General features: G+C 62.3%; 53 protein-coding genes (1 of these 53 only partly in view). 30 read left to right on the plus strand and 23 right to left on the minus strand.

The window, feature by feature from the left end; all coding sequences use genetic code 11:
• The 5 genes in view from RWJ89_RS23000 to RWJ89_RS23020 are tightly spaced (each overlapping or abutting the next) and all read left to right on the plus strand, a layout consistent with a single transcriptional unit that may run on beyond the window.
• Window positions 1-71: the final stretch of a carbohydrate ABC transporter permease gene (locus tag RWJ89_RS23000; RefSeq protein ID WP_221946712.1), read on the plus strand. 772 nt of this gene lie to the left of the window's left edge; 71 of the gene's 843 nt are visible here — the last part of the coding sequence; its start codon lies beyond the left edge, outside the window; it ends in the stop codon at window positions 69-71.
• Window positions 71-1126: an ABC transporter ATP-binding protein gene (locus RWJ89_RS23005; RefSeq protein WP_131665842.1), complete on the plus strand. Its 1056-nt coding sequence runs from the start codon at window positions 71-73 to the stop codon at window positions 1124-1126. Before RWJ89_RS23000 ends, RWJ89_RS23005 begins: the two co-directional genes overlap by 1 nt.
• Complete coding sequence (locus RWJ89_RS23010) at window positions 1126-1905, plus strand: glycerophosphodiester phosphodiesterase (protein ID WP_077979792.1); 780 nt, start codon at window positions 1126-1128, stop codon at window positions 1903-1905. Before RWJ89_RS23005 ends, RWJ89_RS23010 begins: the two co-directional genes overlap by 1 nt.
• Window positions 1889-2893 carry a LacI family DNA-binding transcriptional regulator gene (locus tag RWJ89_RS23015; protein ID WP_025398536.1) on the plus strand — a complete coding sequence of 335 codons (1005 nt, stop codon included), beginning with the start codon at window positions 1889-1891 and terminating at the stop codon, window positions 2891-2893. Before RWJ89_RS23010 ends, RWJ89_RS23015 begins: the two co-directional genes overlap by 17 nt.
• The gene (locus RWJ89_RS23020) at window positions 2893-3702 is read left to right on the plus strand and encodes an inositol monophosphatase family protein (RefSeq protein WP_316031487.1); all 810 of its coding nucleotides are present in this window, start codon (window positions 2893-2895) and stop codon (window positions 3700-3702) included. The genes RWJ89_RS23015 and RWJ89_RS23020 overlap by 1 nt, the downstream gene beginning before the upstream one ends.
• 49 nt (window positions 3703-3751) lie before the next feature.
• Here the strand turns inward: RWJ89_RS23020 and RWJ89_RS23025 are convergent, their stop codons facing one another.
• The 11 genes from RWJ89_RS23025 to RWJ89_RS23075 all read right to left on the minus strand — a co-directional run bounded on the left by RWJ89_RS23025 (window position 3752) and on the right by RWJ89_RS23075 (window position 16776).
• The gene (locus tag RWJ89_RS23025) at window positions 3752-5407 is read right to left on the minus strand and encodes a sensor domain-containing diguanylate cyclase (RefSeq protein ID WP_025398538.1); all 1656 of its coding nucleotides are present in this window, start codon (window positions 5405-5407) and stop codon (window positions 3752-3754) included.
• Between the two features lie 181 nt (window positions 5408-5588).
• The gene (locus RWJ89_RS23030) at window positions 5589-6452 is read right to left on the minus strand and encodes a glycerophosphodiester phosphodiesterase (protein WP_316031488.1); all 864 of its coding nucleotides are present in this window, start codon (window positions 6450-6452) and stop codon (window positions 5589-5591) included.
• A gap of 71 nt (window positions 6453-6523) precedes the next feature.
• On the minus strand, window positions 6524-7618 hold the full coding sequence (locus RWJ89_RS23035) for an aminotransferase class V-fold PLP-dependent enzyme (RefSeq protein WP_077979793.1): 1095 nt from the start codon (window positions 7616-7618) through the stop codon (window positions 6524-6526).
• A gap of 11 nt (window positions 7619-7629) precedes the next feature.
• Window positions 7630-8412: an ABC transporter ATP-binding protein gene (locus RWJ89_RS23040; protein WP_170269307.1), complete on the minus strand. Its 783-nt coding sequence runs from the start codon at window positions 8410-8412 to the stop codon at window positions 7630-7632.
• Window positions 8409-9200, minus strand: a complete 792-nt coding sequence (locus tag RWJ89_RS23045) for an ABC transporter ATP-binding protein (protein WP_316031489.1) — start codon at window positions 9198-9200, stop codon at window positions 8409-8411. Before RWJ89_RS23045 ends, RWJ89_RS23040 begins: the two co-directional genes overlap by 4 nt.
• Window positions 9197-10030 (minus strand): ABC transporter permease, encoded by an 834-nt coding sequence (locus RWJ89_RS23050; RefSeq protein WP_316031490.1) that lies wholly within the window; start codon window positions 10028-10030, stop codon window positions 9197-9199. Before RWJ89_RS23050 ends, RWJ89_RS23045 begins: the two co-directional genes overlap by 4 nt.
• Window positions 10027-11016, minus strand: coding sequence for an ABC transporter permease (locus RWJ89_RS23055; protein WP_221946720.1), 990 nt, complete (start codon window positions 11014-11016; stop codon window positions 10027-10029). Before RWJ89_RS23055 ends, RWJ89_RS23050 begins: the two co-directional genes overlap by 4 nt.
• A gap of 40 nt (window positions 11017-11056) precedes the next feature.
• Window positions 11057-12679 carry an ABC transporter substrate-binding protein gene (locus RWJ89_RS23060; RefSeq protein WP_316031491.1) on the minus strand — a complete coding sequence of 541 codons (1623 nt, stop codon included), beginning with the start codon at window positions 12677-12679 and terminating at the stop codon, window positions 11057-11059.
• A gap of 140 nt (window positions 12680-12819) precedes the next feature.
• Window positions 12820-14217, minus strand: coding sequence for an LLM class flavin-dependent oxidoreductase (locus RWJ89_RS23065; protein ID WP_316031492.1), 1398 nt, complete (start codon window positions 14215-14217; stop codon window positions 12820-12822).
• A gap of 16 nt (window positions 14218-14233) precedes the next feature.
• Window positions 14234-15295, minus strand: a complete 1062-nt coding sequence (locus RWJ89_RS23070) for an ABC transporter permease (RefSeq protein ID WP_316028858.1) — start codon at window positions 15293-15295, stop codon at window positions 14234-14236.
• Window positions 15292-16776: a sugar ABC transporter ATP-binding protein gene (locus RWJ89_RS23075; protein ID WP_316031493.1), complete on the minus strand. Its 1485-nt coding sequence runs from the start codon at window positions 16774-16776 to the stop codon at window positions 15292-15294. Before RWJ89_RS23075 ends, RWJ89_RS23070 begins: the two co-directional genes overlap by 4 nt.
• Window positions 16777-17011: 235 nt before the next feature.
• Here RWJ89_RS23075 and RWJ89_RS23080 point away from each other — a divergent pair, with 235 nt between their 5' ends.
• Entirely contained in the window at window positions 17012-18058 is a 1047-nt protein-coding gene (locus RWJ89_RS23080; protein ID WP_077979798.1) for a substrate-binding domain-containing protein, read from the plus strand.
• A 78-nt stretch (window positions 18059-18136) separates the two neighbouring features.
• Complete coding sequence (locus RWJ89_RS23085) at window positions 18137-19345, plus strand: acyl-CoA dehydrogenase family protein (RefSeq protein ID WP_168283000.1); 1209 nt, start codon at window positions 18137-18139, stop codon at window positions 19343-19345.
• Window positions 19346-19424: 79 nt separating this feature from the next.
• On the opposite strand, the gene RWJ89_RS23090 is transcribed toward RWJ89_RS23085, so the two are convergent.
• Entirely contained in the window at window positions 19425-20642 is a 1218-nt protein-coding gene (locus RWJ89_RS23090) for an SfnB family sulfur acquisition oxidoreductase (protein WP_316028861.1), read from the minus strand.
• 321 nt (window positions 20643-20963) lie between these two features.
• Between RWJ89_RS23090 and RWJ89_RS23095 the strand changes: the two genes are divergently transcribed.
• A complete protein-coding gene (locus RWJ89_RS23095; RefSeq protein WP_316028862.1) occupies window positions 20964-22298 on the plus strand; it encodes an LLM class flavin-dependent oxidoreductase in 1335 nt (444 codons plus the stop codon).
• 66 nt (window positions 22299-22364) lie between these two features.
• On the opposite strand, the gene RWJ89_RS23100 is transcribed toward RWJ89_RS23095, so the two are convergent.
• Entirely contained in the window at window positions 22365-23459 is a 1095-nt protein-coding gene (locus RWJ89_RS23100) for a substrate-binding domain-containing protein (protein ID WP_221946726.1), read from the minus strand.
• 216 nt (window positions 23460-23675) lie between these two features.
• Here RWJ89_RS23100 and RWJ89_RS23105 point away from each other — a divergent pair, with 216 nt between their 5' ends.
• The 6 genes from RWJ89_RS23105 to RWJ89_RS23130 all read left to right on the plus strand — a co-directional run bounded on the left by RWJ89_RS23105 (window position 23676) and on the right by RWJ89_RS23130 (window position 30020).
• Window positions 23676-24710: a Gfo/Idh/MocA family protein gene (locus tag RWJ89_RS23105; protein WP_316031494.1), complete on the plus strand. Its 1035-nt coding sequence runs from the start codon at window positions 23676-23678 to the stop codon at window positions 24708-24710.
• A gap of 11 nt (window positions 24711-24721) precedes the next feature.
• Entirely contained in the window at window positions 24722-25624 is a 903-nt protein-coding gene (locus tag RWJ89_RS23110) for a sugar phosphate isomerase/epimerase family protein (protein ID WP_316031495.1), read from the plus strand.
• A 62-nt stretch (window positions 25625-25686) separates the two neighbouring features.
• A complete protein-coding gene (locus RWJ89_RS23115; protein ID WP_221946729.1) occupies window positions 25687-26919 on the plus strand; it encodes an ABC transporter substrate-binding protein in 1233 nt (410 codons plus the stop codon).
• Between the two features lie 307 nt (window positions 26920-27226).
• Entirely contained in the window at window positions 27227-28129 is a 903-nt protein-coding gene (locus tag RWJ89_RS23120; RefSeq protein WP_003552007.1) for a carbohydrate ABC transporter permease, read from the plus strand.
• On the plus strand, window positions 28126-28953 hold the full coding sequence (locus tag RWJ89_RS23125) for a carbohydrate ABC transporter permease (protein WP_131665825.1): 828 nt from the start codon (window positions 28126-28128) through the stop codon (window positions 28951-28953). The genes RWJ89_RS23120 and RWJ89_RS23125 overlap by 4 nt, the downstream gene beginning before the upstream one ends.
• On the plus strand, window positions 28950-30020 hold the full coding sequence (locus RWJ89_RS23130) for an ABC transporter ATP-binding protein (RefSeq protein ID WP_168282991.1): 1071 nt from the start codon (window positions 28950-28952) through the stop codon (window positions 30018-30020). The genes RWJ89_RS23125 and RWJ89_RS23130 overlap by 4 nt, the downstream gene beginning before the upstream one ends.
• A 2-nt stretch (window positions 30021-30022) precedes the next feature.
• Here RWJ89_RS23130 and RWJ89_RS23135 read toward each other — a convergent pair whose 3' ends face one another.
• From RWJ89_RS23135 to RWJ89_RS23150, 4 genes are all read right to left on the minus strand, one after another.
• Complete coding sequence (locus RWJ89_RS23135) at window positions 30023-30523, minus strand: nuclear transport factor 2 family protein (RefSeq protein WP_168282990.1); 501 nt, start codon at window positions 30521-30523, stop codon at window positions 30023-30025.
• A gap of 46 nt (window positions 30524-30569) precedes the next feature.
• On the minus strand, window positions 30570-31094 hold the full coding sequence (locus tag RWJ89_RS23140) for a nuclear transport factor 2 family protein (RefSeq protein WP_131665823.1): 525 nt from the start codon (window positions 31092-31094) through the stop codon (window positions 30570-30572).
• Between the two features lie 20 nt (window positions 31095-31114).
• Window positions 31115-32077: an alpha/beta hydrolase gene (locus tag RWJ89_RS23145; RefSeq protein WP_131665822.1), complete on the minus strand. Its 963-nt coding sequence runs from the start codon at window positions 32075-32077 to the stop codon at window positions 31115-31117.
• Between the two features lie 128 nt (window positions 32078-32205).
• Window positions 32206-32991: a helix-turn-helix domain-containing protein gene (locus RWJ89_RS23150; RefSeq protein WP_246621914.1), complete on the minus strand. Its 786-nt coding sequence runs from the start codon at window positions 32989-32991 to the stop codon at window positions 32206-32208.
• A gap of 292 nt (window positions 32992-33283) precedes the next feature.
• Between RWJ89_RS23150 and pehA the strand changes: the two genes are divergently transcribed.
• From pehA to RWJ89_RS23230, 16 genes are all read left to right on the plus strand, one after another.
• Complete coding sequence (pehA, locus tag RWJ89_RS23155; protein WP_131665821.1) at window positions 33284-34828, plus strand: phosphoric/sulfuric ester hydrolase PehA; 1545 nt, start codon at window positions 33284-33286, stop codon at window positions 34826-34828.
• 34 nt (window positions 34829-34862) lie between these two features.
• Complete coding sequence (locus RWJ89_RS23160; RefSeq protein WP_131665820.1) at window positions 34863-36497, plus strand: ABC transporter substrate-binding protein; 1635 nt, start codon at window positions 34863-34865, stop codon at window positions 36495-36497.
• Between the two features lie 189 nt (window positions 36498-36686).
• The gene (locus RWJ89_RS23165) at window positions 36687-37694 is read left to right on the plus strand and encodes an ABC transporter ATP-binding protein (protein ID WP_131665818.1); all 1008 of its coding nucleotides are present in this window, start codon (window positions 36687-36689) and stop codon (window positions 37692-37694) included.
• Window positions 37685-38686 carry an ABC transporter ATP-binding protein gene (locus tag RWJ89_RS23170; RefSeq protein WP_131665817.1) on the plus strand — a complete coding sequence of 334 codons (1002 nt, stop codon included), beginning with the start codon at window positions 37685-37687 and terminating at the stop codon, window positions 38684-38686. The genes RWJ89_RS23165 and RWJ89_RS23170 overlap by 10 nt, the downstream gene beginning before the upstream one ends.
• Before the next feature lie 3 nt (window positions 38687-38689).
• Window positions 38690-39619 carry an ABC transporter permease gene (locus RWJ89_RS23175; protein WP_131665816.1) on the plus strand — a complete coding sequence of 310 codons (930 nt, stop codon included), beginning with the start codon at window positions 38690-38692 and terminating at the stop codon, window positions 39617-39619.
• Window positions 39620-39630: 11 nt separating this feature from the next.
• Window positions 39631-40500, plus strand: a complete 870-nt coding sequence (locus tag RWJ89_RS23180) for an ABC transporter permease (RefSeq protein WP_131641836.1) — start codon at window positions 39631-39633, stop codon at window positions 40498-40500.
• A gap of 132 nt (window positions 40501-40632) precedes the next feature.
• Window positions 40633-41655 carry a LacI family DNA-binding transcriptional regulator gene (locus RWJ89_RS23185; protein ID WP_131665814.1) on the plus strand — a complete coding sequence of 341 codons (1023 nt, stop codon included), beginning with the start codon at window positions 40633-40635 and terminating at the stop codon, window positions 41653-41655.
• A 38-nt stretch (window positions 41656-41693) separates the two neighbouring features.
• A complete protein-coding gene (locus RWJ89_RS23190; RefSeq protein WP_131641838.1) occupies window positions 41694-42647 on the plus strand; it encodes an ABC transporter substrate-binding protein in 954 nt (317 codons plus the stop codon).
• Entirely contained in the window at window positions 42644-43465 is an 822-nt protein-coding gene (locus tag RWJ89_RS23195; protein WP_065284918.1) for an ATP-binding cassette domain-containing protein, read from the plus strand. Before RWJ89_RS23190 ends, RWJ89_RS23195 begins: the two co-directional genes overlap by 4 nt.
• On the plus strand, window positions 43462-44466 hold the full coding sequence (locus tag RWJ89_RS23200) for an ABC transporter permease (RefSeq protein WP_077979812.1): 1005 nt from the start codon (window positions 43462-43464) through the stop codon (window positions 44464-44466). Before RWJ89_RS23195 ends, RWJ89_RS23200 begins: the two co-directional genes overlap by 4 nt.
• A gap of 4 nt (window positions 44467-44470) precedes the next feature.
• Entirely contained in the window at window positions 44471-45550 is a 1080-nt protein-coding gene (locus RWJ89_RS23205; RefSeq protein ID WP_077979813.1) for a phosphotriesterase family protein, read from the plus strand.
• 37 nt (window positions 45551-45587) lie between these two features.
• Window positions 45588-46361: a glutamine amidotransferase gene (locus tag RWJ89_RS23210; RefSeq protein ID WP_168287052.1), complete on the plus strand. Its 774-nt coding sequence runs from the start codon at window positions 45588-45590 to the stop codon at window positions 46359-46361.
• A gap of 35 nt (window positions 46362-46396) precedes the next feature.
• Entirely contained in the window at window positions 46397-47239 is an 843-nt protein-coding gene (locus RWJ89_RS23215; protein WP_168287053.1) for a BtpA/SgcQ family protein, read from the plus strand.
• Between the two features lie 2 nt (window positions 47240-47241).
• On the plus strand, window positions 47242-47889 hold the full coding sequence (locus RWJ89_RS23220; RefSeq protein ID WP_168287054.1) for a TenA family protein: 648 nt from the start codon (window positions 47242-47244) through the stop codon (window positions 47887-47889).
• Between the two features lie 23 nt (window positions 47890-47912).
• Window positions 47913-48806, plus strand: a complete 894-nt coding sequence (locus tag RWJ89_RS23225; protein ID WP_168287055.1) for a ribokinase — start codon at window positions 47913-47915, stop codon at window positions 48804-48806.
• 104 nt (window positions 48807-48910) lie between these two features.
• Entirely contained in the window at window positions 48911-49744 is an 834-nt protein-coding gene (locus RWJ89_RS23230; RefSeq protein ID WP_316031496.1) for an inositol monophosphatase family protein, read from the plus strand.
• Window positions 49745-49894: 150 nt separating this feature from the next.
• Here RWJ89_RS23230 and RWJ89_RS23235 read toward each other — a convergent pair whose 3' ends face one another.
• From RWJ89_RS23235 to RWJ89_RS23260, 6 genes are all read right to left on the minus strand, one after another.
• The gene (locus RWJ89_RS23235) at window positions 49895-50368 is read right to left on the minus strand and encodes a chemotaxis protein CheW (RefSeq protein WP_131665805.1); all 474 of its coding nucleotides are present in this window, start codon (window positions 50366-50368) and stop codon (window positions 49895-49897) included.
• Window positions 50368-52158, minus strand: coding sequence for a methyl-accepting chemotaxis protein (locus RWJ89_RS23240; RefSeq protein WP_131665804.1), 1791 nt, complete (start codon window positions 52156-52158; stop codon window positions 50368-50370). Before RWJ89_RS23240 ends, RWJ89_RS23235 begins: the two co-directional genes overlap by 1 nt.
• A 306-nt stretch (window positions 52159-52464) precedes the next feature.
• Window positions 52465-53553, minus strand: a complete 1089-nt coding sequence (locus RWJ89_RS23245) for an ABC transporter ATP-binding protein (protein ID WP_316031497.1) — start codon at window positions 53551-53553, stop codon at window positions 52465-52467.
• Between the two features lie 25 nt (window positions 53554-53578).
• The gene (locus RWJ89_RS23250) at window positions 53579-54406 is read right to left on the minus strand and encodes an ABC transporter permease (protein WP_025398571.1); all 828 of its coding nucleotides are present in this window, start codon (window positions 54404-54406) and stop codon (window positions 53579-53581) included.
• Window positions 54403-55293, minus strand: a complete 891-nt coding sequence (locus RWJ89_RS23255; protein ID WP_077979820.1) for an ABC transporter permease — start codon at window positions 55291-55293, stop codon at window positions 54403-54405. The genes RWJ89_RS23250 and RWJ89_RS23255 overlap by 4 nt, the downstream gene beginning before the upstream one ends.
• Window positions 55293-56438 (minus strand): extracellular solute-binding protein, encoded by a 1146-nt coding sequence (locus RWJ89_RS23260; RefSeq protein ID WP_168287059.1) that lies wholly within the window; start codon window positions 56436-56438, stop codon window positions 55293-55295. The genes RWJ89_RS23255 and RWJ89_RS23260 overlap by 1 nt, the downstream gene beginning before the upstream one ends.
• Window positions 56439-56513: the final 75 nt, after the last annotated feature.

A 56513-nucleotide genomic window follows, 5' to 3' on the forward strand; every position in this document is an offset into this window, starting at 1 on the left:
CAGTGCTGCTCGTTTACGCGCTCTTCAACAAATACCTCATGAACATCTACGGCGGCGGGAGCAAAGGCTGATGCGCATCCTCCTCGACAATTTTTCGAAGAGCTTCGGCACCACCAAGGTCATCGAGAACATGCGGCTCGAAGTCCGCAACGGCGAGATGCTGGCGTTGCTCGGTCCTTCCGGCTGCGGCAAGTCGACGACGTTGTTTGCGGTCTGCGGTATCCACCGGCCGACCGGCGGACGCATCCTCTTCGGCGACCGTGACGTCACCGACCTGCCGAGCCAGGCCCGCAATGTCGGGGTCGTCTTCCAGTCCTATGCACTCTATCCGCACATGACGGTTACCGAGAACATCGGCTTTCCGCTGAAGGTGAAAGGCATGCCGGCCGCCGAAATCCGCAAGGAAGTCGACCGCATCGCCGCCCTCGTTCAGATCGGCAACCTGATGGGCCGCAGGCCGGCCGAGCTTTCCGGCGGCCAGCAGCAGCGCGTGGCCCTGGCGCGCGCGCTGATCCGCAAGCCCGATGTGCTGCTGCTCGACGAGCCGCTCGCCAATCTCGACGCCAAGCTGCGCCTCGAAATGCGATCGGAAATCCGCCGCCTGCAGCGCGAAACCGGCATTACCGCCATTCTCGTCACCCACGACCAGGTGGAGGCGATGAGCATGTGCGACCGTATCGCCATCATGAAGGAAGGCGAGATCGTTCAGATCGCCACGCCTGCCGAAATGTACAATGATCCGAAGACCGCCTTCGTCGCCGGCTTTCTCGGCAATCCGCCGATTACCTTCCTGCGCGGCGTAGCGGACAAGGGCGCCTTCACAATCCCGCAAAGCGAGATCCGCGTGCCGCTGCCGGATACTGTTGGTGCCGCCGACGGCACCAAGCTGATGCTCGGCGTTCGGCCGGAGCATTTCACGCCGGCAGGCGACATCGCCGTGCCGGGCAAGGTCACCTTTGCCGAAACGCAGGGCCGCGAAAACCTCTACGACGTGGCTCTTGCCGGCGGACCGCTGCTGCGCTCGATCCAGCCGGTGCGCAGCGATATCCATGTGGGCGACGACGTCCGCTGGGCGATCGACAGCCGCGGCGTGTTCATCTTCGACGAAAATGGCAGGAGGCTCTGATGACCCGCGATTTCTCGGCATTTTTCGAGCGTTACGGCTGGCCATTGGGCAAGGGCCGGCTTCCCTTCTGCATCGGCCATCGCGGCGCCAGCGGCCATGAACGCGAGAACACGATCGCTGCTTTCCGCCGCGCCGCCGAACTCGGCGCGGAAATGTGGGAGCTCGACACGCAGCTGACCAAGGACGGCGTGGTCGTCGTCTCGCATGACGATCACCTCGAGCGCGTCTTCGGCATCGACCGCCGCATTTCCGAAATGACGGCGGCAGAGCTCGCCGGTCTCGACGGCGTCGACGTGCCGAGTTTTTCGGAGGTGGCCGCGCTCGGCCGCGAGACCGGGACCGGTCTCTATGTCGAACTGAAGGCACCTGGGACCGGCATGCGCTGCTGGCAGCACCTTGCCGAGATGAACCAGCGTTTCGCCTGTCTCGGCTCCTTCGACACGGCACAGGTGCGCGAACTTAGCGACGCGGCCTGCGATTTCCCGCTTTCGGTGCTGATCCGGGTCGGCCACGATCCGCATGCGCTCGGCGACGAGGCCGGCGCCGATATCCTGCATCTATGCTGGGAGAGGGCAGGCGAACGTCCGCAGGATCTGGTGACCGACGCGCTGATGCGCCGCGCCTTCGATGCAGGCCGCGAGATCGTGCTCTGGCACGAGGAACGGCCGGCCATTCTCGATGACCTCATGAAGCTTCCGGTTCTCGGCATCTGCACGGATCTGCCCGATCTGATGCGGCCATCGGCGGTCAAGGAAAAAGCAGTTGGCAGACAAGGATAAGGGACCGCGCAAGGTAACCTCCTTCGACGTGGCGCGCGTGGCCGGCGTCTCGCGCGCTGCCGTGTCGCGCGCCTTTACGCCGGATGCCAGCGTTTCGCCGAAGACGCGCGAAAAGGTCTACCAAGCCGCCAAGGAACTCGGCTACCGGGTGAACTATCTTGCCCGAAGCCTCACCAACAAACGCTCCGATCTCGTCGGCCTCGTCGCCGCTGGCCTCGACAATCCGTTCCGCACGCTGCAGATCGAAAATCTGGCAAGAGTGCTGCTTGCCCGCAATTTCCGCCCCATCCTGCTCCCGACCTCGCCGGAGGCCGATACCTCGACGGTCATCGGCCAGCTGCTGCACTACGCCGTCTCGGGCGTCATCGTCACCTCGGACGCACCGCCGACCGAGATCTGTGAACAATGCGCAGCCGAGGGCGTGCCGATCGTGCTGATCAACAAGGGCAACGACATTCCCTTCGTCGACCGCATCATCTCCGACGACGACATGGCCGGCCAACTCGCCGCCACCCACCTGATCGACAGCGGCGTGCGAAAGCCCGCCGTGATGGCCGCGCCCGCCATATCCTACACGGCGCGGCGGCGTAGCGAGGCGTTCGTCGCACGCTGCAAACAGCTCAGCGTCGAGCCGGAATTTCTGCATATCAAAATCAACGACTACCGAAGCGGCTATGAAGCGGCCGCCGAACTTGCCGCGTCCGGCATCGACGGACTGTTTTGCGCCAACGACTACATGGCCTGCGGCGTCATCGACCGCGTCATGCAGGGCCGCGGCCGTGATGATGCGCCGCCACTCTCCATCATCGGCCATGACGACATTCCTCAGGCGAGCTGGACCGCTTACGATCTCACGACCATCCGCCAACCCTGCGACGTCCAGGCCGAAAAGACGGTCGACCTGCTGATGAGCCGGATGGCTGAGCCGGAGCTGACGGCGCGTGTCGAATTCACGCCTGTGACACTGATCAGAAGAAGGACCGCCTGATGAATGCCGCATTCGATGCCGCCGCCATCCGCGCACGGGCGGAGGTCGCGATTACCGTTGCCCTCGAGGCCGGACGGGAGACTGCCCGGTTCCGGCGCGACTCGAATTTCGGAACGCTTGCCGTCGAAAACAAGGGATTGCAGGATTTCGTCACCATCGCCGACAAGAATGCCGAGCAGGCGATCCGTGACGGACTGCTCTCGCGTTTTCCGGATGATACTTTCATGGGAGAAGAGAGCGGCGGAAGATCGGGCGAGGGCGGCACCTGGGTCGTCGATCCGATCGACGGCACGACCAACTATATCAGGGGCTTCCGGCACTGGGGCGTCTCGATCGCCTTCGTCGCCGGCGGCAAGGTGGAGATCGGCGTGGTCTACGACGCCGCCGGAGACAAAGTGTTTCACGCCGTGCGCGGCGGCGGCGCCTTCAAGGACGGGCTTCCGGTGCATGCGGCTGCGACCGCCGATCCGGCCAATGCGCTTGTCATTCTCGGCCATTCCCGCAAGACGAGCTTCGACGACCATCTCGCGCTCTCGCGACGGCTCCACGAACGCGGTATGGATTATCGCCGCATGGGCGCGGCCGCGATCGACCTCGTTCGCGTCGCCGAGGGGTCTGCCGATCTCTACTACGAACGCCACCTCAATGCCTGGGACATGCTCGCTGGCGCGCTGATCGCCGAAGAGGCCGGCGCGATGGTGGCGATGCCGCCGGTCGACGGGCTGCTTGCGCAGGGCGGGCCTGTCATCGCCCACTCGCCAGGGCTTGCCGGCGAATTCGCGTTCATCCTCGACATTGAGGGGCTATAGATACACCGTCCCAGAGACGCGATCCGCCCGAATGGCGAAACTGCGAGCGCTACCCAACAACGCGATTGCGACCGCTCTTTTTCGCCGCATAGAGATTCTGATCGGCGATCGCCAAAATCTCGTTCGGAGACTTGGCAGACAGGGTACCGGCAACACCTATGCTGATCGTAACGTGCAGCCCGTTGCAGATCTCGGACCAATCCCACTGTTCAATGGCCGAACGCAGCTTTTCGCAGACATCGGCGGCGCCTCGGGGAGCGCCGGCGAGCAGGACGACGAATTCCTCGCCGCCAAAGCGAACTGCCTGATCGGTAATTCGCAACTGGCTGCGCAATATGGCCCCAATGGTACTCAGGACCCGGTCGCCGATCATGTGAGAGAAGTTGTCGTTGATCGACTTGAAGTGGTCGACATCCAGCATCGCGATGGAATGTGGACGCTTCTCAGACGTCAGTTCCTGAAAGCGGCTGTCGAGATATTTGCGGTTATAGAGCCCGGTCAGCGTGTCCAGATAGACGGCACTGGCAAGGATATCGGTTTGCTCCTGCAATTTCTGATAGGAGGCCTCCAGCGTTTCCGCGCGCTTCGTCTCCGTTTCGGCGACTTCCTTAAACCGCCTGGTTTCATAGTAGATTTCCGCGAGACGTGCGCGCTGCTGGGTTCTCTCGGCGCTATTGCGCAAATAGGCTTGGTGGTATTTTTTATGTGCCGCCAGCGCCGGATCGAACTGTCCCAGCCCCTCATAGGCCTGCGACAGATAAAGATAGATCTGGATACAGGAATCGAAACTGCCGCCGGCGTCGATCAGCTCCACCGCCTCGAGCAGCGGTGACAGGGCTTCTTCGAATTTTCCGGAATTGTTGTAGATCTGGCCCAAGGTGTAGAGATATTGCTGCCTGTCCCTGACATAGCTGTTTTCTTGGAATAACCGGTAGCGGACCATGCACTGGAGCGCCTCGTCATGCTCGCCCAGGTGGCTGTGGAACTCGGCTTTATTGCCGAGACAGATGCGAGCAGCCCAGCTGTCACCGGTTTCAGTTGCGATGTCGAGCGCCTGTTCGGTCAGTTCCAGCGCTCTCACCAGCATCTGGCGTCCTTGTCCCGGCTGGCCGAGCGCCTCCGCGATATATCCGCCTTCCGAATGAGCGCCGCCGAGATTGATCAGCCACCAGCATTCATAGGTCTTGTTGCCGATCGATCTGGCGAGTTCGACGGACCTCTCGCTCATCAAGATGGCCCGGTCGGGCTGCTTGTTGTACCAGAAGATAATTCCAATCACGTTGGTCGCTAGGCTTTGCGCTTTCGGATCTGCTGTCTTGTCGGCCAGATCAAGCGCGCGCGTCGCTTCTTGGATCGCTTCCTCCGGCAAGCCCAATTCCAAGAGCAACCATCCGAAATACGCCCGGGCACAGGATTCTTGTTTGGGCTCCCCGCTCAATTTCCAGAAGTCTACCGCCCGGCGGACATGCGTCAGTCCAAGTTCGGCTTTGCCGATTTGAAAACAGTACCAGGCAATGTCAGTATCGCATTGAGCGGCGAGCCGATCGTCGCCCCGAGTCTTGGCATCAACCAGAATTTCGCCGGCCAGTGTGAGTGCCTCAAGCGAACGGCCTGTACAGCCAAGATGCCACGCGTCCTGCAAGTTGGAATTTGCTTGTCGAGTAATTGTATCGGCATCAACAACTTGCATTTCGGACACCAACATTTGTCTGCTGGCTATGGATAGCATCAGAAGTTTAAAATGATGCAAACTGCAAAAAACATGCAACAAACCCCAGAAACAGGGTATCGAAACCTCTCACACCTTTCGGCATGATGCAACAATTCGAAGTGCTGCAGCGTCCTTTGCGCATCTCGAAAGACGCGCGGTGCTGTAAGCCGGCCGGTTAATCCGCCATGCGGCGGCGCCAGGCACGTTCGGTCCCCGGCGCCTCATCGGTGGTGATCTGATCCGGTTTCAGCGCCATCAGCGCCGAAAAGCTCCGCCATTCTTCTTCGCTGAAATCGGCCTCCGAATCCTTCAGGGTGAAGGTCCAGGCATCGACACGTTTGCCTTCGTCCTGGCAGAGCGCGATCATATCCAGCCCCGCATTAGCGGCATCAAGGATCAGCGGCCAGTGCAGATAGATCGTGTCCGGTTCGGTCGGGCCGCTGAGGTCGGCGCGCAGTTCCGTCTCGACCGCCTTCCAGCCGTTGGCCATCCTGATATCGTAGAGCTTGTTGGTCGGATCGATGCCGCGCAGGAGATGGGGAAGCTTCTCCTTGACCGCGACGATGAGGTCGAGACTGTCGCCACTGACGATCACCGAGGCTGTGATATCGCGGAAATGCGTGGTCAGATGCGCGACGCCCCTGGCGCCGATCGCTTCGTAGTCGTCCTTCATGTCGAATTGCAGCAATGCGGCTGGATGCGCCGATTGCATCATGGCAGCGAGATCCTCGCTGAGGATCAGCGGCCGGTCGCCCTCCTGCATCCTGATATCGCTGAGGTCACTGACGCTCTTTTCGGCGACCGGTCCATGTCCTGTCGTCTCGCCTTCGAGTTCCTTGTCGTGCAGCACGACGAAACCGCCGTCGGCGCGCACGCGCAGATCGAGCTCCATCGAGGCGCCCGCCGCAAAGCCCTCCGCCATCACTTCGGCTGAGAACAGCGGGTCGGAAAACCGCTTGCGCAGGCGGTGCCATTTCAGGCGGGTGCGATGCCCCTCATGCGAAATCTCGAGCCCCTGCGCATCCAGCAATCTCGTCATCTGCACCAAGTCTCCGCGATGCCACATTCCTGCCCTGACGAACCGTGATGATCAAGAGCCGAATACGGTTTTCATCGGCTATAGGCCGAGGATATCGCCTCCGAAGCGGCTGCTATGTCCGAGGGATGCCCGGCCTGCCTGAGGGCCGCGCCATACGCCACGACATTCGAAAGCACCATCTGGAATCCGGCGCGCGGACCAGTGTGGTTCAGCCGCACGAGACGGGCCGGTGCGGTTCCGACGCCTTCGCTCAGCTCGACCCCGAGCTGCCCGGCGGTTGCGATCAGCGCGGCAGGCTCCAGTGTCTGCGGCACTGGTACCGACGTCACCAGGTTCGAAGCCTTTGCTGCCGGTACCCAGGCCGAGGCTCCGAGTGCGGCAAGCCCTGCCCGTGTCGCCGATGCCGCCAGGGCATGGCGGGCGACGACATTCTCCAGGCCTTCAGCCTCGATGCGGTCGAGCGCCGTCTCCAGCGCGAAGAATTCCAGCGGCGCCGGTGTTCCCGGCAGGCTACGCCGGCCGCCGTCGATCCAGCTCTTCAGATCGGCCAAAGACAAGATCGACTCGCGCGGGGCGCCGTCTCTGAGGATCAGATCCCAGGCGCGGCCGCTGACTGAAATTGCGGACACGCCGGCCGGGCCGCCGAGCGCCTTCTGTGGCCCGATCACCGCGATGTCAATGCCGAGATCGTCGACGTCGAGCTGATGGCCGCCGACCGAGGCGACCGCGTCGACGACGGTGACGATGTTGCGAGCTCGGGCAAGCGCCAGTATCTCGGGCAGGGGGTTGAGAATGCCGCTTGCGGATTCGGCATGGACCAGCGCCAGGACATCGATGTGAGCACCGGCGTCGAGCGCGTTTGCAACGGATTCGATCTCAATCGGCAGGCCCGGTTCGGCGACAACATCCTCAACCGTCGCGCCACCCTGGCGCAGCCATTGCCCGAACCAGCCACCATAGGGGCTAGTGATGATGTTGAGCGCTGAAAGGCCGGGGCGCGCAAGGCTGGCCGCCGCCGCCTCCAGCGCCACCACCGCCTCGGCCTGCACCAGCACTATGTCGTTGCGGCTGTGCAAGATACCGCCAATCCTGTCGGCAAGGACGGCGTAGCGCCCGGCGGGATAGGAGGGCACGCCATGCAGGGGATTCCAATCAAGATCGGACATGGATACTTCCTTCAGCAAGGATCGGTCACGAGACGGGGAACGGCGGCAACGAGTGCGCGGGCGGCCGCCGATTGCGGCGCGGCAACGACCGCCGCTGCCGGTCCGGTCTCGACGATCCGTCCGCCATCCATGACGGCGATGCGGTGGGAGACAGCGCGGACCACGGCAAGATCGTGCGAAATGAACAGACAGGCAATGCCCTGTTCTTTCTGCAGATCGACCAGAAGCTCCAGGATCCTGCCGCGCACGGTCACATCAAGCGCCGAGACCGCTTCATCGAGCACCAGCAGCGAGGGCCGCGTCGCAATCGCCCGCGCAATCGCTACACGCTGCCGCTGACCGCCGGAGAGTGCCCGCACCGGACGGGCGGCATGATCTGCGGTGAGGCCGACACGCTCGAGTAGCATGATGATCTCGCCGGGGCGCCGATCCTTGCCGGCGATGCCGTGGATGCGAAGCGGATCGTCGAGCACTGCACCGACGCTCGCCAGCGGATTGAAGGCGGCGAGCGGATCCTGAAACACCATCTGCATACGCGCCCGCCGGCGCCGCAAAGGCGCACCATTCAGCGCCAGCCAATCCTCTCCCTCGAAGCGAATCGAGCCGGCATCGGCAGCAACAAGCCGCAGCAGGATGCGCGATAGCGTCGATTTTCCACTGCCTGAGGCGCCGACGAGACCGAGCGTTTCCCCCGCCGCGATGGTGAGCGACACATTATCGAGAGCAGCAATCCGCCGTCCCGCAGACGAAAAACTTTTCGACAGGTTTTCGATGGAAAGCAGCCTGTCGTTCATGACGGCACCTCCGCGATCAGCGGCGGCGTCGCGAGATCGCGATGGCTGGCGATGAGGGCGGCGGTATAGTCGCTCTCAGGCGCCGAAAGCACCGAGCGGACGGGACCTGCCTCGACCAGCCTCGCATTGCGGAAAACGGCGATGCGATCGACGAAGCCCGAGGCCAGCGCGATGTCGTGGGTGATGAAGAGCAGCGTCATGCCATCCTCGCGCACCAGCCCGTCGAGCAGGCGGACGATCTCGGCCTGGACGACGACGTCGAGCGCGCTGGTCGCCTCGTCGGCGATCAGCAGAGCGGGTTTCGCGGCAATGGCCGCCGCAATCGCCACGCGTTGACGCTGGCCGCCGGAGAGCTGATGCGGAAAGGCCCGCATCACCTTGTCAGGCTGCGGTATCCGTACCCGCTCAAGCAATTCCTCGGCCCTGGCATAGGCCTGTCTCCAGCTGAGGCCGAGATGGCGCCTGGCGCCCTCGGCGATCTGCTCGCCGATCGTCAAAACGGGATTGAGGCTGGAGCCCGGATCCTGGAAGACGAAGCCAAAGTCGCGGCCTGGGCGAGGCGGATGACCAAGGCCGGGCCAAAGTATCTCGCCGCCGACCTTCGTTCCCTCCGGCAGCAGACCGGCAAGCGCGCGGGCAAGCGTGCTCTTGCCGGAACCACTTTCGCCGATGATCGCCAGCCTTTCGCCGGCGACGATATCAAGATCGATATGGTCGAGCGCGGCTGCACCGCTGCTGCCCCCATAGGTGACCGAAAGCTGTCGCAGGCTCAATAAAATCCCGCTCATGCCGCCCTCATGCCATTGTCGCCAAGCGCCTTGCCCAGACCCTCGCTGAAGAGATGGACGCCGAGCACGGTCACTGCGAGTGCAGCACCCGGTATGACCGAGAGATAGGATGCCGGCCGCAACACGCTGCGGCCCTCTGCGATCATCGAACCCCAGGTGGCGATATTGGGATTGCCGAGACCCAGGAATGAAAGCGCTGCCTCGGTGAGGATCGCACCGGCGACGATGGTGGCCGAAAGCGCCAGCACCGGCGGCAATGCATTCGGCAGGATTTCGCGGAAGGCGATCTCGGCCGGATGCATGCCGATCACCCTTGCCGAGGCGACATAATCCTGCTCGCGGATCGCAAGCACCTGCGCTCTCGTCACCCGCGCCGGATCGGCCCAGGTCCCGAGTGCGATGGCAAGGACGACAACCGGCGTCGACACGCCGATAGTGCTGACGAAAGCGAGGGCGAGCAGGAAAGCCGGCACGATCTGGAAGGCGTCGACCACTCGCATCAGCGCCTCGTCGACGAGCCCGCCGGCAAAACCGGCCGCAAGGCCGACGCAGAGCCCAAGCACCATTGCCGCAAACGCTGCCGCGAGGCCGACGGCAAGCGAGGTTCTGGCACCATAGAGCAGGCCCGCCAGGACGTCGCGGCCGAGACGGTCGGTGCCGAGCGGAAAAGCCGGATCGGTGAACGGCGCCAGCAGGGCGCGGCCGGCAATTTTCAGCGGATCGCCCGGCGAAATAACGGGAGCGAGCAGCCCGGCCAAAAGCAGGACGAGAAGGATCGCAAATCCGGCCGCACCTTCCGGCGTGCGTAGCAGGCGCCGCAGCCAGCTCATGCGCCGCCCTCCGATGCGCCGATGCGCGGGTCGAGTGCGGCATAGACGAGATCGACGAGGAAATTGACCGAAATGACCAGGACGGCGCTGGTGACGATGATGCCCATCAACAACGGCGCGTCGCGGCCGTTGACCGCCTCCTGCGCCAGCCGCCCGAAGCCCGGGATTGCAAAGATGCTCTCGATCACCACGCTGCCGCCGAGCATGGCCGCCAATTGCAGCCCGAGCATGGTGACGAGCGGCAGCAGAGCATTGCGCGCGACATGGCGCAGCACGATCCGGCTCCGCGACAGCCCCTTGGCCCGGGCGAAGAGCACGAAATCGAGCTTCCAGACCTCGGCCATGCCGCTGCGCATCACCCGCAGAAATAAGGCAAGATAGATCAGCGCCAGCGCGCCGACCGGCAGAACCAGATGATCGGCGATATCGAGCGCCCGCGAAAATCCTGTCTTGCCGGAAGCAATCGTCTCGACGCCGGCGATCGGAAACCAGCGCAGCTTCACCGAAAAGGCGATGCTCAGGACCAGGCCAAGCCAGAAGCTCGGAATGGCATAGACGATCAGCGAGCCGATCGACAGCAGCCGATCCCGCAGGCCGCCCGGCCGCGCCCCGGCAAGGATGCCGAGCGCCGAGCCGAGGCCGAAGGATAGCGCCGTCGCACTGCCCATCAGCAGCAGCGTATTAGGCAGGCGTTCGGCAATGAGCGCACCGACCGGCCGGCCGAAGGCGACCGACCAGCCGAGATCGAAGCGTGCGAGTGAGGAAAAATAGAGCCAGAGGCGCGCGAACATCGATTCGTCGAGGCCGTAGCTCTCGCGCAGCGACTGCCTAAGTGCGGCATCGCCGCCGCCGATCGAGCCGAGATAGGCGTCGACAGCATCGCCCGAGGCTGACTCAAGCAGGAAAAAGGTGAAGACCACCACGATCAGCAGCACTGGAATGCTGCTGATCGCCCTGCGCCTCAGGAGGATGATGGCTCGTTTCACGCCTGACAGGGCCTCTGGAAGGGAATTGCCGCCGATCCTATCACGATTGCAACGCGGTATCGCCCCAGTTCGAGACGGCCCAGCGCGGATTGTCCGCGACGTTGAGCACGCTGTCGCGCGCAACGGTGATGAAGCCCCACTCCGCAACGTTGATCAGCGGCAGGTCGGCTGCGACGAGCTGCTGGAACTTGCGGTAGAGATCGGTGCGCGCCGCCGTGTCGACAGTCTCCGATGCCTGCTTGATGATCTTGTCGAGCTCCGGATTGATGTAGCCGCCCTGATTGGAGAAGGGCACGCCGGCTGGCGTGCCGGACTGGACGAGAATGGTGGTGGAGATCGCCGGATCACCGCGGAAGACCGGCGGACCGACGGCGAGGTCGAAGTCGTGGTCGGTATAGACCGCTTTCTGGTGCGCGGCCGCATCGGCATTGACGATCTCCGCATTGATGCCGATCACCGCGAGCGCCTGGCGAAGGTAATCGCCGAACTGCCGGGTCTCGTTGAAATAGGGCGCGGGGCGAAGCTTCAGCGTAAAGCGGTTGCCGTCTGGCCCTTGTTTGTATCCTGCCTTGTCGAGAATGTCGTTGGCGGCCGCAGGGTCGAACGCATAGGTCGCGACATCGGGTGTATAGAACTCCGGCGCATTCTTCGGCACCGGGCCGGTCGAGGCGGCGGCATAACCGAGGAAGATCGTGTCGACCACGAATTTCTTGTCGATCGCCTGGGCGATCGCCTGCCGCACCCTGAGGTCGGCCAGTTCCTTGCGGCGATGATTGATCTCGACGACGAGCTGGTAGGTCAGGGCCTCATAGCCCTTCGAGATCACCTTGATGCCGGCGACCTTCGAAATACGGTCGAGATCGGCGAGCGGCACCGCGGAGAAGGCGGCAAGCTGGATTTCCTCTGCTTCGAGTGCTGCACCCGCCGACTCGCGATCGGGCAGCACCCGGAAGATGATCTCGTCGAGTTTCGGCTGTTCCTTGTCCCAGTAATTCTCGTTGCGCGTCAGCCGGTAATATTCGCCGGGCTTGTGTTCGGCGAACTTGAACGGACCGGTGCCGATCAGTGTATTGTTAGCCGGGTTGGTGGCGATATCGGTACCGTCGAAAATATGTTTGGCAACGACGCTGGTCACGACAGGCAGGGCGTTGCGGATGAGCTGGAACGGCGTCGGCTTGGAGAAGCGGAAGATGGCGGTGTAATCGTCAGGCGTATCGACGGCTTCGAGATTGGCGAAAACCAGGCGGCCCAGATTCTGCAGCGGCTTCCAGATGTTGAGCGCGGAGAAGGCGACATCGACCGAGGTGAACGGCTTACCATCGTGCCAGGTGACGCCGTCGCGCAGCTTGAAGGTGACGGAGAGGCCGTCATCCGAGCCCTCCCAGGAGGTGGCGAGGCGCGGTGAAAGCCCGTCCTTGCCGTCGAACGACGCTTCGGCGAGCGGCTCGATCACCTTGCTTGCGACGAAGAAGACGCCGTTCGAAGCGACGATGGCAGGATTGAGGTTCTTCGGCTCGGAATCGGCCGCAACGATCAGCCGGCCGCCGCCGCCCGGGGTGGTCTGCGCGGTCTGCGCAAGCGCCTGCCGGGCGAGCGCCGTCGAGGCAAGCAGCAGAACAGTGCCCTTCACCAGCGTGCGCCGCGAGATAGATGATACGGTCATGACCCCCTCCTGATCTGTGAACAATTCGCCGGACTATATTCGAAGCGAAAAGATCATTGCGACAGATATTAAATTCGAATGCCCGGCCGGGCGAGATATTTTTCCAACCTGCGCGCATTCGCCCGAGCAATCACTGCCGGTCAGCCGCCGGCGGCAAGCCTGACCGGTTCTCCCGCCAGGTTACGGTAGGCAGCACCCGGATGCGGGGCAACGAGACGCGGTCCCGTACGCCCAAGCTTTTCCCGCAGCGTTCCCTTGACATAGTCGGTCTTGTAGACGCCCCGCTTCTGCAGTTCCGGCACCAGCAGATCGACGGCATCCTCGAAGCTTTCGGGCGTCACGGCATAGGCGAGGTTGAAGCCGTCGACATCGGTATCCTCGATCCACTCCTGCATCAGATCGGCGACCGTCTGCGGCGAGCCGACGAAAACAGGGCCGAAACCGCCGACGCCGACCCAGTCGGCCATTTCGCGCACCGTCCATTCCTTGGTAGGATCGATGGTGGTGAAGGTCTCGACAGCCGATTGCACCGCATTAGTATGGCGGTGCCGCAGCACCTCGTCCGGTCCGAACTGGCCGAAATCGATGCCGGTCCAGCCGGAGATCAGCGTCAGCGCCCCTTCGAAGGAGGCGTATTTGCGGTATTCGTTGAACTTCCGCTGCGCCTCCGCATCCGTTTCGCCAAGAACCACAGTCTGCAGATTGAAGGCAAGGATTTCGCGCGGGTTGCGGCCGAAGCGTTCGGCCGCCTCGCGGACATTGGCGACGTAACGCTTCAGCACCGGCTTCGACGGGGATGCGACGAAAATGCATTCGGCATGGGCGCCGGCGAAGTCCTTGCCGCGGCTGGAGGCGCCCGCCTGGTAGAGCACCGGCGTGCGCTGCGGCGAGGGTTCGCTCAAGTGAATGCCGGGCACGTTGAAATGCTTGCCGGAATGGCGGATCGGGTGGACTTTGTCAGGATGGGTGAAGATACCGCTTTCCCGGTCGCGGACGATGGCGCCGTCCTCCCAGCTTCCCTCCCAGAGCTTGTAGCAGACCTCGAGATATTCCTCGGCGAGGTCGTAGCGATCGTCATGCTTGGTCTGTGCGGGCTGGCCGATATTGAGCGCGCCGCTATTGAGATAGGAGGTGACGATATTCCAGCCGACGCGCCCCTTGGTCAGGTGATCGAGAGTCGAGATTCGGCGGGCGAAAGTGTAGGGATGCTCGAAAGAGAGCGATGCCGTCAGCCCGAAGCCGAGATGCTCGGTCTCGTAGGCCATGGTGGGGATGAGCTGCAGCGGGTCGTTGACCGGCACCTGCGCCGAATGGCGAAGTGCAGCATCGACATTGCCGTTCAACACATCGTAGACGCCGAGCACGTCGGCGATGAACAGCCCGTCGAACCTGCCGCGTTCCAGCGTCTTTGCCAGATGCACCCAATAGTCGAGATCCTTGTAGGTCCAGGACTTGTCACGCGGATGGCGCCAGAGCCCTGGCGACTGGTGTCCGACGCAATTCATATCGAAGGCGTTCAGCCTGATTTCGCGGGTCATGTTCTCTTCCTTGGAATTAGGGATTGCTACGGCCGAGGCCGTAGGTCAGCGCCAACGCGCCGACGAGCACGGCGCCCTTGACGAAATCCTGGGTGTAGTAAGGGGCGTTCAGCATGGTGAGGCCGTTCAGCAGCACGCCGACGAAGACGGCGCCGGCAATGGTGCCAAGCACGTTTGGGCGGCGCAGGTTGAAGACGGCAAAGCCGATCAACGCGGCAGCGACCGAATCCATCAGCAGCGAGCCGCCGGACGAGATATCACCACGCCCGACGCGGGCGGCGATGACAATGCCACCGAGCGATGCCAGCGTGCCCGATAGCACATAGGCGAGCGTCTTCAGCCGCACCGTCGAGGCGCCGGCAAGACGGGTCGCGACCTCGTTGCCGCCGGTCGCAAACAGCAATCGGCCGATGCGGGTGCGTTCAGTGAGAATGAAGAGTGCGATGGCGACCACCGCCATCAGCACCACCGAAACGGGCAGGGTGCCGAAGATGCTATAGCGGCCGATCAGCAAAAAGGCGGGGTCGTAAGCGCCGGTCGCCTTCGACCCGTCGGGCAGGGTGAGGCCGGCCGAAATAGATCGGCCGGCGGTCGGGATCAGCTGCAGGCCGGAAAGCAGGAACATCATCGCCAGCGTCGCCAAAAGATCCGGCACCTTCAGGCGCACGATGAGGAAGGCGTTGACGAGGCCGACCAGAGCGCCAAAGGCGAGCACCAGCGGTACCGTCGCATAGGCATCAAGATGCCAGACGATCATCGCATAGCTGGCCGCCATCACGCTGGATGCGGCGACTGCGCCGATCGACAGGTCGAAACCGCCGACCGCCAGCGTGACGGTGACTCCGGCGCCGAGAATGGCGACGACGGACACCGCCTGCAGGATGCTCATCAGATTGGCGATATTGATGAAGGCGGGCTCGGCGACGGTGAAACCGACGACGAGCAGCGCAAGCAGGATGAACACCGCGCCCGCCCGGAGGAACGCCCCGAGTGCTGCAAGACGACCGCTATCGGCTTGCGGCGACGCCTTTGGCCGGGCACTTGCCTGTGGAAGAGTGTCGTCGTCGATCGTCGTCATGCGGATATTCCCTGAATGGCGGAGGCAAGAGCGGCCCCCTCTGCCGCGGGCCTCAACACGTGGCGGTCGATGACGAGGATGCGATCTGCCACCTCATAGGCTTCCTCCGGGTCGGAGGTCGCAATCAGCGTCGCCCGATCCCTGCGGGCGCGGATTGCCCGGATGATGTCATGACGGGCGCCGACGTCGACACCCTGGAAAGGTTCGTCGAGCAGCAGCAGCCGGCTCGGTTCCGCCTCCCAGCGGGCGATCACCGCCTTCTGCTGGTTGCCGCCGGAGAGCGACCAGACCGAGGCGAGCGGGCCCGGGGCCCTGATACCGAGACGAGTGATCGCCTGTTCGGCCTCGCGTCGTTCACGGCCGCCGACAAGGAAACCGCGCGGATACCATTTGCCAAGATGCGGCAGGCTGATCGTCGCCGACAGCGAATGGCCGGGCCATGCCGGCGGCATCAGCGAAGAACGATGACGGTCTTCGGCCGCCATCGCCACACCTGCGGCGATCGCCTCGGCCGGACCTTTCGGCCGGTAGGGCCGACCGCCGAGGAACATCGCACCGCCGGCAAGCGCCGCCAGCCCGAAGATCGCCGACAGCAGCCGGCTCTTGCCGGCGCCGAGCACACCGGTCACCGCCACCACCTCGCCCTCATGCAATGACAGATCGAAGGATGCGGCCTCAGAGAGCAAGCGGGCATTGCGCATCTCGAAAATCGCCGGACCAATCGCAGGCCGCGCATCCGGCCGGGCCGCATCTAGTCTGCGGCCGATCATCGTCTCGATGGCGCTCGAAAAATCGATCGGCCGCGAGAAGGTGCCGACGACGCGGCCGCCGCGCATGACGAGCGCGCGGTCGGCGATGGCTTCGAGATCGGCGGTGCGGTGCGAGATATAGAGGATCGCCAGGCCCCGCTTGCGAAGCTTCAGCAGAATATCGAAGAGGCGGCGGCTTTCCTCTCCGGAAAGGCTCGCCGTCGGCTCATCGAGGATGAGGAGGTCGGCACGGTTGGCAAGCGCCCGGGCGATCGCCACCAGCTGCCGATCGGCGCTGGCGAGGTCCCCGAAATCACGGTCCAGCGGCAGGCTAAAGCCGGCGGCATCGAGCATGGACTGCGCGGCACGGCGGATGCCGGCGCGCGAGACGAAGAAAGGTGTGCTGCGGTCGGCGAGGCGATTGAGCAGCAGCGCGTCGGCAACGGTCAGACCGGCCGCGCCGACGAGATCCGTCGACTGATGCACCGTGACGACACCGGCCCTTGCCGCTTCGGCCGGGCTACGCGGCGCAAAGTCGCGGCCATCGAGTCTGACCATGCCGCCATCGGCCGGAAGCACGCCGGAAAGGATCTTGACCAGCGTCGATTTGCCCGCGCCGTTTGCGCCCATCAGCGCCACGATCTCGCCGCGTTCCATAGAAAAATCAGCGCCGGCAAGCGCCCTCGTCGACCCGAAACTGCGGGTGATATTGTCAATGTGAAGAAGCGGCATCGATAAAGGTCCGGGACTGCAATCGAAGCCGGAGTGTGCCCTGTCTGGGCGGTCAAACTCCAGGCACGGCTTTTCCCGGCGAACCGCCCTCGGGAAACAAAGAATCTCCCACAGCCCATAAAATCGGATCATTTAATCTACTAAAAACATAGATATTATATCTAATAATCCGATGCGTCGCGAGGGCTGCCAGACCTGTCAGACGACGCTCCCGATTGCTAAAAGGAACGCGACGATGAAATCCCTCGCACGGCTCGCACTGTCTGCCGCCGTCATTCCGTTCATTTTCATTCAAGGCGCAAAAGCCGACGGTCTGTCCGGCGCTCCCGCCCCTTTCGACAAGGGCGGCGTTAAAGTAGCACTGATCAGCTACATCTCGGCCGGTGACTTCTTCCAGGCCTATCAGGCGGGGGCTGAAGCCCAGGCCAAGGCGCTGGCTATCGACCTGCGCATCTTCCCCGGCCGGCAGGATGCCGCCGAGCAGCGCGAGCAAATCCTGCAGGCGATCAATCTCGGCGTCTCCGGCATCGTCATCGACCACGGTCTGCCGGAATCGCTCGGCGACGTCGTGCAGCAGGCGCTCGACAAGGGCATCAAGGTCGTGGCCTTCGACGTCAACCTCAACAACCCCAAGATTCCGCAGGTGGAGCAGAGCGATCACGAACTCGCGTCACTGGCGCTCGAGCAGGTGGTGAAGGACAACGGCAACAGCTTCAGCGCCGGTTATGTCTATGTCGCGGGCTTTGCGCCGCTCGACCGCCGCAACGAAGTCTGGGACAAGTTTAAGTCGGACAATAAAGGTGTGGTCGAAAAGGCCCGTTTCGGCAATGTCAGCGACACGACGGCGACTTCGACCGCCGATCAGGCGAAGGCCGTGCTGACCGCCAATCCCGATATATCAGTCGTCTTCGCCCCCTATGACGAGTTCGCCCGCGGCGTGAAGCTCGCCGCCAACGATCTCGGCATAGCAAGCAAGCTCAAGATCTATTCGGCCGACGTCTCGACGGCCGATATCCAGGAAATCACCGAGGAAGGCAGCCCTTGGGTCGCGACCGTCGCGACCAATCCTGCCGTCGTCGGCGCCGTCTCCATTCGCGCCGCAGCACTCGAAATTGCCGGGCAGACGGTTCCCCACCAAATCACCGTGAAGCCGACGCTTCTGACGCAAGAAAGCCTGCGCGCAGCCGGCGTCAAGACGATCGAGGAGCTGGCCGAAAGGATCCCGGCCTTCAGCACGAGCGATGCGGCGACCGCCAGCTGGATCCCGGACAAGCTGTTCTGAGAACTCGCACTTCGATCCTTCCGGCGGAAGCGTGCGGCTCCCGCCGGATCATCTTTTTGGAGAATTGGAGTTCCGCCCATGAGCCAATCCAATGTCATCTTCGCGGCCAGCCGAAATCCGACGCGCGAAGACCTCTTTGCCCGTGCCGAGGAGATCTCTGCCGACCTGTCGCGGCGCGCCGCAGACCTCGACCGCGAAGGCCGTCCGCCGCTCGCCGAGATCGTCAAATTGAAGAATGCCGGGCTGCTCAATGCGCTGCATCCCACGCAAATCGGTGGCGGTGGCCTCGATTGGGTCGACGGGCTGAGGCTGGTGCGCATTCTCGCCCGTGGCGAGAGCTCGATCGGCCAGCTGCTCGGCTACCACTACGTCAACAGCCAGTACATCTATTGGGCGCTTGATGCGGCGCGCGCTCATGCGCTGGGCAGCGATACGGTCGCCAGGAACCTCTATTGGGGGGCGTCCGTCAATCCGCGCGATCCCGGGCTGGTGCTCACCCGTCGCGGCAACGGCTATGTGCTGAACGGACGCAAGTCCTTCTCCACGGCGGCTCGGGTCTCCGACTATATCAATGCCAACGCGACGCTCGACGACAAGATCGCCAGCTTCGCCGTGCCGACCAATCGTCAAGGTTACGTCGCCAACGACGACTGGGACAATATCGGCCAGCGCCTGTCGGACAGCGGCAGCGTCGAGTTTCGCGACTTCCCCGTCTACGAGGAGGATTTCGTCGGCGCGCCGGCTGCACCCGACGCAGCACCTCCGGTGCTGTCGACTTTCAATACGCCGTTCATCCAGCTGGTCTTCGTCAATTTCTATCTCGGCACAGCGGAAGGCGCGCTCAAGGCGGCGGTCGATTACGTCCGCAACACGACCCGGCCGTGGATCACCTCCGGTGTCGAGCGGGCTGCCGATGATCCCTATATCCTCGAACGCGTCGGCGAATTCACCGCCGCGCTGAAGGCTTCGGCGGCCCTTGCCGACAGTGCGGCAGCCGCCGTGCAGGCGGGCCTTGCCCGCGGCCGCGACGTCACCGCGCGTGAGCGCGGCGAGGCGGCGGCGGAAGCCTATGCCGCCAAGGTCCACGCCACCCATGTCTCGCTCGACATCACCTCGCGCGTCTTCGAGCTGACGGGCGCGCGCTCGACGGCCGACAAATACCGTTTCGACCGGTTCTGGCGCAATGTCCGCACTCACACGCTGCACGATCCTGTCTTCTACAAGGCGAAGGAAGTCGGTGAATTCGTGCTGAACGACAAGATACCGGAGGTCAGCCTCTATAGCTGAGGCGGCCATCTTTCATCAAACGCAAAATCTCCACTGCCGGCACCGGCAGTGGAGTTTTCGGTTGGAAGACGGGGAGATTTCAGAGCGCGCCGTTCTTCGGCGGCGTTACGCCGTTCAAATGGTAGTTGCCGACGACGTGATATTTCCAACGCACGGGATCGTGCAGCGTATGGGTGCGGGCATTGCGCCAGTGGCGGTCGAGGTTGAGGCCTGTTTGTACCGACGAGGTTCCGGCAAGCTCAAAAAGCGTATTCGAGGCCTCGAGCGCCACTTCGGTCGTCAGCACCTTCGCCGCAGCGACTGCCAGCGTGGCCGCGATCACCTTTTCCTCCGTCGTCTCGACCTGCGCGGCATCGACCTTGTGCCCGGCGCGCTCCACGAGAGCCGTTGCGGCTTCCAGCCGGATGGCGATCTGGCCGACCTTGGCGATCGTCAGCGGATCGTCTGAGGCACGCTCAAGGCCGCTATCCATCCAGGGGCGCGATTTCGTCCTGACGAACTCCAGCGTTTCGGCAAAGGCCGCCCGTGCGATACCGAGATCGACGCCGGCATGGATGATCTGCCCAACGGAGCCGATCGTCGTCGGCCGCTCGAAGCCCTTGTGATGGAAGACCACGGAATCGGCGCTGACATAAACATTGTCGAGGATCGTCGTGCCGCTGCCGGTGGTGCGCTGGCCGAAGCCGTCCCAGTCGTCGACGATCTCGACACCTTCGGTGCCCTTCGGCACGAAGGCCATGGTCAGCCGATCCTCCGGATCGAGCGCGAAGATGGTGATCCAGTCGGCGAAGAGGACGCCGGTCGAATAGAATTTGCGGCCGTTGATCCGGTAACCCGGACCGTCGCGGGTGATGCGCGTATTGTAGTGGCCGACCGTCTTGGTGCCGCGCTCGGATAGCGCATTGCCGAAACGGTCGCCGGCGAGCACCCGGCCGAAGAAATAACGCTGCTGCTCCTCGCCGCCATCGGTTCTAAGCGCCTCGAGAATATAGAAGTGGTTCTGCGGGATCTGGCCGATCGAGCCGTCCGCCTCCGACAGGATCGCGGTGATCTCGGCAAGCACGGCGTTGGAGACGTCGAGGCCGCCATATTGCGCCGGCACGGTGATCGCCAGAAGGCCGGACTGGGCGAGAAGATCGAGTTCGCTAAAAGGCAGGATCCTGTCGGCATCGCGCTCGGCGGCGCGTGCGTCAAACTGCGCCGCCAATCTGCGGGCGGTGGCGATCGCCTCCTCCTCGCTGCCGATACGGTCGGCCACGGGCCGGATCTGGTCTGCTTGCCTCAGCACGGTGTTCATCGATGTCTCCATTCCTGACGGCCCTATCGGTGAAAGAAATCGCGCGCCGAGATAAGAGTACAAATTCTATAGATGTGATAGAAAATGAAAAGTGTTTGCTTATCGGCTTCTGGCTGCCGCGATTAGTGGCTCAGTCGGGCGGTTCTGCGAAAACGTGGCCGGAAAAGCGCCGAAATCGCTACCGGAAATTAGCGGAGCCGGCCTCGATTTGAATTAGGCGAGTTCCTACGTAACCGATATCCGATGCGTCGCTGCAGCGGCTTCAGACAGAACGCCCAATGCGGGGCAGGCGGCCGCCTTGCCCGATCCATGAGGAAAGTCATGACCCCACGGCAGTTGCGCCTCGGCGCCTTCATGCGTCCCGTTAGCCTGCATACCGGTGCCTGGCGCTATCCCGGTTCTTATCCTGACGCCAATTTCAATTTCGCCCATCTGAAGTCCTTCGCGCAGGCGCTGGAGCGGGCGAAATTCGACGCCTTCTTCATGGCCGATCACCTTGCCGTGCTCAACATGCCGGTCGAGGCACTCAGGCGCAGCCACACCGTGACCTCCTTCGAGCCCTTCACGCTGCTGTCGGCACTGGCGGCGGTGACGGAGCGTATCGGCCTCGTCGCGACCGCGTCCACCACATTCGACGAGCCCTATCACATCGCCCGTCGTTTCGCCTCGCTCGACCATATCAGCGGCGGCCGCGCCGGCTGGAACATCGTCACGACGTCCAACCCCGACGCCGCCCTCAATTTCGGCCTCGACGAACATGTGGAGCATGGCGAGCGCTATCATCGCGCCCGGGAATTCTACGACGTGGTAACCGGGCTCTGGGATAGTTTCGCAGACGATGCCTTCATCCGCGATCGGGAAAGCGGCCTGTTCTTCGATCCGGAAAAAATGCATGTGCTCGGCCACAAGGGCGAGGAGCTCAGCGTGCGCGGACCGCTCAATATCGCCCGGCCGCCGCAGGGCTGGCCAGTCATCGTCCAGGCCGGCCAGTCGGACCCTGGCCGCCAGCTTGCTGCGGAGACCGCCGAAGTGGTCTTCTGTTCGCCGCGCGATCTGGCCGCGGGCAGGGCGCTTTATGCCGATATCAAGGGTCGCATGGAAGCGATCGGCCGCAACCGCGACCACCTGAAGATCCTGCCTGCCGCCTTCGTCATCGTCGGCGACAGCATCGACGAGGCCCGCGCCAAACGCGCCACCCTCGATAGCCTGGTGCATTACGACAGCGCCATCGCCTCGCTTTCGATTGCGCTCGGCCATGACGCTTCCGGCTTCGCTCCCGACGCACCGCTGCCGGCCGATATTCCCGATACCAATGCCAGCAAGACCGGCAGGGCACAGGTGCTGAAGCTTGCGGCGGAAGAAAATCTGACGGTGCGTCAATTGGCGCAACGTTATGGCGGTTATGCCGGCCTTGCCTTCGTCGGTACGCCGGCAAGCATTGCCGACGAGATGGAGCGCTGGCTTGACGAGGAGGGTTCGGACGGTTTCAACGTCGTCTTTCCCTATCTGCCGCAGGGTCTCCTCGACGTCACCGAACGGCTGGTTCCCGAGCTGCAGCGCCGCGGCCTGTTCCGCAGCGAATACGAGGGCACGACGCTGCGCGAACATCTCGGATTGCCGCGGCCGGAGAACCGGTTCTTTCCTGCTGGCACGTGAGGCACCGCTACCGGCCGCTCGACCCTTCGTGCGGCGGAAACGCAATCGTATCGAGGAGGAATCCCATCAGAATTCGACGGTCCTGTTGTCGAAGCTCAACCGAGCAGGCTCAAACTCCTTTTCGCCCGTCTTGGGATCGAACGCATCGCTTTCGCCCGGCATCAGTTCGAGGGGCCAGATGATGTTGCCCCCATCGCCTGGATAGAACTCCCGATAGACCGGCATGTTGGCGAGAAGCATCCGGCCGAGCGCGACGCCGAGATCGTAGAGCGAGATGCGGAAGCAGCTCAGCGACGGCTGCAGGAACCGTGCGCGCGGAGCGTCTCGGAAGCCGATCACCGCAAGGTCGCGGCCGGGCATGACGCCCGATTCCATCAGGCGGCGGTAAAGGCCGATCGCCATCAACTCGTAGATCAGGATCACCGCCGTCGGCCGCTCTTCGAGCAGCAGCAGCTCATGGGCCGCCTGATAGCCGCCCTCTTCGCTCGACCTGACGCGGATGACGAGTGACGGGTCGAAGGCAATGTCGTGCCGTTCAAGCGCCCGGCGATAGCCGTCGATAAAGAGATAGCCGAGGTTGGCCTCGCTCGACGGCGCTGTGATCGCGATCCGGCGGTGGCCCAGCGCGATCAGCCGCTCGACGGCATGGTCGGCCACGCCCTCGAAATCGAGATCGATCCAGGGGACATTGCTGGCCGAAAGGCTGCGGCCGAGCGCGACGAAGGGGATCTTCGCCCGCGATAGAAAGTCGATGCGTCGGTCGACGCGCTGCGTGTCCGAGATGATCATCGCATCGACGATGCGCCGCGCCACCATCCGCTTCAGATATTCGTGCGGGTCCTCGTCGCTCGGACAGGGCAACATGATGAGGTCTAGCTTGTGGCGGGAAAAGACGCTCTGCAGGCCGCTGGTGACGCCGAGGAAGAAGTTGTCGGCGTTCTCGACCGTCTCCTTGCTGGATTCGATCATCAACCCGATGACCTTCGTCTCCCCCTGCCTCAGGCTCCGCCCAGACTGGTTGGCGACATAGCCGAGTTCCTCGGCCGCCGCCAGCACCCGCCGGCGGGTTTCCTGATTGACATCGGGCTTGCCGTTCAGCGCGCGGGAGACCGTGCCGATCGAGATATTCAAGTGTTCGGCAAGCTGGCGAATCCCCTTCATCGCTGACGATTTTCCCCGGAGCATGATGCCGAAAAGTGGGCGCGGTTTTCGGACGACATCATGCTCCATTTCTTTAATTCAGATCCGTCCGGATCTGGGGCCCGTAATTTCGCATTTGGCGTCTATTGACACCGCAAAATGTTTTCGCCTACAGTCGTAAACGTTTACGGAGTGTGTGTCACGAGGAGAGTTGACACCGTTCCCCTGGAGGAAGTCGTGAAATTCAATGCCATTCTGTGCGGGTGCGGAGCTATGTCCAAAGGTTGGTTGCGCGCCATTGCTTCCAACCCTCTGCTGGCCGACTCCATCACCATCGTCGGCCTCGTCGACCTGAACCGGGAGACGGCGGAAAAGCTGGCCGCGGAGTTCGGCCTTGAAGGCGCCGTCATCGGTTCGGACTTGCCCGACGTCATCGCAGCCACAAAGGCCGACCTGGTCTTCGACATCGTCATTCCGGCCGCGCGCTATGACGTCGTCTCCACCGCACTCAAGGCCGGCTGCCATGTGCTCAGCGAAAAGCCGATGGCGGCCTCGCTTGCAGAGGGCGCCGCGCTGATCGATCTTGCCGCCGAGACCGGCCGCATCCACGCCGTCATCCAGAACCGCCGCTTCATATCAGGCGTCAGGCGCCTTCGCCGCTTCGTCGAAAGCGGCGCGATCGGCGAACTCACCGGCATCCATTGCGACTTCTTCATCGCGCCGCATTTCGGCGGCTTCCGCGAAGAGATGGACAACGTCCTGCTTCTCGACATGGCGATTCACACTTTCGATGCGGCGCGCTACGTCGCCGACAGGAAGCCGCTCGCCGTCTATTGCGTCGAGCGCAATCCGAAGGGTTCGTGGTACCGGCACGGCGCGTCGGCCAATGCCATCTTCGAATTTTCCGACGACATCATCTTCACCTACCGCGGCTCCTGGTGCGCCGAAGGCGAGCGCACCAGCTGGGAAAGCCTATGGCGTCTCGTCGGCTCGAAGGGAATGCTCACCTGGGATGGCGAAGAGAATTTCAAGGCGACTGTTGCTGGCGAAGCGCCCGGCCTTCTACGCGGCTCTGCTGCCGTAAACGTTCCCGGTCCGGAACATGACGAAGAAACCCACGGCCACGCCAGCGTCATCGCCGACTTCATCGCGGCGATCAGCACTGGCAGACGGCCCGAGACGGTCAATTCCGACAATATCAGAAGCCTTGCCATGGTCTTCGGCGCAATCGAAAGCGCCAAAACGGGCAAGCGCGTCGAAATTTCAGCATAGGATGACGTGACGTGAGCAACCCTGCAAAATCCATTCGTATCGGCACCATGGTCAGCGGCAACAAGGGCGATGCCGCCACCCGCATCGGCGAGATCGCCGGCATGGGCTTCGAAAGCTTCGAACCCTTCTTCTGGCAGACGACCAAGGGCCAGGACCTTGCCGAGCTCGGCAAGCGCTGCCTCGATGCGATCGGCGACCGCGACATCACCATCTCGACGCTCGGCATGTTCGGCAATCCGCTGGAAGAGACCGCGATCGACCTCGAGACGCTGCAGGGCTGGAAGAACTGCATCGACAATGCCCATCACTTCGGAGCCACCTGCGTTGCCGGCTTCACCGGCCGCATCCGCGGCAAGCCGCTGACAGATAGCCTGCCTCGCTACAAGCAGATCTGGAGCGATCTTGCCAAGCGCGCCGCCGAAAAGGGCGTCAAGATTGCCTTCGAGAATTGCGCCATGGACGGCAACTGGGCAAGCGGCGACTGGAACATCGCCCACAATCCCGATGCCTGGGAACTGATCTTCAACGAGACGCCTGACGATAATATCGGGCTGGAGTGGGAACCGTGCCATCAGATGGTCTATCTGATCGACCCTTTGCCGCAGATCCGCAAATGGGCGCACAAGTTCTTCCACGTCCACGGCAAGGATGCGACCATCCGCTGGGAGGTCATCAAGGAACACGGCATCTTCGGCAAGGAGAAGTTCGTCTTCATGCGCACGCCGGGCTTTGGCGACAGCAACTGGACCGACATCATTTCCGAGCTGCGCCTTGCCGGCTGGTCGGGCTCCATCGATATCGAAGGCTGGCACGACCCGGTCTATCGAGACGCGCTTGAAATGACCGGCCAGGTCTATGCGCTGAACCACCTCAAGCATGCCCGGGGCGGCGAATTCGTCGTCGATCCGGTCTGATGATATCGTGGCCGGCAAGGAGGAATTGCCGGAAACGGGGATAACCACAAAGGAGGAGAATCATGGCTATCCGCAAATATGCAATTCTGGGCGCTCTGGCGCTTGCAGGCATCTCGATCACCGGCCTTTCGGCCAGGGCCGAAGACGTCACGCTGACGCTCTGGTCGCTGGACAGGGACATCCAGCCAGCGCCGAACCTCGTCAAGGAGTTCAACGCCCAGAACAACGGCATCAAGATCGAATACCGCCTGATCCAGTTCGACGACGTCGTCACCGAGGCCATGCGCGCTTATGCAACCGGCCAGGCGCCCGACATCATCGCCGTCGACAATCCGGAGCATGCGCTGTTCTCGTCGCGCGGCGCTTTCCTCGATCTCACCGACATGATCTCCAAGTCGACGGTCATCAAGCCGGCAAACTATTTCCCCGGACCGCTGAAATCCGTGGAATGGGACGGCAAGTATTTTGGCGTGCCGAAGGCGACGAACACGATCGCGCTCTACTACAACAAGGACATGTTCAAGGCGAAGGGCCTCGATCCGAACAAGCCCCCGCAGACCTGGGACGAACTCGTCGAGGATGCGCGCAAGCTGACCGACCCCGCCAAGAACGTCTACGGTCTCGCTTTCTCGGCCAAGGCCAATGAGGAAGGCACCTTCCAGTTCCTTCCCTGGGCTCAGATGGGCGGCGGCAGCTATGAGAACATCAATGCCGACGGCGCGGTGAAGGCGCTCGAGGTCTGGAAGACGATCATGGACGAGAAGCTCGCTTCTCCGGATACGCTGACGCGCGGCCAGTGGGATTCGACCGGCACCTTCAACTCCGGCAATGCGGCAATGGCGATCTCGGGTCCCTGGGAACTCGACCGCATGAGCCAGGAAGCGAAGTTCGACTGGGGCGTCACATTGCTTCCGGTTCCGAAGGAAGGGGCTGAGCGCTCCTCGGCCATGGGCGACTTCAACTGGGCGATCTTCGCCACCAGCAAACATCCGGCCGAAGCCTTCAAGGCGCTCGAATATTTCGCCTCGCAAGACGACAAGATGTTCAAGAATTTCGGCCAGCTTCCGGCGCGCTCCGACATTTCGATCCCGGAAACCGGCCAGCCGCTGAAGGATGCCGCCCTCAAGGTCTTCCTCGAACAGCTGAAATACGCCAAGCCGCGCGGCCCGCATCCGCAATGGCCGAAGATCTCCAAGGCGATCCAGGACGCTATTCAGGCAGCACTGACCGGCCAGATGAGCCCGAAAGACGCGCTCGACCAGGCAGCCGACAAGATCAAGGCAGTATTAGGCTAGTTGGCGTCGAGCCAGCCGCTCGCTCCCTCCCTCTTCTCCCCATCGGGGGTCCGAAGGACGGGGCGAGACCGGTGGCTCGACCCAGGCAAAGATGCCCAACGGGCAGATGAGGGGGGGTGAGGAGCAAAAGCGACGAACGCCCTGAGCGACAAGCGAAGGGCAGTATGTGCCGCCCCGCCCCCTCATCCGACCCTTCGGGCCACCTTCTCCCCGCTGGGGAGAAGGGATAACTCAACCATTTCCTCCCGGCAGGGGCCGTCTTCCGCATCATGCGCCAGGCGGTCCCGTTCGGAGTATCGGAGGACCCATGAAGAGGATCCTGATGAGCGTCAGGGACGGCCGCGGTTTCGATATCGTACTGGTCGCTTTCCCGCTCGGTTTTCTGTTCCTGATGGCAGGGCTGCCGCTGATCTACAATGTCGTGATGAGCTTCCAGGAGGTCGACATGTTCAGCCTCGGGACCTTCTCGCGTCCCTTCGTCGGCTTCAAGAATTATACCGACCTCTTCGCGCAGCCGGAGACGCTGCCGATCCTCTACAACACCGTCATCTTCGTCGTCGGCTCCATCGCCGGCCAGTTCCTGATCGGCTTCGGCCTGGCGCTGTTCTTCTGGGTCAATTTTCCCGGCGCCTCATGGATGCGCGGCCTGTTCCTGGTCTCCTGGGTGATGCCTGGCCTCGTCGTCGGCGCCATCTGGAACTGGATTCTGTCGGGCGATTTCGGCGTGTTGAATTTCATTCTGAAGGAAAGCGGCATCATCTCCGGCAACATCTTCTGGCGCTCGGACCCGCATTATTCGCTCTATGCCGTCATCATCGCCAATGTCTGGCTCGGCACCTCGTTCAACATGATCCTGCTTTCCGTCGGTCTTGCCGGCATTCCGGCCGACCTCTACGAAGCGGCCGAACTCGACGGCGCCAACGTCTGGCAGCGCTTCTGGACGATCACGCTGCCGATGATGCGCTCGACCATCGGCGCCATCATCGCGCTCGGCCTGATCTTCACCTTGCAGCAGTTCGATCTTTTCGCCGCGATTACATCGGGCGGGCCGAACAATTCGTCGAATGTCACGCAATACTGGGCCTGGGATCTCTCCTTCCGCCAATACGACTTCGCCAAGGGCGCGACGATCTCCGTCATCATGATCGTCTTCGTCATGTTCGCGTCCGTCGTCTATGTCCGGTCCACACGCCACGAGGTGCGCGGATGAATACGACGAACCGCGACCGGCTGATGCTCGCGATATCGATCGTCATGGCGGCGATCTATCTGTTCCCGCTCTACTGGATGTACATCACCGCGCTGAAAAGCGGCTCGGAGATGTTCGCGACGCCGCCGAGCTTCTGGCCGACCTCGCCGCAATGGGGCACCTATGCCGCGGTCTGGGAAAGCCGCAACATGGGCCGCTACCTCTGGAACTCACTGCTCATCGCTCTTGGTTCCGTGGCGCTGATCACCCTGCTCGGCGTCGGCTGCGCCTACGTGCTTGCCAGGTACCGCAACGTCTGGGTGGATATCGGCTTGTTCCTGATCCTGATGTTGCAGGTGCTGCCGGCCTCGCTGATGATCACGCCGATCTTCGTCGGCTTCTCGCAGATCGGCCTGCTTTCCACTCCGCGCCTTGCCGTCATCATCGCGGTCGCGGCAAAGAGCATGCCTTTCTTTGTCATCCTGGTGCGCGCCACCTTCATGAGCGTTCCCCAGGAGCTGGAGGAGGCGGCACTCGTCGACGGCAATTCGCGCGTCGGTGCCTTCTTCAACATCGTGCTGCCGCTCGCTCGCAACGGTATCCTGGTCAGCGCCATCCTGATCTTCATGCAGGCCTTCGGCGAATTCGTCTATTCAAAGTCGATGATCCAGGCGGCCGAGCTTCAGCCGGCAAGCGTCGGCCTCAATTCCTTCATGGGGCCGAACACTAACGAGTGGAACAACATCATGGCCTACGCCACCATGTATGTGACGCCGATCCTTGCCATCTTCGTTCTCTTGCAGCGCCGCATCGTATCCGGCCTCACCTCTGGAGCCCTCAAATGACCACACAGATCGAGCTCAGAGGCGTCAACAAATATTACGGCGCCTTCCACGCCCTGAAGAATATCGACCTCTCGATCGCCAAGGGCACTTTCGTTGCCCTCGTCGGCCCGTCCGGCTGTGGCAAGTCCACGCTGCTGCGCTCGCTTGCCGGCCTCGAAAGCATTTCGTCGGGCGATCTCAGGATCGCCGGCGAACTGATGAACGGCGTGCCGCCGCGCAAGCGCGACGTCGCCATGGTGTTCCAGTCCTATGCGCTCTATCCGCATATGACCGTCGAGGAAAACCTGACCTACAGCCTGCGCATCCGCGGCATCGCCAAGGCCGAGGCCAAGAAGGCCGCCGAGGACGTGGCGGCGACGACAGGTCTTTCGCATCTCCTGAAGCGCTATCCGCGCGAGCTTTCCGGCGGTCAGCGCCAGCGCGTCGCCATGAGCCGCGCCATCATCCGCCACCCCAAGGCCTTCCTGTTCGACGAGCCGCTGTCCAATCTCGATGCTGCGCTGCGCGTCCACATGCGCAAGGAAATCCGGTCGCTGCACGACCGGCTGCACGCAACCTTCGTCTACGTCACGCACGATCAGGTCGAAGCGATGACGATGGCCGACCATGTGGTGGTGATGCGCGACGGCATCATCGAACAGCAGGGCGCGCCGCTGGACCTCTACGACCGGCCGGCGAACCGGTTTGTTGCGGGTTTCATCGGTTCGCCGGCAATGAACTTCATTCCCGCGATCGCCGCGGAAGACGGCAAGAGCCTGATCCTGGATTTCGGCGCGGTGAAGCAGACGCTTGCGATATCACGCGCCATCGAACCCGGCCGTAAGCTCATCGCCGGTATCCGGCCGGAGCATATCGGCGTCGTCGCGCCCGGGCAGGGCAGCTTCGATGTGCCGATCGCCTTTGTCGAATCGACCGGCTCGTCGACCTTCATCGTCGCGGCTACCCAGCCGGAGCTGACGATCGTCGAGACGAGGCGCGACAGGGTCAAGGCAGGAGATATGATTGGGCTTTCGATCGATCCGGGCCAGATCCATCTCTTCGACGCGTCGGCGGATCGCCTGATATAACCTCAGTTGAGCAGCCGGTCGGGCAGGGGTTTCAGCGGGTAGGCCTGCCAGAAGAAGGTGTCGGCGGCTGCCTGATCGTAGGAGAAGTTGCGTGCCTCTTTGATCTTGCCGTTCTCGATGCGGAAGGCGAGTACCCAGATCGTATCGATATCGGCTGAGCCGTCTCGTTCCGACCAGCCGCGATGCATGTCGATCACCCAGTTCTCGTCGGCCGTCAGCGCGATCAGCTCGGCGCGGAAACCGGCCTTGCCCAGCTGCTGAAAGAAGGCCGCCACCTCTTCCTTGCCGCGTTTGACGCCGGCCAGCGGATGATGGCCGGGAATGTGCCATTCGATATCGTCCGCGAAGAAGGCGGTGACGCGGCTCATGTCGCCGGTGCCGTAGGCGGCGTAATAATCGGCGATCACCTTGCGGTTTTCTTCCGGGCTTGCGGCCATGACGGTTCCTCCGGAAAAGAGTGCGGCTGAAACGAACAGGGCGCGAATGGGCAATGGTCTGCGCATGTGGATCTCCTTGGCGCTGATATTGGAATGAGAGCGACAGGCCGGATCAGCCCGGCTGCCCGGCGCGTTCCGCGGCCCGGTTGACCAGAGCCCGGTTGCCGGTCTCGTGGGCGGGCGTCATCACCAGCCGGGAGACTTTCCAGGTGCCGTCGATCTTGGTGAGGTCATATCGATAGTGTCCCATCAGCACCCAGCTCTCCGCGCCGATCCGATGGACGGCCTGGAAATCGGCCTCGGCCACAACAGTCGGGCCGGCGCTTTCGACGATGGCGTGGTTGCTGACGAGATGCAGCGTGCGATCGAAGCCCGGCAGAAAGGCAGACCATTGCCGGATGACGGCTTCGGCCGGCTGGGTGGTCGGCTCGCCGCCCCACAGGCCGGTATAATCCAGCGTCACCGTGTCGGCGAAGGCACCGCGCACGCGGTCCCACTGGCGGCGGTCGGCGCCGGCGGCAATGTCGGTGATGGTATCGATGATGGCCGCCCGGTCGTCGGCACCGATCGGTTCGGCGCTGGCGATGGAAGAGATCAGCAGCAAGCTAGCTGCCGAAGTGAGGACGAGCGTTTTCATGGTCATCTCCTTCCCAGGCATCAGGAGCCTTTGTTGATCCGTTCGAAATGCGCAGCCGCGGCATCGGCGGCCCGCGTGACATCCTCGGGATTGTCGTAGAAATCGAACTGCGTAACACCGTCGAGCCAGATCTCGGAGGCGTCGCCGTGTAGGCGCGCGAAAAAGGCATGTGCGCCTTGCGGCACGGCGGCCGCTTCCGAGTGGACGATCAGCGTCGGCTTGTCGAGCCGGTCACCGGTCGCAACCGAATCATAGGTCAGCCACGGCTCCCAGGAGGCGAGATTGAACTTGTTGTCATATTGCGGGATGAGGCCGCGAGTGGGTTCGGTATAATAGGGGATCTGGTACATCAGTGCGGTGCTGTCATTGGCGCTTGCGGCAACGATCATCCGGGGCTGGCCGTTGCGCTCGGCTTCCTCAGCCTCGCGGGATGTGGCGATCAGCCTGGAGACGCCGTCCGCACCGCCATAAACCTGCTCGACGATCTCTTTGTCGTGCAGCCACGGCGCCACCAGCGATATGCCGGTGAAATCGGGATTGCTTGAAGCCGCCGCCGCCATATAGCCGGCGGAGGCGCAGATACCGAGGCCGGCGATCTTGCCGGCATCGATTTCCGGCAGCGTCGTCATGTAGTCGGCCGCCGCTACGATATCGTCGGTCTTGGCCAGCGGATCTTCCTTGAAGCGGATATTGCCGCCGGACTGGCCCCAGCCGCGGAAATCGAAGGCGAGGGCGACAAAGCCGCGCTTGGCCATCTCTTCTGCGTAAAGGCCGGACATCTGCTCCTTTATCGAGGTCCAGGCGCCGGTCACCAGAACGCCGGGGCGCTTTTCGCCGGCCTTATAGTCGGCCGGGAGATGGAGCGTGCCGGCAAGCGTCACTCCATCGTTCTGGAAGGAGACGGGACGCATTTCGATGCCGGCCGCAAAGGCCGTCGAATGCAGCAGGGCTAGGCCAATTGCAGAAAAGGTCGATAGTCTCATCGAAGGTCTCCTCGCCGTCATCGCCAGTTTCATGAGGTGCGAGGAGGAGTTTCGCAGCATCGGCGCGCCGGCGCCGGCGCGATTCTTGGCGTTTACTGTGTATTTCTTGCTGTTCTAGACCCGAAACCCTATCGCCGGCGAAACGCTGCGGGCGTGAACCCGGTGCTGCGCCTGAAATGCCGGCCGAAACGGGAAACATCGTCATAACCCACGCGGATGGCGACGGCGGCGACCGGGGCACGCGTGGTGCTGAGCAGCACTTTGGCGCGCTCCATGCGCTCTCGGATGACATATTGCAGCGGCGACGTGCCGAGTGCGGCGGTGAAGGCGCGCACGAAATGGAACCGGCTCATCGCCGCCTCGGAAGCGATGTCGTCGAGAGAAAGATCGTCGGCGAGATTGTCGTGGATATAGGCCAGCGCCCGGCGCAGCCGCCTGTCTTCGATCCCGACGGATGACAGTGGGGCAGGCGAAAGAAGCTGCGTCAGATGGGCTGCAACCGCAAGGTTCATCGTATCGCGATAGAGGGATTGCGGCACATCCCGCAGAGAGGCGGCGTGACGGACGAACTGAACCAGCAGCGGATCGAGGCTGCCGACGACGGGATTGAAGTCGGCTTTCTCGAAACCGACATCGTCGAGCAAGGCATCAGAGAGATCCACTCTCAGAAACGAGAGCGCATCGTCATATTCGCAGGTGCCTGATGAACCGGCTGGCAGAATCCAGCCGTCACCGGCACGCAGCGGCACGAACCGCTTGCGATCGGAGCCGACCGCGATCCGGTGCCGATCCTGATCAACCAGAAATAGGCCGACGGCCAGCCGGGAAATCGCGAACGCGCCACCACCCGCCGGCAGATCCAGCCTGCCCGCCGTCAACCAGTCCTTCCCGGAGCCTGCTCGCGATCCGCTCATGGGACATGATCTAATTTCCTGCGCCGGAAATTCAATCAGGCAGCGTCGGCTGTTTCGGCGCGGGGAAGCAACGTTCATGGGCCGCAAGATGGAGAAAACCGCTAGCGGAGCGCCGGGGAATTGCCTCATGCGCGTTGAACGGCTTTTGTGTCGCAAATATTACAGTTCTGCGGCGTTTCCGGAATAAATGTGAAGAAACGTCGGATCCGTGCAATGTCACAGAACTTTGAAAAAGTGGTCATTGCGCTGAAACAATCGCCGTTCAAACAGCCTCCGCATCAAGCGGGGCCCTATGCGCAAGAAAAATGTTCTACTCATCGTCGTTGACCAATGGCGAGCCGATTTCGTTCCGCACGTTCTACGTGCCGACGGGAAAATCGATTTCCTGAAGACGCCCAATCTCGACCGGCTCTGTCGCGAGGGTGTGACCTTCAGGAACCATGTGACGACCTGCGTTCCCTGCGGTCCGGCCCGTGCGAGCCTGCTTACCGGCCTCTATCTGATGAACCATCGCGCCGTGCAGAACACGGTGCCGCTCGACCAGCGCCACCTCAACCTCGGCAAGGCGTTGCGCGGCGTCGGCTACGATCCGGCCTTGATCGGCTATACGACGACAGTGCCGGATCCGCGCACCACTTCGCCGAATGATCCGCGCTTCAGGGTGCTTGGCGACATGATGGAGGGCTTCCATCCGGTCGGCGCCTTCGAGCCCAATATGGAGGGTTATTTCGGCTGGGTGGCACAGAACGGCTTCGAGCTGCCGGAGCATCGTCCTGATATCTGGCTGCCAGAGGGCGAGGACGCCGTTGCCGGCGCCACCGACCGCCCGTCACGCATCCCTAAGGAATTTTCGGACTCGACCTTCTTCACCGAGCGGGCGCTGACCTATCTCAAGGGTCGCGACGGCAAGCCCTTCTTCCTGCATCTCGGTTATTACCGGCCGCATCCGCCCTTCGTCGCTTCCGCTCCCTATCATGCCATGTACCGGCCGGAAGACATGCCGGCGCCGATCCGCGCGGCCAGCCCGGATATCGAGGCTGCACAACATCCGCTGATGAAATTCTATGTCGACAGCATCCGCCGCGGCTCCTTCTTTCAGGGCGCCGAAGGGTCGGGCGCAACGCTCGACGAAGCGGAACTGCGCCAGATGCGGGCGACCTATTGCGGCCTGATCACCGAAGTCGACGATTGCCTTGGTCGAGTCTTCGACTATCTCGACGACACCGGACAGTGGGACGATACGCTGATCATCTTCACCAGCGATCACGGCGAGCAGCTCGGCGATCATCACCTGCTCGGCAAGATCGGCTACAACGATCCGAGCTTCCGCATTCCGCTCGTCATCAAGGACGCCGGCGAAAATGCGCGCGCCGGCGCGATCGAAAGCGGCTTCACCGAGAGCATCGACGTCATGCCGACCATACTCGACTGGCTCGGCGGTAAGATCCCGCACGCCTGTGACGGCCTGTCGCTTCTGCCCTTCCTGAGCGAGGGCCGGCCGCAGGATTGGCGCACCGAATTGCACTACGAATACGACTTCCGCGACGTCTATTATTCCGAGCCGCAGAGTTTCCTCGGCCTCGGCATGAACGATTGCAGCCTCTGCGTCATCCAGGACGAGCGATACAAATACGTTCATTTCGCAGCACTGCCGCCGCTGTTCTTCGATCTGCGGCACGATCCGAACGAATTCACCAATCTCGCCGGCGATCCGGACTATGCCGCACTCGTGCGGGACTATGCGCAGAAGGCGCTGTCCTGGCGCCTGAAACATGCCGACAGAACCCTGACCCATTATCGCTCCGGCCCCGAGGGCCTGAGCGAACGCAACCATTGATCCGAACCACCAGAGAACCCAAGGAGATATTCCCATGGTCACCTTCACCCGTCGCGGCGCTCTCGGCCTTGCCACCGGCGTCGCCAGCTCGCTGATCCTGCCGCGCTTTTCCATCGCCCAGGCCGACAACCGTCCTTCGATCACCATCGCCGTCCAGAAGATCTCGAACTCGAACACGCTGGATACGTTGCGCGAACAGTCGAATGTCGGCCAGCGCATCTTCAATTCGTCGCTCTGGGAAAGCCTGATCGGCCTCGATTGGCTCGGCAACCTCTCGGCCGTTCCGTCGCTCGCCACCGAATGGCGCCGTATCGACGACAAGACCGTCGAGCTGAAACTGCGCCAGGGCGTCAAATTCCACAATGGCGACGAGATGACGGCCGAAGACGTCGCCTTCTCCTTCAGCAAGGAACGTATGTTCGGCGATACGCAGCCGAGCACCGGCAAGACGATCTTCGTCACCGAAAAGAACCCACTCGGCCGCGAAAGCAAGGAACTGCCGGTCGAAATTCCGGCCGTCGCCCGCCGTATCTGGCCGGCCCTGCTCGGCATCGAAATCGTCGACAAATACACCGTCCGCTTCGTCAACGGTTCGCCTGACGTGACGATGGAAGGCCGCATCTCCGTTGCCGCCAGCGCCATCGCCAACCGCCGCAGCTGGGATGAGGCCAAGAGCTATCTCGACTGGGCCCGCGCACCGATCACTACCGGTCCCTACCGCGTCGCCGAATTCAAGCCGGACACCTACCTGATCTACGAAGCGCATGACGAGTATTGGGGCGGCCGTCCTCCGGTGAAGCAGATCCGCTTCGTCGAAGTTCCGGAAGTCGCCTCGCGCGTCAACGGCCTGCTGTCCGGCGAATATCATCTCGCCAGCGACATCCCGCCGGACCAGATCGAAGGCATCGAAAAGAATGCTGCCTTCGAAGTCCAGGGCGGTATCATCACCAACCACCGCCTGACTGTGTTCGATAAGACCCATGCCCAGCTCGGCAACCCGCTGGTTCGCCGCGCCTTCACGCATGCCATCGACCGCCAGGCGATCGTCGACTCGCTTTGGGCGGGCCGCACCCGCGTTCCGGCCGGCCTGCAGTGGGATTTCTATGGCGACATGCTGGTCAAGGATTGGACCGTGCCCGAATACAATCCTGATCTCGCCCGACAGCTTCTCAAGGAAGCCAACTACAAGGGCGATCCGATCCCGTATCGCCTGCTGAACAACTACTATACCAATCAGACCCCGACGGCGCAGATCCTCGTCGAAATGTGGGCGCAGGTCGGCCTCAACGTGCAGATCGAGATGAAGGAAAACTGGCAGCAGATCCTCGAAAAGACGCCGACGCGCGCCGTCCGCGACTGGTCGAACTCCGCAAGCTTCCCCGATCCGGTTTCCTCGATCGTCGCCCAGCACGGTCCGAACGGCCAGCAGCAGCAGGTCGGCGAGTGGGCCAACGCCGAAATGAACACGTTGTCGACCTTCCTCGAGACCAGCACCGATCGCGCCAAGCGTCATGACGCTTTCGCCCGCATGCTGCAGATCTGCGAGCGCGAAGACCCCGCCTATACCGTTCTTCACCAGAACGCCGTCTTCACTGCCAAGTCGAAGTCGATCAACTGGAAGGCCGCATCGGCCTTCGCCATGGACTTCCGCCAGGGCAACTGGTCCTGATCAAGACCTGACGACATCAGCGAGCCGGGGGAAACTCCGGCTCGCTGCCATTTGGTGCACGGCTATCCGGAAACCAGGCAAGCCCGACAGGCACGAGCATGATGCCGAAAAGTGTGAGCGGTTTTCGGACGACATCATGCTCTCGTTCGGATCTGGCGGACGGCGGGAATGCAAGAAGGAGAGGCTGAAATGCCATTGGTCGAAATTTCCAATTTGAAGGTCGCTTTCAGCGGTATCGAAGTCCTGCACGGCGTCGATCTGGCGATCGAGAAGGGCGAGGCGGTGGGTCTCGTCGGCGAATCCGGCTGCGGCAAGTCGGTCACCTGGCTGGCGGCACTCGGGCTCCTGCCTGGAAAGGCTTCCGTCTCAGGCAGCGTGCGTCTCGGCAGCGATCAGCTGATCGGCGCGTCGCGCACGAAGCTCGAAAGCATTCGCGGCGGCCGCATCGCCATGATCTTCCAGGATCCGTCGAGCTCGCTCAACCCCGTCATCCGCGCCGGGCGCCAGATCGCCGAAGCCGTCGAACTGCACCGCGGCCTGACCGGCAGGGCCGCCCGCAACGAGGCCGTCCGCCTGATGGAAATGGTCGGCATTCCCGCCGCAGTGCGGCGTTTCGACAATTTTCCGCATGAATTTTCCGGTGGCCAGAACCAGCGGTTGATGATCGCCATGGCGCTCGCCGGCAATCCTGATCTGCTGATCGCCGATGAGCCGACGACGGCGCTGGACGCGACGATCCAGGCGCAGATCCTCGATCTGCTGATTTCGATCCGCGAGGAAACCGGCATGGCGATCGTCTTCATCAGTCATGATCTCGGCGCGGTGTCGCAGATCTGCGAACGCGTCTGCGTCATGTATGCCGGCAACATCGTCGAGAAATGCCCGACGGAATCGTTGTTCCGGTCGCCGCGCCATCCCTATACGCGCGGACTTTTCGATGCCATTCCGCGTATCGATGCCGGCCGCGACCGGCTGGTGCCGATCCCCGGCACCGTGCCGCAGCCCGGCCGGATGCCCGGCGGCTGCGCCTTTGCGCCGCGTTGCGGCCATGCCTCGGAACTCTGTCATAACAAGGTGCCACCGCTCGTCGCAGTTGACGACGAGCGTGCAACCGCCTGCTTCCATGCGCTCAGTGACGGCGCCACCACATCGAGGCCGAACCGCATGCAGGCACAGCAGGGAGTGGCATGGGCATGAGCGAACCTCAGCTGATCGAAGCGAACGACCTGGTCAAGACCTATATGATGCGCCGCGGCGTCTTCGGAAAGCCGAGCCATGTCCGGGCGGTCGACGGCGTTTCGCTGTCGGTCGCGCCGAAGACGACGCTCGGCATCGTCGGTGAATCCGGCTCAGGAAAATCGACGATGGGCCGGCTGCTGCTCGGGCTCGAAGCTCCGACAGAGGGCAGCGTTCGCTTCGACGGGGAGGCGATGCCGGCACTCAGAACGCCGCGCTGGCGTAGCCTGAGGGCGCGCATGCAACTCGTCTTCCAGGATCCGCTGGCAGCCCTTGACCGGCGCATCTCGATCGGCGTTCAGATCGGCGAACCACTTGCCATCCATGCCGTCGGAAGCGAGGAGGAGCGGCGCGAACGTGTCGATGAACTGCTTGTCGCTGTCGGTCTTCGCCGCGATCAGGCGGAGCGTTATCCGCATGAGCTTTCGGGCGGTCAGCGCCAGCGCGTCGTCATTGCACGCGCTATCGCCACCAATCCGGAGCTTCTGGTCTGCGACGAGCCGGTCTCGGCTCTCGACGTCTCGATCCAGGCGCAGGTGATCAACCTGTTGCGTGACCTGCAGGAAAAGCGCGGCATCGCCATGGCCTTCATCAGCCATGACCTGAAGGTCGTACGCAACGTCGCCGATCGCGTCGCGGTGATGTATCTCGGCCGGATCGTTGAGGAAGCAGCCTCGGAGGATATTTTCCGCAGTCCGTTGCATCCCTATACGCAGGCACTGGTCTCCAGCGTTCCGGTCCCCGGCACGGCGCTGCGCGACCGTATCATCCTGCAGGGAGAACCGCCGAACCCCGCTGCCCGGCCTGCCGGCTGCGCCTTTCATCCCCGCTGCGGCCATTCCGTCGAGCGCTGCCGAGTCGAGACGCCTGAACTCGTCACCATCGAGGCGGGTCGAAAAGCTGCTTGCCACCTCGTCACGCCCGCATCCGCGTCAACGCTCATGGAGAGCTGAGCCATGATCCGTTTCTTCCTGATAAGGGCGTTCCGCGCGCTGATGACCATCGTGCTGGTGGTGACTTTCGCCTTCGTCGTTCTGCGCCTTTCCGGCGACCCGGCCCTGACGATCATGGGTCCGGAAGCGCCGCCGGAAGCGATCCGCGCCTTCCGTGCCGCCTGGGGTCTCGATCAGCCGATCTGGGTGCAGTATCTGCGCTATTTCGGCGCGATCGCCCGCGGCGATCTCGGCATCTCGATGCGCGACGGCCAATCGGCAATCCAGCTCGTGCTCGACCGCATTCCGGCAACGCTGGAGCTGACGATCCCGGCCCTCATCCTTAAGCTGGTGATCGGCATTCCGGCCGGCGTCTACGCCGCCCTCCATCGCGACAGCTCGACCGACCGCGCCGTCATGGCGAGCGCGGTGGTCGGCTTCACCATGCCGAGCTTCGTGCTCGGCCTCGTGCTGGTGATGATCTTCTCCGTCACGCTCGGCCTGCTGCCCTCGGGCGGCCAGGATAGCTGGATGCATGCCATTCTGCCGATCATCACCATGAGCATCGGTGGTGCCGGCATTCTTGCCCGCTTTGCCCGAAGCGCGATGATCGAGGTACTTGGCCAGCCTTATATCCGTACGGCCAGCGCCAAGGGCACTGCCTGGCGAAACGTCGTCTGGGGCCATGCGCTGCCGAATGCGGCGATCCCGATCGTGACGATTGCCGGCTTCATGGTCGGCACGCTGATCGCCGGCGCCGTCGTGGTGGAATCGCTGTTCTCCTGGCCGGGCGTCGGCCGGCTTCTCGTCGTCGCCGTCTCCAACCGCGATCTCGCCGTCGTCCAGTGCATCCTGCTGTTGGTGGCTGCGACCATGGTGTTTTCGAATTTCGTCGTCGACATCCTTTACGGCTATCTCGACCCGCGTCTGCGCAGCAACCAGGCAAGGCATTAAGGAGCGGAACCATGACAAATATCTCTGCTCAACCGGCGACCGTCATCCACGAAGTGCGCGCGAAGAAGAAGCGCGGCGTGCCGGTTTTCGTGATGATCGGCTTCGCCTGGATCGCCGTCGTGATCCTGATCGCGCTGACGGCCGACTGGATCCGGCCCTACAATATCACCGCCTTCGACCTGAAGAACCGCCTGTCACTGCCCGGCAATGCCGCGCATTGGCTCGGAACCGACGAACTCGGCCGCGATGTTTTCTCCCGCCTCATCGTGTCGATCCGCATCTCGCTGCTGATCGCCTTCGGCGCAACGCTGATCTCGGCTTTTGTCGGCACGACGCTCGGCTTCCTCGCCGCTTATTTCCGCGGCGTCGTCGAGCAGCTCGTCGTCATGCTTGCCGATTTCCAGGCGGCCATGCCCTTCCTCATCATGGCACTTGCCGTGCTCGCCTTCTTCGGTAGCTCGCTGCCGCTGCTTATCTGCCTGATGGGCTTCTACGGTTGGGAACGCTATGCACGGATTGCGCGCGGCCTTGCCATCGCTGCCAGCGGCCAGGGCTATGCCGCCGCTGTTACACAGCTCGGCGCCAAGCCGGCGCATGTCTATCTCAAGCATATCCTGCCGAACATCGCCTCGACGCTGATCGTCTCGATGACGCTGACCTTTCCTGAGATCATCCTGATGGAAAGCAGCCTTTCCTTCCTCGGCCTCGGCGTGCAGCCGCCGATGAGCAGCCTCGGCAATATGGTGGGTTACGGGCGCGAATATCTGACCCGTGCACCCTGGATCATGCTGGCGCCGTCCTTCGTCATCATGCTGACGACGCTGTCGATCAGCATCACCGGCGACTGGCTGCGCGACAAGCTCGACCCGACGATTGCCTGAAGGCTCCCGGTCGAGACTTCGATCGGCTCGCAAGAAAACAGATCTTCAACATTCATCGCTGTTGACAACGGTGAGCAATCAATATTGTCTTGTAAAGCGCTTTACTAAACCGCTTTACAATAGGTCCAGTCAATGGCCAGGGGAACGACACCAAGCTTGAAGGATGTTGCGGCCGCCGCCGGCGTGTCGGTCACCACCGTGTCGCGATTCGTCAACGGCAGCCTCGACCTTCCCTTTCAGACCAAGAAACGCATTGAGGATGCGATCAAGACGCTGAACTACCGGCCGAACCCGCATGCGCGCCGGTTAAGCAGGGGGCGCTCGGACACGATCGGCCTCGTCGTGCCCGATATCGCCAACCCTTTCTTCGCGACTCTCGTCGCCGCCGTCGAGCAGGCGGCCGATGAAAAGAAGCTCGCGGTCTCGTTGCACGCGACGCTCAACCGGCCGGGGCGCGAGATCGAATATCTGCAGCTGATCGAGCGCAATCACGTCGACGGCCTGATCTTCGTCACCAACCACCCCGACGATGGCGCGCTTGCCGCACTCATCAACGGCAGCGGCAAGGTCATCATCGTCGATGAGGACATTCCCGATTCGAAGGCGCCGAAGCTGTTCTGCGACAATGAGCAGGGCGGTTATCTCGCCGGCCAGCATCTGGCCGAGCAAGGCCATCGCCATGTCCTCTTCATCGGCGGCGACGAACGCATGATCAGCGCCCGCAGGCGTTATGACGGCCTGTTGAAAGCGCTGAGGGAACGGCATGGCGACGAGGCCAGGGCCGATCGATATGCCGGCGAATATACGATCGAATACGGCCGGGCGGCGGCGCTCGACTATCTCTCCGGAGACCGAAAGGCGACGGCGATCTTTGCCAGCTCCGACGAGATCGCCATCGGGCTGGTCGAGGTCTTCAGAAGCCAAGGCGTCTCAATCCCTGCTGACATCTCGGTCATCGGCTTCGACGATGTCGGTCCGCTTCATCTCTTTGCGCCGCCGCTGACCGCCATCCGTCAGCCGGTGCGCCAGATCGGAAGACGGTCGCTGGAGCTGCTTCTGGAAACCAATTGGCACGAGTGGAAACCATCCGCTTCGGAAGAACTCCTGCCTGTCGAAATCGTGGTGCGGAACTCCGTTGCGCCGCCTGCGAAATAATAATCAGCAACGTCAAAAAACCAAAAGAGGATGAGAACATGACATTGAATTTGACAAGACGAACGATGATCGCAGCCGCCGGCTTTACGGCATTGACCTTCATCAGCCTGTCCGGCGCCGCGGCGCAGGAAAAGAAGACCATCGCACTGGTGCAGATCAACCAGCAGGCGCTTTTCTTCAATCAGATGAATGAGGGCGCCCAGAAGGCGGCCGATGCCGCCGGCGTCAAGCTGGTGATCTTCAACGCCAACAACGAGACGACCGCGCAGAACAGCGCGATCGAGACCTACGTCCAGGAAAAGGTCTCCGGCCTTGCGGTCGTCGCGATCGACGTCAACGGCATCATGCCGGCCGTCAAGCAGGCGGCCGATGCCGGCATTCCGGTCGTTGCCATCGACGCCATCCTGCCGGATGGCCCGCAGAAGGCGCAGATCGGCGTCGACAATGCCGCGGCCGGCGCCGATATGGGCAAATACTTCCTCGACTACGTCAAGGCGAACATGGGCGGCAAAGCCAAGCTCGGCGTTGTCGGCGCGCTGAACTCGTTCATCCAGAACATCCGCCAGGAGGGCTTCGAGAAGACCCTGAAAGGCGTCGACGGCATTGAAATGGCCGGCGTCGTCGACGGCCAGAACATCCAGGACAACGCCCTTGCGGCGGCTGAAAACCTGATCACCGCCAATCCTGACCTGACGGCGATCTACGCCACCGGCGAGCCGGCCCTGATGGGGGCGATCGCTGCCGTACAGAGCCAGGGCAAGCAGGATAAGATCAAGGTGTTCGGCTGGGATCTGACCGCCGAAGCCATTGCCGGCATCGATGCCGGCTTCGTTGTCGCCGTCGTCCAGCAGGATCCGGCCGCAATGGGCGGTGCCGCCGTCGACGCGCTCGTCAAGGCCTCGGCCGGCGAAGCCGTCACCAAGACAATCTCGGTGCCGATCACCATCGTGACCAAGGAGAATGTCGAGCCATACCGGGCCGTCTTCAAATGATCGAAAGCGGCCAGCGTGACATCGCTGCCGCCGGTTCCGGAGGGGTCGCATCCTCCGGAACCGGAACATCCGGCGGCACCCGATCCGACCCGCGTATCTCGCTGCGCGGCATCCGCAAGTCGTTCGGCTCGCACCAGGCGCTGCGCGGCGTCGATCTCGACATCTTCCCTGGCGAATGCCTGGGCCTTGTCGGCGATAACGCCGCCGGCAAATCGACGCTGACGAAAATCATCTCTGGAACCTACATTCCCGATGCCGGCACCATCACCATGGAAGGCGAAGAGGTTCGCTTCTCCGGCCCCGCGGATGCGCGTGGGCGTAACATCGAAATGGTCTTCCAGGATCTCAGCCTCTGCGATCATATCGATGTCGTCGGCAATCTCTTCCTCGGCCGCGAACTCAGCCGCGGACCGTTTCTCGACACCAGGACGATGTTGGCCGAAGCACGCAAGATGCTGGATTCGCTTGAGATCCGCATACCCAGGCTGACCGGCAAGGTCGCCCAGCTCTCCGGCGGGCAGCGTCAGGCGATCGCCATTGCACGCGCCGCCTCCTTCAAGCCGAAGGTGCTGATCATGGACGAGCCGACGTCTGCACTTGCCGTCGCCGAGGTCGAGGCGGTTCTAGCCCTGATCAACCGCGTCAAGGCAAATGGGGTTTCGGTGATCCTCATCACCCACCGGCTGCAGGATCTCTTCCGGGTCTGCGACCGTATCGCGGTGATGTACGAGGGCACGAAGGTGGCAGAACGGCAGATCGGCAGCACCAACCTCGAAGATCTCGTCAGGCTGATCGTTGGTGAAGGAGCCAGACAATGACGGCTTATACCGAACGTGGTCACGGCTCGCGCGTCGCCGATTTCTTCGGCGAACACGCACAGGTGCTGTCGATCGCCATTTTCTTCCTGGCCTGCATGATCTTCTTCTCGATCGGCAGCGAAACCTTCTTCACGCTCGGCAACATCCTGAACATCATCAGGCAGGCGGCCCCCATCCTGATCGTCGCCATTGCCATGACCTTCGTCATCATCACCGGCGGCATCGATCTGTCAGTCGGCTCGCAGGTCGCCCTCGTCAATGCGGTCGCGGCGATCGTTATGGCGATGGGCGTTCCCTGGCCGTTGGTGGTCATCGGCATGCTCGTGCTCGGCGCCTTTATGGGCCTGGTCCAGGGCTGGTTTACCGCCTATCAGGGTATTCCGGCCTTCATCGTCACGCTTGCCGGCCTGTCGATCCTGCGCGGCCTGGCGCTCTATCTGACCCAGGGCTATTCCATCCCGATCAAGGATGCACCGGGCTTCTTCGCGCTCGGCCGGGGCGAAATCCTCAGCTTCCCGATCCCGGCGATCATCGCCGTCATCATCGCCATTCTCGGTTATGTCGTCATCACCGCGACCAAATATGGCCGGCAGGTCGTGGCGGTCGGCTCCAATGCGGAGGCGGCGCGGCGCGTCGGCATGCCCGCCAAATGGATCATCGCCTCGGTCTATATCATCTCCGGTATCGCCTGCGCGGTCGCCGGGCTGCTGATCGCCGCCCGCCTCGGTTCCGGCTCGTCCAATGCCGCCGTCGGTTTCGAGCTGCAGGTGATTGCGGCCGTGGTACTCGGCGGAACGTCGCTGATGGGCGGACGCGGCACCATCCTCGGCACCGTGCTCGGCACGCTGACCATCGCCGTCATCGGCAACGGCCTGATCCTGATGCATATATCGCCGTTCTTCACCCAGATCGTCACCGGCGCCATCATCCTCGTCGCCATCTGGCTGAACACGCGCATCTTCACGGCCAATTTCCATTTCCGGCTGGGCAGGAAAGGATGAAGCGATGAGCGAACAGACAGCAGAAAGCCTGTCCGAAGCGCATGTCCGATCCGGCAAGGTGATGACCGTTACCGGCCCCGTTTCGGCGGATGCACTCGGCGTGACGCTGATGCACGAGCATATCCTCAACGACTGCCGCTGCTGGTGGCATGCGCCGAAGACGCCGGAACGGCAATATCTCGCCGAAAGCTTCGTCTGCATGGAGATCCTCGGCGAACTCAGGCAGGATCCCTTCGTCAACAAGCACAATATCACGCTCGACGACGAACATCTGGCGATCTCCGAACTCCAGGATTTCGCAGCAGAAGGCGGTCGCACGGTGGTGGAGCCGACCTGCAAGGGCATCGGCCGTGATCCCTTGGCGCTGCAGCGCATCTCGAAAGCATCCGGTCTCAACGTCGTGATGGGGGCGGGGTATTACCTCGGCTCTTCACATCCGGAAGGCGTCGCGGCAATGAGCGTCGATGACATCGCACGGGAGATCGTCCGCGAGGCAAGAGAAGGCGTCGACGGCACCGGCGTCAGGATCGGCCTGATCGGCGAGATCGGCGTCTCCGCAGATTTCACCGCCGAGGAAGAAAAATCGCTGCGCGGCGCTGCCAGGGCGCAAGTGCTGACCGGGCTTCCCCTGATGGTACATCTGCCGGGTTGGTTCCGTCTCGGCCATCGCGTGCTCGACGTGGTGGCCGAAGAGGGGGCGGATCTCAGGCACACCGTGCTTTGCCATATGAACCCGTCGCATGACGACATTACCTATCAGAGCGAGTTGGCGGCGCGCGGCGCCTTCATCGAATACGACATGATCGGCATGGATTTCTTCTATGCCGACCAGCAGGTGCAGTGCCCGAGCGACGAGGAGGCAGCGCGCGCGATCGTGCGTCTCGTCGAGGCCGGTTGTCTCGACCGGATTCTTCTGTCGCACGACGTGTTTCTGAAGATGATGCTGACGCATTACGGCGGCAACGGCTACGCCTACATCCTCCGCCACTTCCTTCCCCGTCTGGGGCGGCACGGCCTCGACAGGACAGTTCTCGACGAAATGATGCGCAGCAATCCGCGCCGCGTCTTTCATGCCGAAGCCTAACCCCATCAATTCAATCGATCACAGGTAACCGCAGACCATGACCAAGAAAATCCTCCTTGTCGGCGAGAGCTGGGTCAGCTCCGCCACCCACTACAAAGGCTTCGACCAGTTCGGCAGCGTCACCTTCCATCTCGGCGCCGAACCGCTGGTCAAGGCGCTCGCCGGCAGCACCTTCGAGCTCACCTATATGCCGGCGCATGAGGCGGTGGAGAAATTTCCCTTCGAAATGGCCGGGCTCGACGCCTACGACGCCATCATTCTCTCCGATATCGGCGCGAATTCGCTGCTGCTGCCCCCGGATGTGTGGCTGCATTCGCGCACCGTGCCGAACCGGCTGAAGCTCCTGAAGGCGTGGGTGGAAAAAGGCGGCGGCCTATTGATGGTCGGCGGTTATTTCTCCTTCCAGGGCATCGACGGCAAGGCGCGCTGGCGGCGCACTCCCGTCGAAGACACGCTGCCCGTCACCTGCCTGCCTTATGACGACCGCGTCGAAATTCCCGAGGGCACCGTTGCCGAGGTGGTGAAGCCGGAGCATCCGACGATGCGGGGTCTCGAAGGCGCCTGGCCGGTGCTCCTCGGCGTCAATGAGGTCGAGGTGCGTGACCGCGCCGATGTCGAGGTCGTCGCCCGCCTGCCGCAGGATCAGGGCGGCCATCCGCTGCTCGTCGTCGGCACGCATGGCGCTGGGCGGACGGCGGCCTGGACGTCGGATATCGGCCCGCACTGGCTCTCGCCCGCTTTCTGCGAATGGGAAGGCTACGGCCGGCTCTGGAAGAACATCCTCGGCTGGCTCACCGAAAAGCAGGCATGATTTCAGCACGCGGCGGGAATTGGAAAGGGAATGACATGCAGGAAATTTCGGACAGGCCGTCCAACGCCATCAGGGATATCTTCGGCAGGGACAAGGTTCTGATCGGCATGATCCATTGTCCCGCCTTCCCGGGCGCGCCGCGCTATCGGGGCGCTGCGATGGATGCGATCTACGACGCGTGCATGCGCGACGCCGAAGCCTGCGTGGAAGGCGGCCTGCATGGGCTGATCATCGAAAATCACGGCGACGTGCCGTTCTCGAAGCCCGAGGATATCGGCCCCGAGACGACCGGTTTCATGTCCGTCGTCACCGACCGGATCGCGCGGGCGGCCGGCATTCCGCTTGGCGTCAACGTGCTTGCCAACGCGCCGATCCCGGCCTTCGCCATCGCCATGGCCGGCGGCGCCAAATTCATCCGCGTCAATCAATGGGCCAATGCCTATGTCGCCAATGAAGGCTTCATGGAGGGCAGGGCCGCCGAAGCCATGCGTTACCGCTCGCTGCTGAGAGCCGAGCACATCAGGGTTTTTGCCGACAGCCACGTCAAGCATGGCAGCCACGCCATCGTTGCCGACCGCTCGATCCAGGAGCTGACGCGCGACCTCGCCTTCTTCGATGCCGACGGCGTCATCGCCACCGGCCAGCGAACCGGCAATTCGGCAACGATGGAAGAGATCGAGGAAATCGGCGCGGCGACGCATCTGCCACTGCTCGTCGGTTCCGGCGTCAACAAGGACAATATCGTCGATATTCTGAGCCGCACCAATGGCGTCATCGTTGCGTCTTCGTTGAAGCACGGCGGCGTCTGGTGGAACCCGGTCGACATAGAGCGGGTGCGCGCCTTCCGGGCTGCCGCCGAACCAGGGCTGGAGGGTTGAGCATGGCGGCAGAGAGCCTTTCAGACCGCATCCTGCGCGAGAACGACGCCGTCTTCCGGACGATGCTGAGCCACCGCTTCGTCGAGGACGTCAAGAACGACAGGCTGAGCAAGGAGGCTTTCGAGCGTTATCTCGTCTATGAAGGCGCCTTCGTCGACAGCGCCATCTCGATCTTCGCCTTTGCCGCGGCGACCGCCGGGACGATGGCGCAGAAGCGCTGGCTGATCGCGGTTCTCGATGCGCTTGCCAACGAGCAGATCACCTATTTCGAGCGCACCTTCGCCAGTCGCGGCATCGATCCCTCGTCCTTCGACACCGGCATCGCCGAGGTCGAGGCCTTTCGCGCCGGCATGTTGGAGATCGCCCGCCAAGGCGGCTTCCTCGACACGGTCGCGGCGATGTTTGCGGCCGAGTGGATGTATTGGACCTGGTGTAGGCAAGCAGCTAACCGCCCGACCAGCGATCCCCTCTTGAAGGAATGGGTCGACCTGCATGTCGATCCGAATTTCGCTGCCCAGGCGCAATGGTTGAAGAATGAACTCGACATGGCAGGAGAAACGCTGGAAGAGGATGAAAAGGCGCGACTCAGCGCAATCTTCGGCCGGGCGATGCAACTCGAGATAGATTTTCACGATGCGCCTTATCTTTAGCTTCACCTTGCGAAAGCGGATGCATGCGCGCCTACATAATCGGTAACGTCGCCATCGACGAAACCATCGCCGTCTCCGAACTTCCCGTCATCGGCGCCTCCATCCTCGGCAATGCCGGGGGCAGCGATCTTGGCGGCAAGGGCACGAACCAGGCGGTCGTCATGGCCCGCTGCGGCGTTCCGACAACGCTGGTAGCGCCGGTCGGCAGGGATGCGAGGGCGGATACGATACGCCATTACCTCGCGGACGAACCGCTTCGGAGCGAACTGATCGAAATGGAAAATGCATCGAGCGACGTCTCGATCATCTTCCGGCTGCCGGGCGGCGAAAATGCCATCGTCACGACGACGGAATCGGCGCAAAGCCTGTCCCTGTCCGATGTCAGGCGTATCCTCTCGACGGCCGGCTCCGGCGATCTGATGATGCTGCAGGGCAACCTCTCCGACCGGACGACGCGCGACATTCTCGAGCATGCGAGAGCGATCGGCATGGTCACCGCCTTCAATCCCTCGCCGGTGCGCGCCTATTTCTCCGATCTCTGGGATCTGATCGACATCGCCTTCCTCAACAAGGGCGAGGCGCAGACCCTGACGGGAACGACGGGTAGGGACGCTGCCGAATATCTTCTGAGCCGGGGGCTGCGCGAAATCGTCCTGACGCTGGGCGGCGACGGCGCGACGCTCGTGAACCGGCACGATAGCATCGAAGTGCCCGCCCAGGTCTGCGATGTTGTGGATACAACGGGCGCAGGCGATACCTTCATGGCCGCAGCACTGGCATCCTGCGCGTTGCGCGGACAGCGGCTGGACAGATTGGCCATCGAACACGCAGTTGCAGCCGCGGCCATCACCGTCTCGAGACATGGAACAAGAAAGGCGTTCCCGAGCGTTTCCGAGCTTGAAGCGATCCTGAGATAATCCGCTCGGCATGAGCGCGCTTCATAAAATCATCATCGGCCTCTGCGAAGGGATGGGCTCTTCGCGATTCACCCCGTCATATCAGCAGCATCCGGACTTTTCTCATGACATCTTCCCCGATTTCCGCGCGTCTTTCCCCGACCGCATCGTCCCGCCTCGTCGTGCTTGCCGAAACGGTATTGAAGGCGGGCGAAACTGCCCGCGGCTCCCTGCGGCGGCGCACATCCCAGGAAATGCTCACCAAGGCGCCGCGCGACTATCAGACCGAGATCGATGTCGCCGTCGAGCGGATCATCGTCGACGAGATGACGAAGGCCTTCCCGGACTATGCGATCCAGGGCGAAGAAGCCGTCGGCAACCGCACGGCGGGTCCAGAAACGCCTGTTATCTACATCGACCCGATCGACGGCACGACCAATTACGCCTGGGGCGTTCCGCATTTCGGCATGACGATCTCGATCGTCGAAGGCGGCAGGCTCGTCATGGGTGTCGTCTATGACGCCATGCAGGATGAGCTGTTCAGCGCCGAGATCGGCGGCGGCGCCTATCTGAACGGCGTGCCTATCCGCTGCGCCGATGTCGGCGACATCGAAAACGTACTTGTCGGCGCCGGCCTGCCGATCCCCGGCCAGGTCACGGCGGTTGCGGAAGAGACCTATTTCGAAGCCGTCAAACGGCTGATGGCGAATACGGCGGGCGTGCGCCGCCTCGGCTCGGCTGCCCTGTCGATCGCCTATGTCGCCTGCGGCCGGCTGGACGGATTCTTCGAGGACGGGCTCGCGATCCATGATTTCGGCGCCTCGGCGCTAATGGTCGAAGAGGCAGGCGGCATCGTCACCCGTTTTTCCGGCGCTGAGGTTGTCGGAAAGAGCGATATCCTGGCCGCCAGCAAGGCGCTGCATCCCTGGCTGCTGGAAGGCTTCCAGATCAAGACGTAACCGGCGCATTCCGGTGCAATTATCCCGGTTTCGCATAGGCGAATGCCACGCCGACAACTGCGTTGGCGCGGTGCTAGAGGATGATGCCTATGGGCGGATTTCGGATGACATCATGCTCTACTCTTTGATTTGAACGCCGAACCGGGACGACTAAGCGGCCAATGCTTCGTCATCGTCAGCGAACATCCTGGTCAAGCTGAGGAAGCAAATCATCCCAGACTGGTGAGTGATAATTCCTTCACAGTATGAGCGGTCCGGCGAACTGACAATCTCTGGAGCCTGTTGCAGATCATCGGCGTTGATCGAAAGCATATCGGTGACCTGATCCACCATAAGGCCGATCGGTTTGCCGTGAACTTCAGCGACCACGATTGCGCTGCGTTCGGTCGCTTCCGACGAAGGCATCCCCAGCTTGCGACATAAGTCGATGGTGGGAATGACGACGCCTCGCAAGTTAATGATGCCGACCATTTCCGGCGGCGCGTGCGGGATGGGCGTCGAGGCCGCCCATCCACGTATCTCTCGAATGGAGGTGGTTTCGATACAGAAGCTCTGACCATGTAATTGGAATGCAATGATTTCGAGAGACGTGCGTCCATCGCGATTTTTGGATGTCGACGCCATCAAAACTCCTCCCAGCTATCGCCGCCTTTGAGCGCCCCATTCCCGCTGAATGCTCGGGCAACCTTCGCCGTCATCTGACGGGCTGGCGACGGCATAGCCCGCAAATGCCGGTCGGCTGCAACCGGGACGGCGCGAGGTGCACCGGCACCTGTCCCGATGTTGAACTGACCGAGGAGATCGAAGAGCTGATCTGCTTCCTTGGCAAGGCTATGCGCCGCGGCCGTCGTCTCCTCGACCATGGCGGCATTCTGCTGTGTGCCCTGGTCCATCGTATTGACGGCGGTGTTGATTTCCTTGAGACCCGTTGCCTGCTCTTTGGAGGCTTCGACGATGGCGCCGACATTACCGTTCACCTGGACGACCTGGGTCACGATTTCCTGCAATGCCTTGCCTGTGTTACCAACCAATGTGACACCGCTTTTGACGTGTTCGTTCGAGGCGTTGATCAGCTCCTTGATCTCCTTTGCCGCCTTGGCCGATCGCTGGGCGAGTTCGCGAACTTCCTGAGCGACGACGGCGAAGCCCTTGCCAGCGTCGCCGGCCCGGGCCGCTTCAACACCGGCATTGAGCGCCAGAAGATTGGTCTGGAATGCGATCTCGTCGATCACGCCGATAATGTTGGCGATCTCGCTGGCGGACTTTTCGATCTTGCCCATCGCGTCGACGGCTTGACTGACAATGTTGCCAGAATTTTCCGCGTTCTCCTTGGTCTTGCGAACAAGCTGCCCTGCTTCCTGGGCGCGGGAACTGGAATCAGCGACGGTGGTCGTGATCTCCTCCAGCGCAGCGGCCGTCTCCTCGACGGAAGCAGCCTGCTGCTCGGTACGCTTGGACAGATCGTTCGAGGCAGATTGTATTTGTTGCGATGCCGCAGCGATGGCGCCAGCATTCTGCGAGATTGTCTGCAATGTAACGCGAAGCTTCGATGAAGCGTCGTTAAAATCAGCGCGCAGCTTCTCCAAGGCGGGCAGGAAGGGCATGGCGATGGTCTGCATCAGATCGCCCTCCGACAAAGCCTTTAGCGCTCCCGCGAGCTGGTCGACATTTCCGACACGCGTGGTGACATCGGTCGCAAATTTGACGACCTTGAACACCTTGCCGTTCATGTCGAAGATCGGATTGTATGATGCCTGGATATGGACCTTCTTGCCGCCCTTGCCGATGCGCAAGAACTCATCCGCAACAAATTCTCCCGCGGCAAGCTTCGTCCAGAACCGACGATAATCTTCACTGTTGCTATAGCTTGGCTCACAGAACATCGAGTGATGTTTGCCCTGGATTTCCGCCAGCTCGTAGCCGAGTGTCGTCAGGAAATTCTCATTTGCGGTGAGAATATCGCCTTTCGGAGTGAACTCGATGACTGCCTGGGCGCGCGAGATGGCGTTCAGCTTACCGCTATCTTCGGCCGCCTTGAGCTTCTGCGCGGTGATATCGGTCGCGAATTTGACGACCTTATACGGCTTGCCTCCGCTAGAGACCGGGTTGTAGGAGGCCTCGATCCAGACCTCCGTGCCGCCCTTGCCGATGCGCTTATATTGCCGTTGATCGAACTGGCCGCGCGCTAGTTTTGCCCAGAAGTCTTTGTAGTCGGAGCTGGCTGCCTCAGCCGGATCGACAAAGAGGCGATGATGTTGACCGACGATCTCGGAAAACTGATAACCGAGCGCCCGGCAAAAGTTTTCGTTCGCGGTGATGATTGTACCGTCCAGCTTGAACTCGATGATCGCCTGAGACTTGCTCATCGCTTCGAGAACGGCCCTTGCATCGGCGCCTGCGCCAAATCCCAACATTCATTCCTCCATAGTTTCACAATGGCCAATTATCGCAGGCGGGAAGCATCAAATACCATCACTTTTGATAGGGCCAATTCTTAAATGAAGACATTTATAATATGTAAATGTACTAATGCATTCGCGTAAAATTCGCGCATTTCTGTTTGAATTGTTTCAGATAATCAAAATGGCGGTCGCCCCGCACAACCACGGATACATAAAAAGCCCATGGAAAACGCAGAATAAACTTTAACTTTAGTTCGAAACACCGACCTGGTCACACGGCGCGAGCAGTCAACAGCTTGAAGTGCCGCTCATGCCGAATCAAAGGCATGTATTCGACTTGATTCGCTCACCGGCGTACTGCGGCAGGATCTGCAACTCGGAATGGACAAGCTCGTTGTGACGGAAGATAAAAAAGCGGGAGAAGCTCGGCTCGACCCTCATCCCGGTCCGGATGCGATCGTCCGGCGCCACCATCGCCTTCAGACGGCTGCCGTCGGCAAGATCGACATCGACCATCTTGTGGGTGCCGAAATCGACGGTGCGATGGACTGTCGCGGCATCCGCCCGATCCGAGGGACGGATCGTCAGCGCTTCCGGGCGGGCGGCCAGCGTCACCGGCCCATCCTCGACCGGAACCGCAAGCGGGAACAGCGGATGCTCGCAGACACCGTTCCTGGTATGACTCTGGACGAAATTCATCGAGCCGATGAAGCCCGCGACGAAAGCCGTCTGCGGTTGCCGGTAGATGGTGCTCGGCGGCGCGATCTGTTCGGTGCACCCGTCGCGCATGACGACGATGCGGTCGGCGAGCGCTAAGGCCTCATCCTGCCCATGGGTAACGAAGAGCGTGGTGATGCCGAGGCGCTGCTGGATATCGCGCACCTCTTCCCGCAGCCTTTCGCGTAAGTGCTGGTCGAGGCTGGCGAAGGGCTCGTCGAGCAAAAGGATCTTCGGCTCGAGCACCAGCGAGCGGGCAAGGGCGACACGCTGCTGCTGGCCACCTGACAGTTGCATCGTCATCCGGCGGCCGTAATCGGCAAGACCGACAAGCGCCAGTGCAGCCTCGACACGCTCACGGATTTCCGCTTTCGGCAGCCGGCGGAGCTTCAGGCCGAAGGCGATGTTGTTGAAGACATCCATGTGCGTCCAGAGCGCATGGCTCTGGAACACCATGCCGGTCGGGCGCCGCTCGGGCGGCAGCGTCGTCACATCCTTCGCATCGATGCGGATGGTTCCGCCGCTCGGGCGCTCGAAGCCGCCGATCATCCGGAGAAGCGTCGACTTGCCGGAGCCGGATGGGCCGAGCAGGCAGACCAGCTCGCCGTCGCCGACTTCGAGCGAGAAGTCGCGAACGGCAAAGGTGGTCCCGAACAGCTTCGAAACGCCTTCGATCGAAAGATGTGCCATTCTCAAACCCTTCCCTGAATTAACCTCACGCGCCGAAGCCTCGTGCGAATGCGCCGGTGCCGATTACGCGGCGCGCAAACATCAGCGCGATGAAGGACGGCACCCACAGCATGACTGACAGTACGGCACCGTATTGCACGACGATCTGGTTGTTGATGAAGCTGATCATCAGCACCGGCATGGTGCGAACCTGAGGCGCGCCGATCAACCAGGCGCCTTCGGTCTCGTAGAAGGTGCCGACGAAAGTCAAAAGCAGTGCGGCGGCGATCGTGGGTCCAGCCTGCGGCAGGGTGATCGACCAGAAGACGCGCAGCGGCGTGGCGCCCGCATCGCGCGCCGCCTCTTCCATGCGCCGGTCGACATTCTGGAAGGCTGCGACCGGAATCCAGATCATCAGCATCAGCGTGCCGACAAGCTGGATCAGCACGACGCCCCAGAACGTGCTGATCAGGCCGAGCTGCAGGAAGATGCCGGCAATGGCGACGAGCAGGCCGAATTTCGGGAAGGCATGCGATGCGAGGAACGACAGGAACAGGATGTTCCTGCCGGGAAAGCGCATGCGCGCGAAGGCGTAAGCCGCGGGAAGGCAGATCACGGCGGAAAGAATGGTGACCGTCGTCGTCAGCCGCAGGCTGAGGAAGAGCGCGTCCCAGACATCCGGACGCGCCAGCGTCTGGCCCCAGAAACGCAGGCCGAACTGCTGCGGGATCACCGATGGATAACGCCAGACCTCGGTGAAAGCCCATGTTCCGACGACGATCAGCGGCAGCGCGATGAACAGCGTCAGCAGGCAGGCGAAGAGCATGCCGATCCAGTCGAAGCGAAGATCCGTGCCCGATCTGCCGGCACTCATGGCTGGGCCTCGCGGTTGCGGGCGATCGACCTGATATAGAAGATACCGAAGACCAGGCAGAAGCCGAAGGTGATGACGGCCTGGGTCATGGCGTTTAGCGGGTCGTTCATGTCGGCGAAAGTGCGCTGCATGAACGGCCCCATCATCTCCGGCGATGCCGAGCCGAGCACATAGGGCAGGGTGAAGGCGGAGAAGATGCCGAGCACGGCGAAGGACGCGGTCACCAGCATGGAATTGCCCATGCGCGGCAGGATGATCGAGATGAACACCCGGAGCGGGCCTGCGCCGACATCGCGGGCGGCCTCGATAGCGCTGTTCGAAACGGAGGAGAGCCCGGCCGTCAGCATCAGCACCGTCAGGGGAAGATTGTCCCAGACGAGGCCGATGACCGGTCCCCACGGCGTCAGATAGGGCGTGCGCAGCTTCGGCAGGCTGACAGCGTTCAGCAACAGGTCGACGGTGCCGTTCGGCCCGATCGTCCTGATCAGTGCATAGGCAAGGATGATCGACGGCACGAACATCGGGAAGATCGCAAGAGCCTGCACATAGGCGGCAAGACGCCCTTGCGAGAACCGCAGGTAAAGCGCGATCGGAAGGCCGATCGCTAGAAGCAGAATGCCGCAGACGGCGGTGGTCCAGAGCGTCAGCCACAAATTGCCGAGGCTGTAGCTGTCGGTGAAGAAGAAGCGGTAGGAGGCAAGCGAGAATTCCGTCGCGCCGTCAGGGCCTCGAACGAAGATCGTGCCGACGACCGCCGAAAAGATCGGAAAGACGATCAGCCATGCGAGCAGGAGGACCGGCAGGGCAACGAGGAGGAGCCCGATAGAGCTCCCCCTGTTGATGGACCGGTGACGGCGCAGAACCGCCGGCGCAGTGTCAGTGGACATCAGGTGCGGCTGATGCTTGGCGCGACGTTGCGGTACCAGCCGTCGGCGATCGCCTTTTCCCAGTCGCCGCCCGGAAAGGTCGGAATGGTTGACGGAATGACGTCGGCATATTTCTTGCGGAGATCGTCGGAGATGTGATCCCAGGAGACGGCAGGGAAGCCGCCGATATTGGTGATGATCGCTTCCTGCATTTCCTTCGTCAGCATGAATGCGGCAAGCTTCAAGGCCGCATCCTTGTTGGCGCCGTTCGAGAAGACGGTGATGCTGGAGAAGCCGCCGCAAAGGGCAAGATCGCTAAGCTGCACGAGGCCGGTCGTGTCAGGCAGTACGCCCTGGGAGATTGCCTGCAGCACCTGGTCCGACCAGACCGGCACCATGGTGACGACGCCCTGGGCGAGCAGTTGGATCGACTGGGTGTTGCCAGCCGTATAGGCGCCCTTGTCGTAGAGCGCAGGCGCGAGGTCGTTGAGGATCTTCCAGGCCGGCGTCAGCGTTTCAATGGCGAAATCGGCGGTGAAATTGTCGATCTTGAACTTCTTCGGATCGCGGCCGTTCGCTTCATGGATCGCGCGGCGCACGAAATTTCCGCCTGAACCGCCCTTGTCGGGACGGTTGTAGATGAACTGGCCCGGATTGGCCTTGATCCAGGTGGTGAGCTGATCCCAGCTCTTCGGCGCATCCTTCGGATCGAGCTTGGTCGTGTCGTAAGCGAGAAGCACCTGCGAACCGCGATAGGGAAGGGAGTATGGGGTATCGAAGGCAAGCGGGTTGATATGGTCGTAGCCTTCGATGTTCTCACCGGAGAACTTGACCCAGAGGCCGGCATCGATGCCGCCGGACGGTAGGCGCGGATCGAACTGCTCGAAAAGGTCGGCCTGCGGGTCGGTCTTCGTCTTCAGCGCGGCGAGCGCACGGTCAGCGATGGCGCGCAGACCATTATTGTCGCCGGCATCGGTAACCTTCAGGGCAACACCCGGATGCGCCTTTTCGAAGGCCGGGCGGATGACGTTGTTCCAGAGGTCGACGATGTTGGCATCCGAACCGCTGTAGAGATCGATCGTGCCGGCCGCAGCCGATGCGAAACGCGGAAGAGCCAGCAGACCGGCTGCAGCCGACGATGTGATCAGAAATTCGCGTCTATTCATAACCCGTCTCCATCAGGTGTCGAGGCTCAGCCTCCGCAGGATTGTCCAAGGCTTTGCTAGCGCCGGCGCGTAACA

Origin of the sequence: Rhizobium sp. 10PS4, assembly GCF_032464805.1 — a bacterium.
GTDB classification, from domain to species: Bacteria; Pseudomonadota; Alphaproteobacteria; order Rhizobiales; family Rhizobiaceae; genus Rhizobium; species Rhizobium laguerreae.

Coding starts and splice junctions, on each gene's coding strand:
- RWJ89_RS23005 (WP_131665842.1), top strand. CDS start 71: ATGCGCATCCTCCTCGACAATTTTTCGAAGAGCTTCGGCACCACCAAG.
- RWJ89_RS23010 (WP_077979792.1), top strand. CDS start 1,126: ATGACCCGCGATTTCTCGGCATTTTTCGAGCGTTACGGCTGGCCATTG.
- RWJ89_RS23020 (WP_316031487.1), top strand. CDS start 2,893: ATGAATGCCGCATTCGATGCCGCCGCCATCCGCGCACGGGCGGAGGTC.
- RWJ89_RS23025 (WP_025398538.1), bottom strand. CDS start 5,407: ATGTTGGTGTCCGAAATGCAAGTTGTTGATGCCGATACAATTACTCGA.
- RWJ89_RS23030 (WP_316031488.1), bottom strand. CDS start 6,452: ATGACGAGATTGCTGGATGCGCAGGGGCTCGAGATTTCGCATGAGGGG.
- RWJ89_RS23035 (WP_077979793.1), bottom strand. CDS start 7,618: ATGTCCGATCTTGATTGGAATCCCCTGCATGGCGTGCCCTCCTATCCC.
- RWJ89_RS23040 (WP_170269307.1), bottom strand. CDS start 8,412: ATGAACGACAGGCTGCTTTCCATCGAAAACCTGTCGAAAAGTTTTTCG.
- RWJ89_RS23045 (WP_316031489.1), bottom strand. CDS start 9,200: ATGAGCGGGATTTTATTGAGCCTGCGACAGCTTTCGGTCACCTATGGG.
- RWJ89_RS23050 (WP_316031490.1), bottom strand. CDS start 10,030: ATGAGCTGGCTGCGGCGCCTGCTACGCACGCCGGAAGGTGCGGCCGGA.
- RWJ89_RS23060 (WP_316031491.1), bottom strand. CDS start 12,679: ATGACCGTATCATCTATCTCGCGGCGCACGCTGGTGAAGGGCACTGTT.
- RWJ89_RS23065 (WP_316031492.1), bottom strand. CDS start 14,217: ATGACCCGCGAAATCAGGCTGAACGCCTTCGATATGAATTGCGTCGGA.
- RWJ89_RS23070 (WP_316028858.1), bottom strand. CDS start 15,295: ATGACGACGATCGACGACGACACTCTTCCACAGGCAAGTGCCCGGCCA.
- RWJ89_RS23075 (WP_316031493.1), bottom strand. CDS start 16,776: ATGCCGCTTCTTCACATTGACAATATCACCCGCAGTTTCGGGTCGACG.
- RWJ89_RS23080 (WP_077979798.1), top strand. CDS start 17,012: ATGAAATCCCTCGCACGGCTCGCACTGTCTGCCGCCGTCATTCCGTTC.
- RWJ89_RS23085 (WP_168283000.1), top strand. CDS start 18,137: ATGAGCCAATCCAATGTCATCTTCGCGGCCAGCCGAAATCCGACGCGC.
- RWJ89_RS23090 (WP_316028861.1), bottom strand. CDS start 20,642: ATGAACACCGTGCTGAGGCAAGCAGACCAGATCCGGCCCGTGGCCGAC.
- RWJ89_RS23095 (WP_316028862.1), top strand. CDS start 20,964: ATGACCCCACGGCAGTTGCGCCTCGGCGCCTTCATGCGTCCCGTTAGC.
- RWJ89_RS23100 (WP_221946726.1), bottom strand. CDS start 23,459: ATGAAGGGGATTCGCCAGCTTGCCGAACACTTGAATATCTCGATCGGC.
- RWJ89_RS23115 (WP_221946729.1), top strand. CDS start 25,687: ATGGCTATCCGCAAATATGCAATTCTGGGCGCTCTGGCGCTTGCAGGC.
- RWJ89_RS23120 (WP_003552007.1), top strand. CDS start 27,227: ATGAAGAGGATCCTGATGAGCGTCAGGGACGGCCGCGGTTTCGATATC.
- RWJ89_RS23125 (WP_131665825.1), top strand. CDS start 28,126: ATGAATACGACGAACCGCGACCGGCTGATGCTCGCGATATCGATCGTC.
- RWJ89_RS23130 (WP_168282991.1), top strand. CDS start 28,950: ATGACCACACAGATCGAGCTCAGAGGCGTCAACAAATATTACGGCGCC.
- RWJ89_RS23135 (WP_168282990.1), bottom strand. CDS start 30,523: ATGCGCAGACCATTGCCCATTCGCGCCCTGTTCGTTTCAGCCGCACTC.
- RWJ89_RS23140 (WP_131665823.1), bottom strand. CDS start 31,094: ATGAAAACGCTCGTCCTCACTTCGGCAGCTAGCTTGCTGCTGATCTCT.
- RWJ89_RS23145 (WP_131665822.1), bottom strand. CDS start 32,077: ATGAGACTATCGACCTTTTCTGCAATTGGCCTAGCCCTGCTGCATTCG.
- RWJ89_RS23150 (WP_246621914.1), bottom strand. CDS start 32,991: ATGAGCGGATCGCGAGCAGGCTCCGGGAAGGACTGGTTGACGGCGGGC.
- pehA (WP_131665821.1), top strand. CDS start 33,284: ATGCGCAAGAAAAATGTTCTACTCATCGTCGTTGACCAATGGCGAGCC.
- RWJ89_RS23160 (WP_131665820.1), top strand. CDS start 34,863: ATGGTCACCTTCACCCGTCGCGGCGCTCTCGGCCTTGCCACCGGCGTC.
- RWJ89_RS23165 (WP_131665818.1), top strand. CDS start 36,687: ATGCCATTGGTCGAAATTTCCAATTTGAAGGTCGCTTTCAGCGGTATC.
- RWJ89_RS23170 (WP_131665817.1), top strand. CDS start 37,685: ATGGGCATGAGCGAACCTCAGCTGATCGAAGCGAACGACCTGGTCAAG.
- RWJ89_RS23175 (WP_131665816.1), top strand. CDS start 38,690: ATGATCCGTTTCTTCCTGATAAGGGCGTTCCGCGCGCTGATGACCATC.
- RWJ89_RS23180 (WP_131641836.1), top strand. CDS start 39,631: ATGACAAATATCTCTGCTCAACCGGCGACCGTCATCCACGAAGTGCGC.
- RWJ89_RS23185 (WP_131665814.1), top strand. CDS start 40,633: ATGGCCAGGGGAACGACACCAAGCTTGAAGGATGTTGCGGCCGCCGCC.
- RWJ89_RS23190 (WP_131641838.1), top strand. CDS start 41,694: ATGACATTGAATTTGACAAGACGAACGATGATCGCAGCCGCCGGCTTT.
- RWJ89_RS23195 (WP_065284918.1), top strand. CDS start 42,644: ATGATCGAAAGCGGCCAGCGTGACATCGCTGCCGCCGGTTCCGGAGGG.
- RWJ89_RS23200 (WP_077979812.1), top strand. CDS start 43,462: ATGACGGCTTATACCGAACGTGGTCACGGCTCGCGCGTCGCCGATTTC.
- RWJ89_RS23205 (WP_077979813.1), top strand. CDS start 44,471: ATGAGCGAACAGACAGCAGAAAGCCTGTCCGAAGCGCATGTCCGATCC.
- RWJ89_RS23210 (WP_168287052.1), top strand. CDS start 45,588: ATGACCAAGAAAATCCTCCTTGTCGGCGAGAGCTGGGTCAGCTCCGCC.
- RWJ89_RS23215 (WP_168287053.1), top strand. CDS start 46,397: ATGCAGGAAATTTCGGACAGGCCGTCCAACGCCATCAGGGATATCTTC.
- RWJ89_RS23220 (WP_168287054.1), top strand. CDS start 47,242: ATGGCGGCAGAGAGCCTTTCAGACCGCATCCTGCGCGAGAACGACGCC.
- RWJ89_RS23225 (WP_168287055.1), top strand. CDS start 47,913: ATGCGCGCCTACATAATCGGTAACGTCGCCATCGACGAAACCATCGCC.
- RWJ89_RS23230 (WP_316031496.1), top strand. CDS start 48,911: ATGACATCTTCCCCGATTTCCGCGCGTCTTTCCCCGACCGCATCGTCC.
- RWJ89_RS23235 (WP_131665805.1), bottom strand. CDS start 50,368: ATGGCGTCGACATCCAAAAATCGCGATGGACGCACGTCTCTCGAAATC.
- RWJ89_RS23240 (WP_131665804.1), bottom strand. CDS start 52,158: ATGTTGGGATTTGGCGCAGGCGCCGATGCAAGGGCCGTTCTCGAAGCG.
- RWJ89_RS23245 (WP_316031497.1), bottom strand. CDS start 53,553: ATGGCACATCTTTCGATCGAAGGCGTTTCGAAGCTGTTCGGGACCACC.
- RWJ89_RS23250 (WP_025398571.1), bottom strand. CDS start 54,406: ATGAGTGCCGGCAGATCGGGCACGGATCTTCGCTTCGACTGGATCGGC.
- RWJ89_RS23255 (WP_077979820.1), bottom strand. CDS start 55,293: ATGTCCACTGACACTGCGCCGGCGGTTCTGCGCCGTCACCGGTCCATC.
- RWJ89_RS23260 (WP_168287059.1), bottom strand. CDS start 56,438: ATGAATAGACGCGAATTTCTGATCACATCGTCGGCTGCAGCCGGTCTG.